The following is a 49,249-nucleotide window of genomic DNA, read 5'->3' as shown; positions in this document are numbered from 1 at the left end:
ACAGAGTCAAGCATTTTTTTGCTTTTTCTCTGCCGGAATTCTCAGGAGAATCCCGCTGACCCGGCGGCGTGTTTGCCGTTGTTCCGTGTCAGTGGTGGCGCATTATAGGGAGTTATTCTGAGCTGACAAGAGGAAATTTAAAATAATTTTCCGAATGCGCAACATTCAACCAAATCAGCCTGAAACTGCCAGTTTTTCGAGCATTTCGAAGCCGTAACGCTGTAAAACGGGCAATAATTGTTCAGCTTCTGGCGTCATTGCCATACAAAAGGCAATATTCGCATCGGCAGATTTTGCATCCGGAGCTTCATGTTCCAGCAGCCAGGCCGTTCGGCGGGCAATCGCAGCGCCTGAATCCACCAGTCGGGTTCCCTCTGGCAGCACCTTTAACAGTTCTTCTTGTAGTAGAGGAAAATGGGTGCAACCCAGAACAACGGTATCTGGCGGCTCTTTCATTCTTAACCACGGGCGCAGGATACGTTTTAGCGCATCCAGAGAGATTTCTTCGCCATGCAACTTCGCTTCAGCCAGCTCAACCATTTCTGCCGAGCCTAGCATCTCTATCTGACATTCATTAGCGAAACGCGCGATTAGCTCGTGGGTATAAGAACGTTTTACCGTACCACGAGTTGCCAGCAATCCGACAATGCCATTAGCTGTCAGGCGTGCCGCTGGCTTAATTGCCGGAACGACACCGACAACCGGGAACGCAAACTTCTCGCGTAATGCAGGAAGTGAGACGGTACTGGCGGTGTTGCAAGCGACCACAGCCAGCGCAAGGGGATAACGCTCTTGCACCGCGGTGACAATTTCCACCACACGCTCAACAATAAACTCTTCGCTTTTTTCGCCATACGGAAAAGCGACGTTATCGAAAGCATAAATGTAATGGAGATCCGGTAAGAGATGCCGGATCTCGTCATAGACCGACAACCCACCGACGCCGGAGTCAAACACCAGCACGGTGGGACGTGGTTCAGAAGGTGTAGCTGCCAGACAAGGTGTATTCCCGTCCTGCAGTTTGGTAGCCATAGACTGTCTCATAATCTTTGTCGAACAGGTTGGCTATTTTACCACGAACTGTCAGGTGAGAGGTGACCGGATACGCAACCGCAAGACCCCACAAGCTCACACCGCCCATTTTAACGGTTTGATAAGGATAAGATGAGTAATCCTTATCATAGCGAGAGCCTAAATACTGATAAGTAATACCCCAGTCGAAGTCATACAACTGCCAGTCGAGTTGGTATTTCACCTGCTGTTTAGCACGGCGTAACAACGGCGTGTCAGTAATTGCGTTACGGGCATCAACATAATCGTAACTCACAGTATGCATCAGTGGTCCGGTATCAAAATTGGCGGTCGCCTCGACACCTTTAATCCGCGCTTTCCCTTCGTTGTAATATTTCAGGATATGGTCGTCATAATCGATTAAGTCACTAACATCGTTACGATATCCGGAAATACGCCAGTTCACTCCTGCTGTTAAGCCTTCAAACGCGCCTTCCCACTGTTTGCTTTTCTCAGGGTCCAGATCCGGATTACCGTAGAAGCCGTACAGTTGTCCAAGATTTGGTGCCTTATAAGATGTCCCGTAGGAAGCAATGAAGCGATAACCTTCGATGAACTCCCATCCGACGCTGGTTTGCCAGGTTCCATGACGACCAAACTGTGAGTTATCGTCGCTGCGTGCTGCGCCTTCAAAGGTAAAATCGCCAACTTGTTGCAGCCCGGTCAGATAGATACCGGTGTTACGTTGATCATATCCATCCTCAACGTAACCTGTACCCGGCGTCGTAGTCTGTTTCTGCCAGTCGACACCCGCACCAATACTACCGTGACCAACGATGACATTGTTTGCCCACTGGACGGTGTATTGCTTCATCTCATCGAGAGTCGCCGACGAATCATAACGACCATAATGCGGATCGTAGTTGTAATCTTTGCTATGGCTATAGCTGGAAATGAGTTGTGATTTAATCAGTTCGCCGTTATAGCGCAGCCCGGCGTCCCAACTTTGACTATAGAGTTTACGGGTATCGACCAATGGTGAACCCGGAGAATAATACGCGTCATAATTGGTCCGATTATCATAGCCATAGCCACGTACAAAGCCGCTCCAGGCATCGGTAAAATTATGTTCCAGCGCACCATAAAGCGTTTTACTTAAGAAACCATCGTTATCAGGCTGCGCTTGCATTCCTGTATTGCCGTAAGCGACAACATCATAACCATGGGTATAAGCGTAATCGCCCAACAGAGTTACCCGTGTCTTATCCCCCAGTTGTTGCTGCGTCGAGACATCGTAGTTCTGATAACTATGGCTTCCCCACCCCGCTGAAATTTCCGTTCCAGGTTCATCGCGCGTCGTGATGATATTCACCACCCCGCCTATTGCATCAGAACCATAAACGGCGGAACGCGGCCCACGGATATATTCAACACGCTGGACAAGCGCAATAGGGAACTGACTAAGGTCAGCAGAACCACTCACCCCCGCCAAATTCAGGCGGACGCCATCAATTAACACCAACACATGACTGGCATTTGTGCCACGAATAAAAATAGAAGAAAGCTGACCTGAACCGCCATTTTGGGTGATATCCACGCCAGGGAGACGGCGCAGCACATCATTGACCGAGGTTGACTGCCAGCGGTCGATATCCTGACGCGTCACAACAGTAGTTGGCGCAAGCACAGTGCTGCGCGGCTGTTCAAAACGGTTAGCAGTAACAACGAGAGTATCCGGGCTGGTATCCTGTGCCCAAGCAGAAAAGGCTGTGACGGAACACGCCGTCAGCAGCGAAGCTTTTTTAATCATTGTAAAGCATCCACAATAGATGAAGGATGCCGCAGGTTTCATCAATATTACGCGATGATGAGAACCAGATGCGACGTTGGCCGGCAGGTCTTCGGGCTTGGAGGGGTATCTGAAGATACAAAGAGATGATGACTTCCCACCGGATGGCAGTGTCCGCATAACGCAATCATCGCACCTTTCCTTACCGCTGCGCGTCAGCTCCAGATTCGCACTGGATTCCCTATTAACTCACAGGACCGGCAAGTGGATGCTACAGGTTGTAACAAGTTACTGTCCAGACGTAGCTCACAAATAGGAATTCATCAAGATCTGGACATCTGATGAGCAATCCCTACAATCGCCGCGTACTTTAATTTTTCAGGATACATCATGACCCCCGAACACCTTCCAACAGAACAGTATGAAGCGCAGTTAGCCGAAAAAGTGGTACGTTTGCAAAGTATGATGGCACCGTTTTCTGACCTGGTTCCGGAAGTGTTTCGCTCGCCGGTCAGCCATTACCGGATGCGTGCAGAGTTCCGCATCTGGCACGATGGCGATGACCTGTACCACATCATTTTCGATCAACAAACCAAAAGCCGTATCCGCGTGGATAGCTTCCCTGCCGCGAGTGAACTCATCAACCAGTTGATGACGGCGATGATTGCGGGTGTGCGTAATAATCCCGTTCTGCGCCACAAGTTGTTCCAGATTGATTACCTCACCACGCTGAGTAATCAGGCGGTGGTTTCTCTGCTGTACCATAAAAAGCTGGATGACGAATGGCGTCAGCAGGCGGAAGCCCTGCGCGATGCGTTGCGCGCGCAGAATCTGAATGTGCATCTGATTGGTCGGGCAACGAAAACCAAAATCGCGCTGGATCAAGATTACATCGACGAGCGTCTGCCGGTCGCCGGAAAAGAGATGATCTACCGTCAGGTGGAGAACAGTTTCACCCAGCCAAACGCGGCGATGAATATTCAGATGCTGGAATGGGCGCTGGACGTCACCAAAGGCTCAAAAGGCGATTTACTGGAGCTGTACTGCGGCAACGGTAACTTTTCATTAGCACTGGCGCGCAATTTTGATCGGGTATTAGCCACCGAAATCGCCAAGCCGTCGGTTGCTGCTGCGCAATACAACATCGCAGCTAACCATATTGATAACGTACAAATTATTCGTATGGCGGCAGAAGAATTTACTCAGGCGATGAATGGTGTGCGCGAGTTTAACCGCCTGCAAGGGATCGACTTAAAGAGTTATCAGTGCGAAACCATTTTTGTCGACCCACCGCGCAGCGGTCTGGACAGTGAAACCGAGAAAATGGTGCAGGCGTATCCGCGTATTCTGTATATCTCCTGCAACCCGGAAACGCTGTGTAAGAATCTGGAAACATTAAGCCAGACGCACAAGGTTGAACGTCTGGCTCTGTTTGATCAGTTCCCCTACACGCACCATATGGAGTGCGGCGTATTACTGACCGCGAAGTAAACCCCATGCCGGATGCGCCAGCATCCGGCATGTTACCGATTACTCAGCAACTTCCTGCTTACGGTTACGCATCTTCGCGCCAATCCAGAACACCATAATGACGGACAGCACAGCCGGGAAGAAGTTAGAACCGATATCCGGATATTCCGCACGAACCACAGTGCTATAAAGCAGAACGCCGAGAATAAAACAGGCAGCTGCCAGACCCGGCAAGCCGACCGGCATAGTGCGATTAAGATAACGTTGATGCAGGCAGTAAACCGTCAGCACCAGGGAAATAATCGGGAATACAGAAAATGGCACAATGGAGCTAAACAGCGCTGCGAAAGTACCATTAATCGATAAGCCAGCAACTAACGCCAGCAGCAGCGTACCTCTATCTTGATTTGCTTGTTTCATTACTCGTCCTTCACATTTCCCGGAATAATTGCGGTTTTCTCTTGTTCACGGCGATACCAGTAATAAGCCCCTTTCGAAATCATTCGCAGTTGCAGTACCAGTCGCTCTTCTAATTGCCGACGTTGTTCGACGCCGACATCCAACGCCTCGGCACCCGCACTGAAGACAATCGTCACCATTGCTTCGGCTTGCGCTTCAGTAAACGCGCGCGGCATATGGTTTTCGAGTTCAAGATAGTCCGCAAGTTCCGCAATGAAGTGCTGAATTTCACGCGCAACGGCGGCACGAAACGCGGCGGAGGTGCCGGAGCGTTCCCGCAATAATAACCGGAAGGCGTTAGGATTATTACCGATGAACTCCATAAATGTGGATACCGAGGTACGGATCACACTCCCGCCTTTCGCGATACGCTGACGCGCCTGGCGCATAAGCTGACGCAGCATCAAACCACTCTCGTCAACCATGGTCAGGCCAAGTTCGTCTACGTCGCGGAAATGCCGATAAAAAGAGGTGGGAGCAATGCCCGCTTCACGCGCCACTTCACGTAAACTCAGGCTGGCGAAGCTGCGTTCAGCACTTAATTGGCTAAATGCGGCTTCTACCAGCGAACGTCGGGTTTTTTCTTTTTGCTGCGCTCTTACGCCCATCACGATGTCTGAATCCTTGCCAAAAGTACTGCTGGCACTATACCAGAGAATGAACATACTGGATTGCTCCAGTGTTGTGAATGAACGGTAGCGCAATAAAACACATTTACTGCAACTCTTTGGCCGGTTCTTTTACAAACAATAACGCCAGCATCGACAGCAACGTGCCTCCGCCCAGATACCACGCCGGAGCCGTCAGACTATCCAGTAACACGATGGATTGCGTGGCGAAATATTGCGCAAAACCGCCGAAGATTGCTACACCAATGCTATAAACCAGCGCGAAGCCTAATGCCCGAATCCGTTTCGGCAATAGTTCGGAAATCAGCAACATTACCGGTACCCCACCAAGCGTGGTAAAGCTGACCATCACGAAAACCACCGTCAGCAACATGCCGGGGCTTGGGTAATTCACCAACAACCAGAATGATGGCCAGCTACAGATCAGCACCATCACACGGGAGATTAAAATCAGCTTTTTACGCCCGACCGAATCACATAGCATCCCCACCAACAGCGCGCCCACAAACGTAATTACCCCCGCCAGTAACATCGCTGCATGAGAATAGTGTTGAGGCATTGCCAGATACTTCGCCGCCCAGGTGCCATAGTAAAAGAGGGAAATATAGGTTGCTACCGTGCTACCGATAGCGAGTAAAACACCGTTAATGATAGTCGCTTTATGTTGCAGGAGCAGAGAGAACGCGCTTTCGCTGGCAGCAGCTTTTTTATTGTGTACAGGTTCAGGTACGTCATTTTCCAGACTCAGACGCAGCCAGCAACCGATGGGCGCTAAAAGCACACCAATAAAAAATGGCACACGCCAGCCCCATTCAGCCATTACGGTTTCTGAACCTGTGGCGAACGGTAGCCAAGTGCTCAGACCTAAAGCGACAACACCACCAAAGGTCGTTGCCAGCCCCTGGGTCGCCAGCGACCAACTGCTGTAAAAACCGCGGCGATTTGCCGGAGCTGATTCAACCAGTAAAGACATTGAAGCGCCGACTTCACCTCCTGCCGCAACACCCTGAATTAGACGCGCCAGTACCAACGTCGCCGTTCCCCAATAGCCCGCCGTCGCATATGTCGGCGCGATGCCGATCATCAGCGTACCGAGGCTCATCAGGGCAATGGTGAACACCATCGCGGGTTTACGTCCGAAACGATCGGCCCAGGCCCCGACGATAATTCCACCAAGCGGGCGCATAAAAAAACTCACGCCAAACGTTGCAAATGCCAGTAACAGCGCGACATTGTGATCAGCGCTGGGCGGGAAGAAAAGCGTACTGATATAGACCACAAAAAAGTTGTAAACGCCAAAATCAAAAAATTCGAGCGCATTGCCAAACGCCGACGCAAAAATCACCCGCTTACCGCTGGGCTTTTTCTTCACAATCACGCTTCCATTTACGATCGCCGTCATTCCATGTTCCTTGCCAGAAAGTGTTGTTGTGTGTTGTTTTATTTATTGCAGCCAGGCTTCTACCAGTGCGCCCCAGTAGCTGCACGCCGGGACCAGACTTGCATCGTTGAAGTCGTAGCCCGGGTTATGCACCATGCAGGAACCTTCCCCGACATCGCCATTACCGAACAGCAAAAAAGCGCCTTTCGGCTGGGCTTCCAGCATGAAAGAGAAATCCTCACTGCCCATCAGGGGCTTGATGCCAAACTCGGCCCGATCTTCACCAAACGTTTTACACGCCACCTGCCAGGCGAAGCGCGCTATCTCCTCGTCATTCACTAATACCGGTGTACCGTTAACATGCGTAACCTCAGCCGTAGCGCCAAAGCTGGCAGCCTGGGCTTGCGCCAGAGCCGGAATACGGGTCAGAAGAAGTTGTCGGGTATCGCGGCTAAGAGAGCGGACGCTGATTTTCATCTCAGCACTGTCAGGAATGACGTTAGCCGCCTCTCCTGCAACAATGCTGCCAACGGTAATTACCGCCGCTTCCAGCGGATCGACATTGCGCGACACAATGCTTTGTAATGCGGTGGTGATATGTGCCGCGACCAGCACCGGATCGATGGCTTTGTGCGGGATCGCACCGTGTCCGCCACAACCACGAACCGTAATATGGAACTGATCCATTGACGCCATTAGCGCCCCTGGCTGGAAGAAAAACTTGCCAACCGGCAAGCCCGGCATGTTGTGCATCCCGAAAATGACATCGCAGGGGAAGTGGTCAAAAAGACCTTCTTTAACCATAATCTCGCCGCCGTTAATCATCTCTTCTGCGGGCTGGAAGATAAGACGTAACGTGCCGTTAAAACGACGAGTTTCGGCAAGATAACGCGCTGCACCTAGTAATATCGTGGTATGGCCGTCATGCCCGCATGCGTGCATTAAACCGGGATGTTTACTGGCCCAGGGCTTGCCGCTATTTTCATAAATTGGCAGCGCATCCATATCCGCCCGCAGGCCAATACTTTTCTCTCCGTCGCCCACTTTTAACGTGGCCACTATCCCCGTCGTCGCCAGTCCTTGCTCTACCTCATAACCCCACTGGCGCAGCTTTTCCGCAACCAGAGCACTGGTTTTAAATTCTTGTAGCCCCAACTCCGGATTTTCGTGGATTTGGTGGCGAATCTCGCGCAACTCTTCCTCAAACCCACGAATGTAGTGTTCGATCATCGACTATTCCTTTATTCACTTATAAACAGGTTAATTAACGGATTTTATTGATGGTATAAATATAAAAAAGGAATCAATATAAAATATTTATATATTTGTTTTATAAGAATATTTAACATAGACAATAACAAAAAAGCACACTTCGGCAAGATAAAACTATCAGCCATAAGAAAAAGCGATTAATAGTGAATTAATAAAATAAGAAGGGGGAAGACAAAGCAAAGGCCGGTCACGATATAGCCAGATAAATGACGGGGATCAATTGGCTTACCTGCGATAAAATGTTACCATTCTGTTGCTTTTATGTATAAGAACAGGTAAGCCCTACCATGCCACATTCCTACGATTACGATGCCATAGTAATAGGTTCCGGCCCCGGCGGCGAAGGCGCTGCAATGGGTCTTGTTAAGCAAGGTGCGCGCGTCGCAGTTATCGAGCGTTATCAAAATGTTGGCGGCGGTTGCACCCACTGGGGAACCATCCCGTCGAAAGCCCTCCGTCACGCCGTCAGCCGCATTATAGAATTCAATCAAAACCCACTTTACAGCGACCATTCCCGACTGCTCCGCTCTTCTTTTGCCGATATCCTTAACCATGCCGATAACGTGATTAATCAACAAACGCGCATGCGTCAGGGATTTTACGAACGTAATCACTGTGAAATATTGCAGGGGAACGCTCGCTTTGTTGACGAGCATACGTTGGCGCTGGACTGCCCGGACGGCACGGTCGAAACGTTAACCGCAGAAAAATTTGTCATAGCCTGCGGCTCACGCCCTTATCATCCAGCAGACGTCGATTTCACCCATCCACGCATTTACGACAGCGACTCAATTCTTAGCATGCACCACGAACCGCGCCATGTACTTATTTACGGTGCTGGAGTGATCGGCTGTGAATATGCGTCGATCTTCCGCGGTATGGATGTAAAAGTAGATCTGATCAATACCCGCGATCGCCTGTTGGCGTTTCTCGATCAAGAGATGTCAGATTCGCTCTCCTATCACTTCTGGAACAGTGGCGTAGTGATTCGTCACAACGAAGAGTACGAGAAGATCGAAGGCTGTGACGACGGTGTGATCATGCATCTGAAGTCGGGCAAAAAACTGAAAGCCGACTGTCTGCTCTATGCCAACGGTCGCACGGGTAATACCGATTCGCTGGCGTTACAGAACATTGGGCTGGAAACTGACAGTCGCGGACAGCTGAAGGTCAACAGCATGTATCAGACCGCGCAGCCGCACGTTTACGCGGTGGGCGACGTGATTGGTTATCCAAGCCTGGCTTCAGCGGCCTATGACCAAGGGCGCATTGCCGCGCAGGCGCTGGTAAAAGGTGAAGCCACCGCGCACTTGATTGAAGATATCCCTACCGGTATTTACACCATCCCAGAAATCAGCTCTGTGGGCAAAACCGAACAGCAGCTGACCGCGATGAAAGTACCGTATGAAGTAGGCCGCGCCCAGTTTAAACATCTGGCACGTGCACAAATCGTTGGCATGAACGTGGGTACGCTGAAAATTTTGTTCCATCGGGAAACGAAAGAGATTCTGGGGATCCATTGCTTTGGTGAGCGCGCTGCCGAAATTATTCATATCGGTCAGGCGATTATGGAACAGAAAGGTGGCGGCAACACTATTGAGTACTTCGTCAACACCACCTTTAACTACCCGACCATGGCGGAAGCCTATCGGGTAGCGGCATTAAACGGCTTAAACCGCCTGTTTTAACGCTTTATCGAAATGGCCATCCATTTTTGCGCGGATGGCCTCTGCCAGCTGCTCATAGCGGCTGCGCAGCGGTGAGCCTGGACGATAAACCAGACCAATGGTACGGCGTGGTTCCGGCTTAATGCACGGCAGATAAACGACGCCATCGCGTTTGCGTTCTGGCGGTACAGCCAGCGCAGGCAATAAAGTGATCCCGCTACCTGCGGCCACCATGTTGCGCAGCGTCTCCAGACTGGTCGCGCGGAAGTGTGTATCTTCATCCGCTCCAGCTTCAAAGCAGAAGCCCATTGCCTGATCGCGCAGACAGTGACCATCTTCCAGCATCAGCAGTTTTTCCCCTGCCAGATCGGCCATCGGCACGCATTCGCGATTAGACCACGGGTGATCTTCATAGACTGCCAACAACATGGGTTCATCAAACAACGGTACTTCAATGAATGCTTCGCTCTCTTTCACCAGCGCGAGGATCACGCAGTCGAGTTTGCCACTGTCCAGTTGCGCCAGTAACTGATGGGTCTGCGCTTCATGCAGATACATTTCCAGCTTCGGAAAGGTCTGGTGCAGCATCGGGATAATATGCGGCAACAGGTAAGGCCCAACCGTGGGAATCAAACCAATATGCAGCGGCCCGGACATCGTCTCCCCCTGCTGGCTTGCCATCTCTTTAAGGACTTTCACCTCGCGCAGCACGGTACGCGCCTGATCCACCAGTAGCATTCCCGCTTGGGTGAATAACACTTTACGGCTGGTCCGCTCCAGCAACATCACGCCCAGCTCATCTTCCAGCTTACGAATTTGCCCGCTAAGCGTCGGCTGGCTAACGTGGCAGGAATCTGCCGCACGCCGAAAATGGCGGTGCTCGGCCAGTGCCACCAGGTACTCAAGATCACGAATATTCATTATCCATCCTCCATTGCCACGATAGTTCATGGCGATAGGTAGCATAGCAACGAACGATTATCCCTATCAAGCATTGTGACTGATAATTGCTCACAGAAACGGAGCGGCACCTCTTTTAACCCTTGAAGTCACTGCCCGTTTCGAGAGTTTCTCAACTCGAATAACTAAAGCCAACGTGAACTTTTGCGGATCTCCAGGATCCGCTTTTTTTTGCCATAAAAAAGCCCGGCGATAAGCCAGGCTCAAATTTGTACATATAAATGTTCTTACCCCAACCGCGCTCTTGCAAAAGCAATCGCCTGCGCCACCTGCTGTGGTGAGACGCCGCCTTTTGCCGCACGCTTGTCGAGACACGATTGCAGCGACAGAATCGGATAGACATCTTCGCCAATCACCTGGCTGAATTTCTGCAACTCACTGAGCGGCAGCTCTTCCAGCGGTTTGCCCTGACGAATGGCTTCCACCACTGCTTCACCCACGATATGGTGCGCCTCGCGGAACGGTACGCCTTTCGCCACCAGGTAATCCGCCAGTTCAGTGGCGTTCGCGTAACCTTGCTGCGCCGCTTCCTGGCAACGCGGACGTTTCACCTGAATGCCGTCCAGCACCAGCGCCGCCATATGCAGGCAGTCCAGCCAGGTATCGAGCGCGTCGAACAGACCTTCTTTGTCTTCCTGCATATCTTTGTTGTAAGCCAGCGGCAGACCTTTCAGCGTCATCATCATGCCAGTTAACGCGCCCTGCACCCGCCCACATTTACCGCGAATCAGCTCCAGCGCATCCGGATTTTTCTTCTGCGGCATTAATGATGAACCAGAAGTCACGCGGTCAGAAAGCTCGACAAACCCCGCTTCGCCGGTGTTAAAGAAAATCAGATCTTCAGCAAAACGCGACAGATGCACCATGCCGATAGCGGCAGCAGAAAGTAGTTCCAGCACATGATCACGGCCAGAAACGCTGTCGAGACTGTTACGTGTCGCCGAAGCAAAACCCAGCCAGCCGGCTAACTGTTCACGATCGATTTCATAGGCCGTTCCCGCCAGTGCGCCACAGCCTAACGGGCTGACATCCAGACGCTTAAGCGCGTCCTGCAAACGGCTTTCATCACGCGCCAGCATCTCAACATACGCCAGGCACCAGTGAGCGAACGTCACCGGCTGGGCGCGTTGCAGGTGAGTGTAACCTGGCATCACCGCGTCCTGATTGTTTTGTGCGGTTTCCACCAACGCCGATTGCAGCTGACGGTTAGCCGTCAGCAACTCGCTAACGGTATCTTTGCACCACAGTTTCAGGTCAGTCGCTACCTGATCATTACGGCTACGCCCGGTATGTAGTTTTTTGCCTAACTGACCCACTTTGTCGATCAGTTTGCCTTCCACCCAGCTATGGATATCTTCGGCGTCGCTTTCGAGGATTTGTTGTGGCCTGGCGCGAACATCTTCCAGCAGCACGTTCAGCGCCTCTTCCAGTTGCACCTGTTCTTCTGCGGTTAACACGCCTACCGTTACCAGGGCTTTGGACCAGGCCACAGAGCCAACAATATCCTGCTCCGCCAGACGGTAATCAAAACGCAGTGAGTCGTTGAATTGTTTGAACCGCTGATCTGCTGCCTGGGTAAAACGCCCGCCCCAAAGTGCCATAACTCTGTTTCCTTATGTTGAAATTCAATGCCGGAAAGCGACGTCTCCGGCCAACAAAACTTAAGCTAAAATCCGCGTACCCATCGGCATACCGTTAAACAGTGCCGGAAGCTGTTCCGCATGACGCCAGGAAGCGATATCTACCGGACGGCCCAGCGTGCGCGCAGCATCCAGCGCCGCGTTCACTTTTACAATCATGCCGTCGGTAATAATGCCCTGCTCAATCAGTTGTTCCGCTTTCGCGGCGGTCATTTCGGCAATACGTTGCCCTTTACCGTCGAGAATGCCGCTGACGTCGGAGAGCAAAATCAGATCTGCGCCCAGCGTTGCCGCCAGCGCCGTCGCCGCCTGGTCGGCATTGACGTTCATCAGTTGTCCTTCGTCCGTTACGCCAATGGAGCTGACCACCGGCAGATAACCGTTTTCCAGCAACGTATTGATAAGCTTAGGCGAACCTGGCTGCGCCAGTCCAACATGGCCTAACTCTTCATCAAGCTGGGTCACTTTTAAGCTGTCGCCATCACCAAGAAACAAGCCTACGGCTGCAATCTGATGTTTCTTCGCCCACGCCAGCAGGGTTTTATTTGCCGTTCCCGCCAGCGCTCCGGTGATAATGTCTATCTGATCCGCAGGCGTCACCCGCAGGCCGTTTTTCTTTTTCACCGGCAGATTCAGCCCTTTCATCAGCTCATCCACCACGCAGCCGCCGCCGTGGACAATCACCAGCGGACGCTGATGTGACTCACGATATTTCACCAGTGCGCTGAACAGCCGTTCCAGCGCCTCTTCGCTATCCAGCAGTACGCCGCCCAGCTTGATAATTAATGGATTCATCATTGCACCCTTAAATAAGAGACTGCGTTTGGGCATAGCCGAAACGAATATTGGCACACTGGATTGCCTGTGCCGCCGCGCCTTTCAGTAAGTTATCTTCGGTCGCCACAATAATCAGATGCTCGCCCTGAACGGCAAACCCGATATCGCAAAACGGCAGCCCGACGACATTTTTTAGTGCCGGAACGCCTTTGTCATACAGACGCACCAACGGTTTATGCGCATACGCCTGCTGTAATGTCTGCGCCACTTGCGCCTGACTCACGCCCGGTTTCAGGCGGCAGGTAATGGTTTCGAGAATACCGCGCGGGAAATTGCCCAGATGCGGGGTGAAGATGACGTCAGCACCGAGATGCGTAGCGATCTCCGGCTGGTGGCGATGGGTAAAGATGCCATACGGTTGCAGGCTCACTTCACAAAAGCTATTTGAAATCGCTGCCTTACGCCCTGCTCCGCTCACGCCGCTGGTGGCGTTAATCACCGGCCACTGACTGAGGTCGAGAAGATCGGCATCAATCAACGGTTTCAGCGCCAGCTGTGCCGCCGTCGGATAACAGCCCGGCACCGCAATCAAGTTCGCTTCTTTTAATTTATTGCCACACCACTCCGCCAGGCCATAGACCGCCTGCTCAAGCAATGCCGGGTATTGATGGGTAAAGCCGTAATATTTTTCATAGAAGGCGGCGTCGTTAACGCGAAATGCGCCGGAAAGGTCGAACACCACACAGCCCGCTTCAAGAAATTGCGGCGCTAAATCGTGGCTAACTTCATGGGCGGTGGCGAGAAACACCACATCCACCCCTGGGCTAAACTCGCTGATATCCGACATCGGCTGCAACGGCAGATCAACGATGCCTTTGAGCTGCGGATGCAAATCGGAGATTAACTTTCCCGCATCATTGCTTTGCGCTGAGACAGTCAAAGCGGTTATGTTCATATGCGGATGGCGATTTACATAGGTCACTAGCTCTGCGCCAGCGTAGCCGCTGGCACCCACAATCAGCGTATTCAACATCGGGGCTATTCACCTTCTTATGTCTGGTTGCCAGGTTAAACGTAAAACATTCACCTTACGGCTGGTTGGTTTTATTACGCTCAACGTTAGTGTATTTTTATTCATAAATACTGCATGAATATTGATACTATCATGACCAGAGGTGTGTCAACAATGAAAAACAAATTACCGCCATTTATCGAGATTTACCGCGCTCTGATTGCCACACCTTCAATAAGCGCCACGGAAGAGGCACTCGATCAAAGTAATGCAGATTTAATCACTCTGCTGGCGGACTGGTTTAAAGATTTAGGCTTCAATGTGGAAGTGCAGCCTGTGCCAGGAACTCGCAACAAATTTAATATGCTGGCAAGTACCGGACAGGGGGCTGGCGGCTTGTTGCTGGCGGGGCATACCGATACGGTGCCATTTGATGACGGTCGCTGGACGCGCGATCCGTTTACACTGACGGAGCATGACGGCAAGCTTTACGGCTTAGGCACCGCCGACATGAAAGGCTTCTTTGCGTTTATCCTCGATGCGCTACGCGATGTCGACGTCACTAAACTGAAAAAACCGCTCTACATTCTGGCGACTGCCGATGAAGAAACCAGTATGGCGGGAGCGCGTTATTTTGCCGAAACCACCTCCCTGCGACCGGATTGCGCCATCATTGGCGAACCAACGTCGCTGCAACCGGTACGCGCACATAAAGGCCACATCTCAAATGCCATTCGCATTCTGGGTCAGTCGGGCCACTCCAGCGATCCGTCGCGCGGGGTTAACGCTATTGAACTGATGCACGACGCCATCGGCCATATTTTGCAATTGCGCGATAATCTTAAAGAACGTTATCACTATGAAGCGTTTACCGTGCCGTATCCCACGCTCAACCTCGGGCATATTCATGGCGGCGACGCCTCTAACCGAATTTGCGCCTGCTGTGAGTTGCATATGGATATTCGCCCGCTGCCGGGCATGACGCTCAACGAACTTAATGGCCTACTCAACGACGCGCTGGCTCCAGTGAGCGAACGCTGGCCGGGTCGTCTGACGGTCGAAGAGTTGCACCCACCGATCCCAGGCTATGAATGCCCGCCAAATCATCAACTGGTTGAAGTGGTTGAGAAATTGCTTGGCGAAAAGACCGAAGTGGTGAACTACTGTACTGAAGCACCGTTTATTCAGACGCTATGCCCGACGCTGGTGCTAGGCCCGGGCTCAATCAATCAAGCCCATCAGCCTGATGAATATCTGGAGACGCGTTTTATCAAGCCCACCCGCGAATTGATTACCCAGGTGATTCACCATTTTTGCTGGCATTAAAACGTAGACCGGATAAGGCGCTCGCGCGCATCCGGCACCGTTGCCACACTCCGGTGCCACAATAATGTCGGATGCGATGCTTGCGCATCTTATCCGACCTACACCTTTGGTGTTATGTATGGCGATTTTTTAACATTCCCATAAGTTACGCTTATTTAAAACGTTGTGAATTTAATGGCGTAAATTCCTGCTATTTATTCGTTTGCTGAAGCGATTTCGCAGCATTTGACGTCACCGCTTTTACGTGGCTTTATAAAAGACGACGAAAAGCAAAGCCCGAGCATATTCGCGCCAATGCGACGTGAAGGATACAGGGCTATCAAACGATAAGATGGGTGTCTGGGGTCATATGAACGAACAATATTCCGCATTGCGTAGTAATGTCAGTATGCTCGGCAAAGTGCTGGGAGAAACCATCAAGGATGCGTTGGGAGAACACATTCTTGAACGCGTAGAAACTATCCGTAAGTTGTCCAAATCTTCACGCGCTGGCAATGATGCTAACCGCCAGGAGTTACTCACCACTTTACAAAATTTGTCGAACGACGAGCTGCTGCCCGTTGCGCGTGCGTTTAGTCAGTTCCTGAATCTGGCCAACACTGCCGAGCAATACCACAGCATTTCGCCGAAAGGCGAGGCTGCCAGCAATCCGGAAGTGATCGCCCGCACCCTGCGTAAACTGAAAAACCAGCCGGAACTGAGCGAAGAAACCATCAAAAAAGCGGTGGAATCGCTGTCGCTGGAACTGGTCCTCACGGCTCATCCAACCGAAATTACCCGTCGGACACTGATCCACAAAATGGTGGAAGTGAACGCCTGCTTAAAACAGCTCGATAACAAAGATATCGCCGACTACGAACACCACCAACTGATGCGCCGCCTGCGCCAGCTGATCGCCCAATCATGGCATACCGATGAAATCCGTAAGCTGCGCCCAACTCCGGTTGATGAAGCGAAATGGGGCTTTGCCGTAGTAGAAAACAGCCTGTGGCAAGGCGTACCAAATTACCTGCGCGAACTGAACGAACAACTGGAAGAGAACCTCGGCTATAAGCTGCCGGTCGAATTTGTTCCGGTACGCTTTACCTCGTGGATGGGCGGCGACCGCGACGGCAACCCTAATGTAACCGCCGATATCACCCGCCGTGTCCTGCTGCTCAGTCGCTGGAAAGCCACCGACCTGTTCCTGAAAGATATTCAGGTTCTGGTTTCTGAACTGTCGATGGTTGAGGCTACCCCAGAACTGCTGGCGCTGGTTGGCGAAGAAGGTGCCGCAGAACCGTATCGCTATCTGATGAAAAACCTGCGTTCTCGCCTGATGACGACACAGGCCTGGCTGGAGGCGCGTCTGAAAGGCGAAGAGCTGCCGAAGCCGGAAGGTCTGCTGACGCAGAATGAAGAACTGTGGGAACCGCTCTACGCTTGCTACCAGTCACTTCAGGCGTGTGGCATGGGTATTATCGCCAACGGCGATCTGCTCGACACCCTGCGCCGCGTGAAATGTTTCGGCGTACCGCTGGTGCGTATTGATATTCGCCAGGAGAGCACTCGTCATACCGAAGCATTGGGCGAGCTGACCCGCTATCTCGGCATTGGCGATTACGAAAGCTGGTCAGAGGCCGACAAGCAGGCATTCCTGATCCGCGAACTGAACTCCAAACGTCCGCTTCTGCCGCGCAACTGGCAACCAAGCGCCGAAACACGCGAAGTGCTTGATACCTGTCAAGTGATTGCCGAAGCGCCGCAAGGCTCTATTGCCGCCTACGTGATCTCGATGGCGAAAACGCCGTCCGACGTACTGGCCGTCCACCTGCTGCTGAAAGAAGCGGGTATTGGATTTGCGATGCCGGTCGCACCGCTGTTTGAAACTCTCGATGACCTGAACAACGCCAACGATGTCATGACCCAACTGCTGAATATCGACTGGTATCGCGGTCTGATTCAGGGCAAACAGATGGTGATGATTGGCTATTCCGACTCAGCAAAAGATGCGGGCGTGATGGCGGCCTCCTGGGCGCAATATCAGGCACAGGACGCATTAATCAAAACCTGCGAAAAAGCGGGTATTGAACTGACGCTATTCCATGGTCGCGGCGGTTCCATTGGTCGCGGCGGCGCACCAGCCCATGCGGCGCTGCTGTCGCAACCGCCGGGAAGCCTGAAAGGCGGCCTGCGTGTAACCGAGCAGGGCGAGATGATCCGCTTTAAATACGGTCTGCCAGAAATCACCGTTAGCAGCTTGTCGCTGTACACCGGGGCGATTCTGGAAGCCAACCTGCTGCCACCGCCTGAGCCGAAAGAGAGCTGGCGTCGCATTATGGATGAACTGTCAGTCATCTCCTGCGATCTCTACCGTGGCTACGTGCGTGAAAACAAAGACTTTGTCCCTTACTTCCGCTCCGCTACGCCAGAACAGGAACTGGGCAAACTGCCGTTAGGTTCACGCCCGGCGAAACGTCGTCCAACCGGCGGCGTCGAGTCTCTGCGCGCCATTCCGTGGATTTTTGCCTGGACACAAAACCGCCTGATGCTCCCAGCCTGGCTGGGCGCGGGTACGGCGCTGCAAAAAGTGGTGGAAGATGGTAAACAAAGCGAACTGGAAGCCATGTGCCGCGACTGGCCGTTCTTCTCAACGCGTCTCGGCATGCTGGAGATGGTCTTCGCCAAAGCAGACCTGTGGCTGGCGGAATACTATGACCAACGCCTGGTCGACAAAGCACTGTGGCCGTTAGGTAAAGAGTTACGCAATCTGCAAGAAGAAGACATCAAAGTGGTGCTGGCGATTGCCAACGACTCCCATCTGATGGCCGATCTACCGTGGATTGCCGAGTCTATTCAGCTACGAAATATATACACTGACCCGCTGAACGTACTGCAGGCAGAGTTGCTGCATCGTTCGCGCCTGGCAGAAAAAGAAGGACAGGAGCCGGATCCCCGCGTCGAACAAGCGTTGATGGTCACTATTGCCGGAATTGCGGCAGGTATGCGTAATACTGGCTAACCCCCCTCCTCTATCAACCCTCGTGCAATAGCGCGAGGGTTTTCTGAAATACTTCTGTTCTAACACCTTCGTTTTCAATATATTTCTGTCTGCATTTCACCCAGATTCTGGATATCCCTTCAGATATCCTTAAGGTTTTGTCCTTACATTCGGCGCTATTATCCAAAACGGGTTCTTACTATGCATTCCACTGAAGTCCAGACTAAACCCATTTTTAGCTGGAAAGCCCTGGGTTGGGCACTGCTCTACTTTTGGTTTTTCTCTACCCTGTTACAGGCCATTATTTACATCAGCGGCTACAGCGGCACCAACGGCATTCGCGACTCGCTGCTGTTCAGTTCGCTGTGGTTGATCCCGGTATTCCTCTTTCCGAAGCGGATTAAGATTATCGCAGCAGTAATCGGCGTAATGCTGTGGGCGGCGTCTCTGGCAGCGTTGTGCTACTACGTCATCTACGGTCAGGAGTTCTCGCAGAGCGTTCTGTTTGTGATGTTTGAAACCAACACCAACGAAGCCAGCGAGTATTTAAGCCAGTATTTCAGCCTGAAGATTGTGCTTATCGCGCTGGCCTATACGGCGGTGGCAGTTTTGCTGTGGACGCGCCTGCGCCCGGTCTATATTCCAAAGCCGTGGCGTTATATCGTCTCTTTTGCCCTGCTTTATGGCTTGATTCTGCACCCTATCGCCATGAACACGTTTATCAAACACAAGCCGTTTGAGAAAACGTTGGATAATCTGGCATCTCGCATGGAACCTGCCGCGCCGTGGCAATTTCTGACCGGTTATTATCAGTATCGTCAACAACTTAACTCACTGACGAAGCTGCTGAATGAAAATAACGCATTACCGCCACTGGCTAATTTCAAAGACGAATCGGGTAACGAACCGCGCACCTTAGTGCTGGTGATTGGCGAATCGACCCAGCGTGGACGCATGAGCCTGTACGGCTATCCGCGTGAAACCACGCCGGAACTGGATGCGCTGCATAAAACCGATCCGAACCTGACCGTGTTCAATAACGTAGTTACGTCTCGTCCGTACACCATTGAAATCCTGCAACAGGCGCTGACCTTTGCCAACGAAAAGAACCCGGACCTGTATCTGACACAGCCGTCACTGATGAACATGATGAAACAGGCAGGTTATAAAACCTTCTGGATAACCAACCAGCAGACGATGACTGCCCGCAACACCATGCTGACGGTATTTTCGCGCCAGACCGACAAGCAGTACTACATGAACCAGCAACGTACGCAGAGTGCGCGTGAATACGACACCAACGTGCTGAAGCCGTTCCAGGAAGTGCTGAAGGACCCTGCGCCGAAGAAACTGATCATCGTTCATCTGCTGGGTACGCATATCAAATACAAATACCGTTACCCGGAAAATCAGGGCAAGTTTGATGGCAATACCGATCATGTTCCGCCGGGATTAAGCGCAGAAGAGCTGGAGTCATATAACGACTATGACAACGCTAACCTGTATAACGATCATGTGGTTGCCAGCCTGATTAAAGACTTTAAAGCAGCAGACCCGAACGGTTTCCTGGTTTACTTCTCTGACCACGGTGAAGAGGTTTACGACACGCCGCCACACAAAACTCAGGGGCGTAACGAAGATAACCCGACGCGCCATATGTACACCATTCCGTTCCTGCTGTGGACGTCGGAAAAATGGCAGGCGACTCATCCGCGTGATTTCTCGCAGGATGTTGATCGTAAATACAGCCTGGCGGAACTGATCCACACCTGGTCGGATTTGGCAGGTTTATCTTACGACGGTTACGATCCAACCCGTTCGGTGGTGAATCCGCAGTTCAAAGAAACTACCCGCTGGATTGGTAACCCGTATAAGAAAAATGCGCTGATCGATTACGACACTCTGCCGTATGGCGATCAGGTGGGTAATCAGTAATTATCAGCCAGATGCTATTTGCCGGATGCGACGCTTGACGCGTCTTATCCGGCCTACAGATCGCGGCGGTAGCCCAGATAAGGCGTTCACGCCGCATCCGGCAATACAAGGCGACTGAAACTGCCACAATGTTTACATCGAACTCCCATCAGGCCACACTTTTCAGGTGGCCTTTTTTTATAATGCCAGTTACTGTTTTCCCGTCTACATACCTAAGGGAATAACATGTATCACGACGTCAGCTATCTGCTCTCCCGCCTGATAAACGGCCCGCTGTCGCTGCGCCAGATTTACTTTGCCAGCAGCAACGGTCCGGCGCCCGATCTTGCGTATCAGGTCGATTTTCCACGGCTGGAAATTGTGCTGGAAGGTGAGTTTGTTGATACCGGCGCTGGAGCAACGTTAGTTCCCGGCGATGTGCTGTACGTTCCCGCTGGCGGCTGGAATTTCCCACAATGGAAAACACCCGCGACCACCTTTAGTGTGCTGTTTGGCAAACAGCAACTCGGCTTCAGCGTCGTGCAATGGGATGGCAAACAGTATCAAAATCTGGCGAAGCAGCACGTCGCCCGACGCGGCCCGCGCATTGGTTCTTTTCTGCTACAAACGCTCAATGAAATGCAAATGCAGCCACAGGAGCAGCAAACGGCAAGGCTTATCGTCGCCAGCCTGCTTAGCCACTGCCGCGATTTGCTTGGCAGCCAAATCCAGACCGCCTCACGCAGCCAGGCTCTATTCGAAGCTATTCGTGATTATATCGACGAACGCTATGCCTCCGCGCTTACCCGCGAATCTGTCGCACAGGCATTCTATATTTCGCCAAATTACCTCTCGCATCTGTTTCAAAAAACGGGGGCCATTGGTTTTAACGAATACCTGAATCACACGCGACTGGAGCACGCTAAAACGTTATTGAAAGGGTATGACCTGAAGGTAAAAGAAGTGGCGCACGCCTGCGGCTTTGTCGACAGCAACTACTTCTGCCGTCTGTTTCGTAAAAATACCGAACGCTCGCCGTCGGAATATCGTCGGCAGTACCACAGCCAACTGACAGAAAAACCAACTACTCCAGAATAAGATGGGTTTGCTGCGGCGCAGAAAGCACTTTGCGCACCGCGCTCATCACCCGCTGCGGCTCACGCAGGAACGCGTAGATACTGCATTGCACGTAGCGACAATGTTCAAATCGCTCGGCACCGGAAAGCTCAATATCCGTAATCAACAGCGCGACATCCGCCCGGCGGATATCCTCGTCCGCTAAACGATTCTCCGTTCCCAGCGCGCCCTGGGTTTCAATGCTGACGCCCCACTTCTCTATCTGACACAACTTTTCCAGCCGTTCCGCCGCCATATAAGTATGCGCCACGCCGCTCACGCAGGCGGTTACTGCCACCAGGTATGCCATTTTAACCTCCCACGGTAACCTGAAATCCGGCCCGTTCTGCCATTTCGCGCATTGTTGCCACATCGACTGACGACGGCGCAGAAACCTCTTTCATCGACCATGTTTTCCCCAGCAGGCGGTATTTCGGCTCGCCGTACTGATGAAACGGCAACAGGTGGATCTGCCTGATATTCAGCGGGATCAGCACGTCCAGCGCCTGCTGCATATTCTCCCGGCTGAGTGTGAAGCCGGGGATCAGCGGCAAACGCGGGATCACGTTGACACCCTCACTCACCAGCAAACGCAGGTTCTCCAGTACGCGTGGCAGGTTCATCTTCACCACATCCCGCGCCTGAGTCGCGTCCATAATTTTTAAATCGAACAACACTTCATCGCACAATTTCGCCAGCGGTAACAACTTGCTGGCTGGCGCGTCTCCGGCAGTTTCGATGGCGCATGACACGCCCCACAGCCGCAGTCGTTGCAAAAAACGGGTAGCAAATTCCGCCTGCATCAACACTTCGCCACCAGAAAGCGTGACGCCGCCACCGGACGTGCGAAAGAAAATGTCATCTTTCATCACTTCCCGTTCCAGAGCGTCAAGGCTGATATCGCGACCAATCCGTTCAAACGCCCCGGAGGGGCATTCATCCGCATCGCGCAAACATTTCGCACAGTGCAGACATTTCGCCTCTCTGCGCACCGTCTGGATTTTGCCGGAGATCGACTCCGGATTAGCACACCACGGGCAAAGATGCGGACAGCCTTTAAAAAAGACCACCGTGCGAATGCCCTCGCCGTCATTCAGCGAATAACGCTGAATGTTGAAAATGCGCGCCACATCATCGAGGCGCGTTTCCACAACGTTACAGCTGATGCGCTGTCCGGCGGATGATGTCATCCTGGATCTCCTTCGACAGTTCGACAAAGAAGGCGCTGTATCCGGCAACGCGTACCACCAGCCCCGCATAGTCCTGCGGGCGTAATTGGGCTTCACGTAACGTGTCGGCATTCACCACGTTAAACTGAACATGCTGCAACTTAAGCTGGGTAAATGCCCGTAAGAAGTCGGCCAGTTTGCGTAATCCCGCGTCACCTTCCAGGGTAGCTGGAGTGAATTTCACGTTCAGCAACGTCCCGTTAGAAAGCAGCGTGTTATCGAGTTTACTGACGGACTTCAGTACCGCCGTTGGTCCTTGCCCATCCTGGCCCAGCATGGGTGACAAGCCGCCGTCTGCCAGTTGTTCTCCGGCAAAACGACCGTCTGGCGTCGCACCAACCACCGATCCCAACGGGACATGAGCAGAAACGGTATACGATCCCGGCGTGAAGTAACCACCACGCGGGTTCTGGTATTTTTCCACTTCTTTGCAGTAATGGCGCAACAGCTCGGCGCTGATGTTATCCACCTCGTCGATATCGTTACCGTATTTCTCGAAGCGATTAATTAAGCGAGCGCGGACTTTTTCGCCTTCTGGCGTTGCGAAGTTCGCTTTTAATACCGACAACAATTCGTCAAAACTTAAACGCTGTTGATCAAAAACCATCCCTTTCAACGCATGGAGAGAATCACTCAGGTTGGCGATACCGATCCCCTGTACGCCGGAGAAGTTATAACGCGCGCCGCCGTCGGTAATATCGCGGCCTTTCTCCAGACAATCACTGATAAACGACGAGAGCAGCGGTACAGGTGCCCAGTCACGGTGACCGATATCGCAAATATTGCTGCCCTCAACCATCAGGGTGATGTAGTGGCTGATCTTGGCGCGGATCTGTTCCAGCAAACCGTCATAGCTCAGCGCGGCATTGCCTTCATTCTCATGCAGGCAAATTTCCATCACTTTCAGCAGGTTAAACATCGCGATGTCGTGCAGACCGTAGGTTCTGCCAGGAATAGATAATTCCACGCAGCCCACCACTGAATAATCGCGCGCATCTTCCAGCGAAACGCCACGGTTGAGGAACGCAGGCACCACCACTTCATCGTTGAAGATTTGTGGAATACCCGTGCCGAGGCGAATGGTTTCTGCGGTTTTCATCAGGAACGGCGTGTCGATCAAGGCGTTAGTGCGCACGCCCAGGTTCGGTTGCGGCAACTGCACGCTCTGATAGGCATCAAGACAAAGGAACGAAAGTACGTTCACCGCACTGCGGCCATTCTCGGTTAAACCGCCGAGTAGTGCGGTATAACCTGTCGGGAAACCTGCGAAATAACGCGCGCTGCTGGTAGAACGTAACAGTACGATGTCGTTACATTTCACCCATAAAGATTCGAGCAGTTCTTTCAGGAACGCCGGATCTTCCCCCTGAGTTAATGATGCCTGATAGAACGGCAACATATACTGGTCGAAGCGCCCCAGCGACAGCGAACTAGCGTTGGATTCATATTGCAGGATGATGTTCATGTACCAGAATAACTGGCACGCCTGCCAGAACGTCTGCGGCTTATGTTCGGCGTTATGGCGGGAGATCTCCGCAATAGTCAGCAATTCTTCGCGACGCTGGGCATCTGTGCAGTTTGCCGCCATCGTTTCCGCCAGTTCGGCGTAACGCAAAATGTGTTTCTGCGAGGCTTCGAGCAGTAACAGCGCAGCCTGATAAAAGTGATTCTCCGGCTGTTGCTGGCAATGTTGCTGCATCTGCGCCACCAGCTCACCCAGCCCGTGATTCAGCAGGCGCGGGTAATCAATAATAATGTGTCCCTGGCCTTTATCCGTCTGGTTGATGCTAAAAATCTGCGTGCTGGTCGCGGCTTTTACTTCATCCGTCATCTGCCCGTTGATGAAATCTTTCATCGAACGTTTTTCCCAGTACGGGAACAACTCTTCGCGGTAGATACGTTTATCTTCTTCGCTAATGGCGAAGCGGTCTTGCGGGCGCGTCGGGAACTGATCCAACTCTTTCAGCAACCAGTAAGGGTCCATTTCCGGCGACATAATCCCGGCGCGCGGTTTTACGGTGCGGTTACCGGCAATCAGTTCTTCATCACGAATCGAAATTTCAACATGTTCAAGGATATACGCTGTTGCTCTCGCCCGACGCAATATCACCGGCTCGCCTTCAGTTTGCCGATGACTGGCAGTGTAAAGCAGCGCACGCTCCAGCGAGATTTCACGGGTATTGGAAAACAATGCAGTTTTAAGGCGAGAGATACGATTCGTCATGAGGAACTCCTGTAGGGAAAAACAAGCCCGCCGTTTCAGGCGGGCTAAAAACTCAAGCAGTCTGTGCCAGATGGGCTTCGATTTTGTTCATGATGGCGTCAGCACGTTTTACCGCATCGCTGATGTTGACGCGCACGATGGTCTTGCCAGCAAAACGCTCTTCAAACTTGATGCCGATATCTTTGGTCAGAATCACCATATCGGCGCTCGCCACGTCTTCCGCAGTCAGTTCGTTTTCCAGACCAATCGACCCCTGGGTTTCTACTTTCACTTCCCAGCCTTTCGCTTTCGCGGCACTTTCCAGCGCCTCTGCCGCCATATAGGTATGGGCAACACCTGAAGGACATGCGGTTACTGCAATAATTTTCGTCATGGCTCGTTCCTCAATTAATTAATTTCAAAATCCAGATCCAGGTCGTCTTCCTTCTCATCAGTCGAAGACCCATTTTTACGCGCCAGACTTTTCAGCACGTTAACGCAGATAGCCGTTGCTACAGCCCCAACAGCCACTGCCGCGATGTAACCCAACTTGCCTTCAACCACCGGCAGCACAATCAGACCACCCCAGCCTGCATAGCACTGCGCACCTACCATTGCTGCGGTCACCGTGCCACAGACAGTCCCTACCATAATGGAAGGAATGACACGCAACGGATCGGCGGCAGCGAAAGGAATCGCCCCTTCGGTGACGCCAACACAGCCCATTACCAGCGCCGCTTTACCGGTTTCGCGCTCTTCCGCGGAGAAATTTTTACGACCAATCAGCGTTGCCAGCCCCATGCCCAGCGGCGGAACACAGATCCCCACGGCAGCAATTGCCACCACGGTATAAACACCCTGAGCAACGCAAATCAGCATGAACGCATAGGCCACTTTGTTAACCGGGCCGCCCATATCGAACGCCAGCATCAGCCCCATAATCACCGCCAGCATCACCACGCTGCCTTGCTGCATACCCTGAAGCCACTGAGTCAGGCTGTTAGTCAACGCGCCTACCGGCTCGCCCAGCCCCCACATCATGACGCCAGCGGTAATTAAGGTACCGACGATCGGAATAATGAAGATAGGCATCACCGAGCGCAGAACTTTATGCACCGGGATTTTCTTCAGGTAATGCACCACAATGCCGCCGATGATCCCGGCGATCAGCGCACCAAAGAAGCCCGCACCAAAGCTGTTACCAACCCAGGCACCGATAGCACACGGGGCCAGCGCAGAACGTTCTGCAATGGAATAACCGATGTAAGCGGCGAGGAAAGGCACCATCAGCGTCAAACCTGCAACGCCGATATCAAACAGTTTTTTCAGATTCGGATCGGCTACGGCATCCGGCACTGCGCCTTTGCCATACAACATGACGGAAACCGCCAGCAAAATACCGCCCGATACCACAAAGGGAATCATGTGTGAAACGCCCGTCATTAAGTGCTGACGAGTGTTTTTCAGGATCTGTACCAACTCATTCATAAGTCGCTCCCAGGCTTACCCAAGCCTATGTCCATATTTTTTGATGGGAGAAACAATAGGCAATCGCAAGCAGGTCAAACAGTGGATAAAAAGGCCATTTACTGGACTTTTGTAATGTCAGTACAAAAATGCGATCCGCCTCATAACTTGCGTTAACTCGGAATCATGCCGGAATGGCGCGTCTTGTGAGACGCGTCGCAAATTGGCGGTTACATTACATTTGTCCAGCTTTTGGCAGATTTGTCACATGGCAGGTCGTTGCCATGCGCTCTTATCCTGTAAACAGAAAACCGTACCGGGAGAGAGGCAATGGCCCTGATTGTGGAATTTATTTGTGAGCTGCCTAACGGCGTACATGCGCGTCCGGCAAGCCACGTTGAAACGCTGTGTAATACTTTTTCATCTCAAATTGAGTGGCATAACCTGCGTACTGACCGTAAAGGCAACGCCAAAAGCGCCCTGGCGCTGATTGGCACCGATACACTGGTGGGCGATAACTGCCAGTTACTGATTTCCGGGGCTGACGAACAAGCAGCACACCAGCGCTTGAGCCAGTGGTTACGTGATGAATTCCCCCACTGCGATGCGCCGCTGGCAGAAGTTAAATCTGACGAGCTGGAGCCGCTGCCGGTTTCACTCACTAATTTGAATCCGCGCATTATTCGCGCCCGCACCGTATGTAGCGGTAGCGCAGGCGGCACGCTGACGCCAATTTCATCGTTAGATCTCAACGCACTGGGTAATCTTCCCGCCGCCAAAGGTGTGGACGCTGAGCAATCCGCGCTGGAAAACGGCCTGACGCTGGTGATGAAAAACATTGAGTTTCGTCTGCTGGATAGCGACGGTGCTACCAGCGCGATTCTGGAAGCGCACCGCTCGCTGGCTGGCGACACGTCCCTGCGCGAACATTTACTGGCAGGCGTTAGCGCCGGATTAAGTTGCGCCGAAGCGATTGTTGCCAGCGCGAATCACTTTTGCGAAGAGTTCGCCCGTTCCAGCAGTAGCTACCTGCAAGAGCGTGCGCTGGATGTGCGCGACGTGTGCTTCCAGTTACTCCAGCAAATCTACGGTGAACAACGCTTTCCGGCGCCAGGTAAACTGACACATCCCGCTATTTGTATGGCGGATGAACTGACCCCCAGCCAGTTCCTCGAACTGGATAAAAATCACCTCAAAGGATTGTTGCTCAAAAGCGGCGGCACCACCTCACACACGGTAATTCTTGCTCGTTCGTTCAACATTCCGACGCTGGTTGGTGTGGATATCGATGCCCTTACCCCGTGGCAGCAACAAACGATTTATATCGACGGCAACGCCGGGGCAATTGTGGTTGAGCCAGGGGAATCCGTGGCCCGTTATTATCAGCAAGAAGCCCGCGTACAGGACGCTCTGCGTGAGCAACAGCGTGTCTGGCTGACCCAGCAAGCGCGTACCGCTGACGGTATCCGTATCGAAGTCGCGGCGAACATCGCCCACTCCGTGGAAGCGCAGGCCGCATTTGGCAATGGCGCGGAAGGCGTTGGTTTGTTCCGCACTGAAATGCTCTATATGGATCGCACCAGTGCACCGGGCGAAAGCGAGCTGTACAACATTTTTTGTCAGGCGCTGGAGTCCGCCAACGGGCGCAGCATTATTGTGCGCACTATGGATATTGGCGGTGACAAACCCGTTGATTATCTGAACATTCCGGCAGAAGCTAACCCGTTCCTCGGTTATCGCGCGGTGCGTATTTATGAAGAATACGCCTCGCTGTTCACCACACAACTACGCTCGATCCTGCGCGCCTCTGCTCACGGCAGCCTGAAAATCATGATCCCGATGATCTCCTCAATGGAAGAGATCTTATGGGTGAAAGAAAAACTGGCAGAAGCCAAACAGCAGCTACGTAACGAACACATTCCGTTTGATGAGAAGATCCAGCTCGGCATTATGCTGGAAGTGCCGTCAGTGATGTTCATCATCGATCAATGCTGCGAAGAGATTGATTTCTTTAGTATCGGCAGTAACGACCTGACGCAGTATCTGCTGGCGGTGGATCGCGATAACGCTAAGGTTACTCGTCACTACAACAGCCTGAATCCGGCATTCTTGCGGGCGCTCGATTACGCCGTGCAGGCGGTGCATCGCCAGGGGAAATGGATTGGTCTGTGCGGAGAACTGGGGGCGAAAGGTTCCGTGCTGCCGTTGCTGATTGGTTTAGGTCTGGATGAACTGAGCATGAGCGCGCCGTCGATTCCGGCAGCGAAAGCGCGAATGGCACAGCTTGATAGCCGCGAATGCCGCCAGTTGCTCAACCAGGCAATGGCCTGCCGGACTTCGCTGGAAGTGGAACACCTGCTGGCGCAATTCCGTATGACGCAACAGGACGCACCGCTGGTCACCGCCGAATGCATCACGCTGGAAAGCGACTGGCGCAGCAAAGAAGAAGTGCTCAAAGGCATGACCGATAACCTGCTGCTGGCGGGCCGCTGCCGCTATCCGCGTAAACTGGAAGCCGACTTGTGGGCGCGCGAGGCGGTCTTCTCTACCGGTCTGGGCTTTAGTTTCGCCATTCCACACAGCAAATCAGAACACATTGAGCAATCCACCATCAGTGTAGCGCGTCTGCAAGCGCCGGTGCGCTGGGGCGATGATGAAGCGCAATTCATCATTATGTTAACCCTGAACAAACACGCCGCGGGCGATCAGCATATGCGCATTTTCTCGCGTCTCGCTCGTCGCATCATGCACGAAGAATTCCGTAACGCGCTGGTTAACGCCGCCTCTGCCGACGCTATCGCCAGCCTGCTGCAACATGAACTGGAACTGTAAAAGGAAACATCATGGAACTGTATCTGGACACCGCTAACGTCGCAGAAGTCGAACGTCTGGCACGCATATTCCCCATTGCCGGGGTAACAACTAACCCGAGCATTATCGCTGCCAGCAAGGAGTCCATCTGGGAAGTGCTGCCGCGTCTGCAAAAAGCGATTGGTGATGAAGGCATTCTGTTTGCTCAGACCATGAGCCGCGACGCGCAGGGGATGGTGGAGGAAGCGAAGCGCCTGCGCGACGTTATTCCGGGCATTGTGGTGAAAATTCCGGTAACCTCAGAAGGTCTGGCAGCAATTAAATTGTTGAAAAAAGAAGGTATTACTACACTTGGCACCGCAGTGTACAGCGCCGCGCAAGGAGTGCTGGCCGCGCTGGCAGGGGCAAAATACGTTGCTCCCTATGTAAATCGCGTGGACGCTCAGGGCGGAGACGGCATTCGTACCGTCCAGGAGCTGCAAGCGTTACTGGAAATGCACGCGCCAGAAAGCATGGTGCTGGCTGCCAGCTTTAAAACACCACGTCAGGCGCTGGATTGTTTGTTGGCAGGATGTGAATCCATCACACTGCCCTTAGATGTAGCGCAACAAATGCTCAACACCCCTGCGGTAGAGTCGGCTATAGAGAAGTTCGAGCACGACTGGAATGCCGCATTTGGCACTACTCATCTCTAAAGGAGCAATTATGGACCGCATTATTCAATCACCGGGTAAATACATTCAGGGCGCTGATGTCATTAATCGCCTGGGCGAATACCTGAAGCCGCTGGCAGAACGTTGGTTGGTTGTTGGCGATAAATTTGTATTAGGTTTTGCTCAGGCAACCGTCGAGCAAAGCTTTAAAGATGCCGGGCTGGTTGTTGAAATCGCCCCCTTTGGCGGTGAATGTTCGCAAAATGAGATCGATCGTCTGCGCGGCATCGCGGAGACTGCGCAGTGTGGCGCGATTCTCGGTATTGGCGGCGGTAAAACCCTTGATACCGCCAAAGCACTGGCGCATTTCATGGGTGTTCCGGTAGCAATCGCACCGACCATCGCTTCTACCGACGCGCCGTGCAGTGCGTTGTCTGTTATTTACACCGATGATGGTGAATTTGACCGCTATCTGCTGCTGCCAAATAACCCGAATATGGTCATTGTCGATACTAAAATCGTCGCGGGCGCACCTGCGCGTCTGTTAGCAGCGGGTATTGGTGATGCGCTGGCAACCTGGTTTGAAGCGCGTGCATGCTCTCGTAGCGGCGCGACCACCATGGCGGGCGGTAAGTGTACTCAGGCGGCGCTGGCGCTGGCTGAACTGTGCTACAACACCCTGCTGGAAGAAGGCGAAAAAGCGATGCTTGCCGCCGAACAGCATGTAGTGACTCCGGCGCTGGAGCGCGTGATTGAAGCGAACACCTATTTGAGCGGCGTTGGTTTTGAAAGCGGTGGTCTGGCGGCGGCACACGCGGTGCATAACGGCCTGACAGCTATCCCAGATGCGCATCACTATTATCACGGTGAAAAAGTGGCATTCGGTACGCTGACGCAGCTGGTTCTGGAAAACGCGCCGGTTGAGGAAATCGAAACCGTAGCCGCACTTAGCCATGCGGTAGGTTTGCCAATAACTCTCGCTCAACTGGATATTAAAGAAGATGTCCCGGCGAAAATGCGAATTGTGGCAGAAGCGGCATGTGCAGAAGGTGAAACCATTCACAACATGCCTGGCGGCGCGACGCCAGATCAGGTTTACGCCGCACTGCTGGTAGCCGACCAGTACGGTCAGCGTTTCCTGCAAGAGTGGGAATAACCTATGTCAAACTCCCGGCTTATCCGGGAGTTTGAACACAAAATAGCCTGATGCGCTACGCTTATGTGGCCTACCTAATCTCTGCAATATATTGAATTTGCGTGTTTTTGTAGGCCAAATAAGGCGTTCACGCTGCATCCGGCACTCTGTGCCAGTAATCTGAAACTCCCACGTTGATTGGGAGTTTTTTATCCGCTTCTGGACATTTTCTCCACAGAACAATCGTTAGCCCGGAAGGTCGAATCTGTGACTCTTATTTTCACGGATGAAACAGATGAAAGCTTCACTGGCGCTGGTCAGCCTGCTAACGGCATTTACCAGCCCCCCCTTAAAATCTCCCGCCGTTCCACCAGCCGTGGTACAAATCCAGGCCAACACCAATCTTGCCATCGCGGACGGTGCCAGACAGCAAATTGGCAGCACGCTATTTTACGATCCGGCGTATGTGCAGCTTACCTATCCTGGCGGTGATGTCCCGCAAGAACGCGGCGTATGTTCCGATGTGGTGATCCGCGCCTTGCGCAGCCAGAAGGTCGATTTGCAGAAACTGGTTCACGAAGATATGGCGAAGAATTTTGCCGATTATCCGCAAAAGTGGAAGTTAAAGCGCCCGGACAGCAACATCGATCACCGTCGGGTGCCTAATCTGGAAACCTGGTTTACCCGCCACGATAAAACACGCCCCACCAGCAAAAACGCCGGTGACTATCAAGCGGGCGATATTGTCTCCTGGCGACTGGACAACGGGCTGGCACATATTGGGGTGGTTTCAGATGGCTTCGCCCGCGACGGTACGCCGCTGGTGATACATAACATTGGCGCAGGCGCGCAGGAAGAAGATGTGCTGTTTAGCTGGCGGATTGTGGGGCACTATCGCTATTTTGTTAAATAAGAGCTCGCCCCACGTGTAGAAAAATTCAGATCCTTTTTACACTGACGGCTTCTTTTTTCTTACGGCTCACCAGCGCCAATGCCAGCACAATCAGCACAATACCGCTACCTTCAACCGCACCAGGATTCTCACCGAGCAGCCACCAGGAAAAGAGTACGCCGCAAACGGGAACGGCCAGTGTGCTTAAGCTGGCAATACTGGCAGGCAAGTTTTTCAATACAAACAACCATAAGCTCCACGCCAGCGCCGTCGCCAGAATGGCACTGTAGGCCAGCGCCCAGAACACGGTGGGCTGCCAGTCAATTTCACGTTGCGGCACCAGCCAGGCGACTACGCTCATCACCAGCGCCGCATACAGCATCTGCCAGGATGTTAACGACAATAAATCCACGCGCGGATGACGGGCGTAAAGGCGTTTAGCGACAATGGCACTCGCCCCCCAACTGACGCCGGAGAGGATCGCCAGCATGGCGCTTTTCATCGAAGAGAAATCGAGTTGCCACGGCTGCAACACCAAAAATAAACCGAAAGCGGCAATCAGAATCGCGAAATATTGCCCGCGTCGCAGGCGTTCACCGAGAAACAACGCGGCGAAAATCACCACCCAGAACGGCATGGTATAGCTCAGGATCGCCACCTTCCCCGCTCCGCCGCTGACCAGCGCCCACTGCGCCAGACCAACCATCCCGCAGGTTTGTAGCAGGGCAATGGCTAAGGTGTATTTAAACGGCGTCGGGCGCATTCCGCGACCACGTAACAAAAGAACGATGAATAAAACGAGAGCGCCGAAAATGCAGCGTAAGGCGGTGAAGTCGAAGGCACCGATGTAGCTGGTGACTTGCTTCATGAAAATCCAGCTATAACTCCAGATAAGTGTGAGCGCAACCAGGCCACTGATTGCCAGTGGGTTGCTCTTTCCTGCGGCAGACATGAGAGATCCAGTGTGTAGTTTTCCTGTGGACACTATACGCCGGTAAAGAAACTTCAGCGACTGCCTGAAAGGCAGTCGCTGAAGAAGGTCAGATTACAGCAGGTCGAAACGGTCGAGGTTCATCACTTTCACCCATGCTGCCACGAAGTCTTTAACAAATTTCTCGTGGGCATCGCTGCTGGCGTAAACTTCTGCCAGTGCACGCAGAACGGAGTTAGAACCAAATACCAGGTCCGCACGGCTGGCGGTGTATTTCACTTCACCCGTTTCACGATCACGGCCTTCGAACAGCTCTTTCGATTCGTCGGTCGCTTTCCACTCGTAGCGCATATCCAGCAAGTTCACAAAGAAGTCATTGCTCAATACGCCCACACGGTCAGTGAAGACACCGTTTTTGCTGCCATCGAAGTTGGCGCCCAGCACACGCATCCCGCCCACCAGCACAGTCATTTCTGGTGCAGTCAGCGTCAGTTGCTGCGCTTTATCGATCAGCAGTGATTCAGTGGTAGCCTCGCCCAACGCAGCGCGATAGTTACGGAAACCATCAGCAACAGGTTTGAGCAGCTCGAACATCTCGATATCCGTCTGATCCTGACGTGCATCTACGCGACCTGGCGTGAACGGAACACTGATGCTGATACCCGCAGCACTCGCCGCTTTTTCGACACCAACAACACCGGCGAGAACAATAATGTCAGCGAGTGAAGCCGTGTGTGAGGATTTATAGATCCCCTCCAGCACCGGCAATGCGCGTGCTGCTGCGGCATTAACCTCCCAGTCGCGCTGCGGAGCTAATGCCAGACGCGCACCGTTGGCACCGCCACGTTTATCCCCACCGCGGAAGGTGGAGGCAGAAGCCCAGGCAACAGAAACCAGCTCGCTCACAGAGAGACCAGACTCAGCAATCGCCGTCTTCAGGTTAAGGATATCTTCCTCGCTCGGGTTGAAGAACGCATGTGGCAGCGGATCTTGCCAGATCAGATCTTCTTTCGGCACTTCCGGTCCGATGTAACGAGATTTCGGCCCCATATCCCTGTGCGTCAGTTTGAACCACGCACGGGCAAAGGCTTCGTTGAACGCTTGCGGATCGTCAAGGAAGCGACGTGAAATCTTCTCAAACTCTGGATCAAAACGCAGCGTCAGGTCAGTGACCAGCATCGTCGGCTTACGTTTCTTCGACGGATCGAACGGATCCGGGATAATTTCCGGTGCATCTACGGCTTCAAACTGGATGGCGCCTGCCGGGCTACGAGTCTGTACCCACTCATATTTGAACAGGTTTTCGAAGAAATAGTTGCTCCACTGGGTCGGCGTCTGGGTCCAGACCACTTCCAGACCTGACGTAATGGCATCGGCACCGACACCGGAACCAAAATCACTTTTCCAGCCTAAGCCCTGGTTTTCGATCGGGGCCGCTTCTGGATCAGGACCTACGTGCGTTGCCGGGCCTGCGCCGTGAGTTTTACCTAACGTATGACCACCCGCGATCAGCGCAACGGTTTCTTCGTCGTTCATCCCCATATTGCCAAATGTCGCGCGAATAGCTGCAGCCGCAGAAAGCGGTTCGCCGCTGGCATTTGGTCCTTCCGGGTTAACGTAAATCAGCCCCATTTCGGTTGCTGCTAATGGGCGTTTTGCCAGTTCTTCCGGGTTACGGTGGGCAAGCCAGGTTTTTTCATCACCCCAGTTTACGTCGAGATCCGGTTCCCAGACGTCTTCACGACCGGCACCAAAACCGAAGGTACGGAAACCGGAGTTTTCCAGCGCCACGTTACCCGCGAGGATAAACAGGTCGGCCCAGGAGATTTTCTGACCATATTTTTGTTTGATTGGCCACAACAGACGACGCGCTTTATCCAGGCTGACGTTATCCGGCCAGGAGTTGAGCGGTGCAAAACGTTGCTGACCACGACCCGCGCCGCCGCGACCATCGATTGAACGGTAAGTCCCCGCGCCGTGCCAGGCCATACGAATAAACAGACCAGCGTAGCTGCCCCAGTCTGCTGGCCACCACGGTTGAGACTCTGTCAGCAGATCTTTCAGATCTTTTTTCAGGCCGTAGTAATCTAGCTTGCTAAATTCTTTGCGGTAGTCGAAGTCCTCACCCAGTGGGTTAGAACGGTTAGAATGTTGGTTTAACAGGTCAACACGGAGTTGTTTTGGCCACCAGTCATGAGTGGTTGTTCCCGCACCGGCGCTCTGGTCATGACCGCCATGATGGAACGGGCATTTTCCGGCTGCTGTTGTGTTATGGATATCGTCTGACGTGCTCATCAATATACTCCCTCTACAGTGTTACCCTTACGATACACAGCGTTAGAGAGAAGTTATAATTGAATTAATCCACGGATGCGATAGTTGGGATCTTACATATCATTAGTTAAAGAGATGTAGATCAAATTGATCTTAAATAAGCTTTTTGATTATGTCCGATTACGGACAAATACCTTATAAAAAAGGGTTTTATCCCTGTTTTCTCTCTGTTCTTTTAAGGAATGAAGGAGAAAAAGCGAGTCAATAGTTTTACTTGTCTGCCCCCTCGCTTCGAGGAGGCATTTTGTGCTTTGTTTTAATTTTGTGATCACCGTGTGATTTTTACAGAAACCAAAGCACTTATAAACCAGGTCGGACACCCAATGTGTGGCAAATCGCGTAACTCATTTCAGCGCGGTTAAGCGTATAGAAGTGGAAATCTTTCACTCCTTCACGGCTTAAAATCTTCACCATATCCATCGCAATATTCGCGCCCACCAGCTTGCGGGTTTCGGCGTCGTCATCCAGACCATCAAACATTTGCGCCATCCACGCCGGAATGCGTACGTTGGTCATGTCAGCAAATTTCTTCGCCTGTTTAAAGTTAGAGACGGGCAAAATGCCAGGAATAATTTCCACATCGATACCCGCCGAAACGCAGCGATCACGAAAACGCAGGTAGCTTTCGACATCAAAGAAGAATTGGGTAATCGCGCGATTGGCGCCGGCGTCCACTTTGCGTTTCAGGTTAAGCAAATCCGCCTGGGCGCTTTTCGCTTCCGGATGCACCTCCGGATACGCCGCCACGGAGATATCGAAATCCGCGACGTCTTTTAACAACGTCACCAGGTCAGAGGCATACATTTCCGGCTTACCGCTTCCCGGCGGCAGGTCGCCACGCAGCGCCACGATATGGCGAATACCGTTATTCCAATAGTCGCGGGCGATGGTCCGCAGCTCGGCAGGCGTCGCATCAATGCAGGTAAGATGCGGCGCCGCTTCCAGACCGGTGCGATCTTTAATGCCTTTAATAATGCTGTGCGTGCGGTCGCGCTCACCGGAGTTTGCGCCATAGGTCACCGATACAAACTTCGGTTTCAGACTGCTGAGGCGATCGATGGAGTTCCACAGGGTCTGCTCCATTTCACTGGTACGCGGCGGGAAAAATTCGAACGAAACATTAATCTGCCCCTGGACTTCGGCCAGGCTCTGATTCAGGGCATCCCGCTGGCTGGCGTGAAAAAAGCTCATACCTTACCTCATCAATCGCTTGTAGTTATATGTTGTGTTGTGAACATCTATCCATTTAGACGTCCAGATGTAAAGATGAAGGAAAAGCCGAGGGGCGTCAACCGAAAAATGCCCCATGATGGTGAGGAATAATCAGGGAAGATGAATTTTCTTCATTTGAATGTGAGGGTAAATGGGTTCTCTCACATTATCGCGCGCGAAGTAATGAATAAACGGATAAGCCATCGGCTTCAAATTTATTTAAATAAGAGTTAATTAATATGCTCGTCTGTGTTAGCTGGACACTTATTTAAATAAAACAAATAGATACCATAATTTGCATTCAATACTGCATGTTTATTATTTGAACTACTTCAAACTATTAACAATTTCTCCAAAATTATGTTGCAGAGCAATTATGCATCCCCCACGATAAGTAGAACGTTCTACTAGAACGTTCTACTTATACAAAAAAAGACTAATTCGCGCAGATTTATGCGCTATTCGGGGGAAATCAGCATGAATCTGATGTCGAGTTTCGTGAAGTCACTTTCTAAATTGTCGATGATTGGTCGCGCCCTAATGCTGCCAATTTCGCTTCTGCCTGCCGCTGGGTTGTTACTGGCGTTTGGAGATAAATTCCATTTGCCGTTGATGATGAATGCAGGCGGCATTATTTTTGATAACTTGCCGATGCTTTTTGCTATCGGTTCCGCCGTAGGGCTGGCTTCTGAATCAGGAATTGCGGCGTTATCCGCAGCCGTTTCCGTTTTTGTCACCAATATCACCATCAGCACCGTACTTAGCATCACGCCAGAAATGGCCGGGCAAGGCGGCAAATACGCGATGGTGGTGGGGATCCCCACATTGCAAATGGGCGTTTTTGGCGGCCTGATATGCGGGATCCTGGCGGCGTGGTGTTACAACCGTTTTCATACCATGCAATTGCCAGAATTCCTTGGTTTTTTCTCCGGGAAACGCTTTGTCGCTATCGCGACGGCTTTTCTCTCCTTCATTCTTGGCCTGTTACTACCCTATGTCTGGCAACACATTCAGTCAGGAATCGATGCATTATCGGTTATCGTTAAGGGTAACAACCAGGCAGCATCGACCTTTATTTTTGGTGTAACTGAACGAGCGCTCATTCCGCTTGGCTTGCACCACATCTGGTATCCGTCGTTTTGGTATTCTTTTGGGGATTACACTACCCATGCCGGGCAAATGATTCACGGCGATCAGACGATTTGGTTCAAGATGTTGGAAGAAGGGGTGAAATCATTTAGCAGCGACAGTTATCATGACGCCGGTAAATTTATGCAAGGCGAATTCCCCCTGATGCTGTTTGCCCTGCCTGCGGCGTGCCTGGCGATGTACCATGAAGCGCACACAAAGAATAAGAAAATTGCCGCCGGTATTCTGTTCTCTGCCGCATTAACCTGTTTTCTGACCGGTATTACAGAACCCGTTGAATTTACATTTATCTTTGTCGCCCCTGTGCTGTATGTCTTCAATGCCATCATGGCGGGCCTTTCCTATATGGCGATGTATCTGCTGCATGCACATATTGCCAAATCCTTCTCTGCGGGGCTGATTGACTATATTTCGTTTGGCATCCTGCCATCCTTTAACGGCTATGAAACCAACTTCCTGAGCGCCATTATCGTCGGCGTGCCAATGGCGGTGATCTACTACTTCACCTTCCGCTTTGTTATTCGTCGTTTTGATGTGAAAACGCCTGGTCGTACTGAAACTACGGTTAGCGCTAATGATAAAACCGATGACGAGCTGGCAACAGAAATCATCACGCTGCTTGGCGGTCAGCAAAACATTAAATCGGTAGGCTCCTGCATCACGCGTTTACGTCTGGAAGTCTCTGATAAAGAAGCGGTGGATCAGGATGGTCTAAATAATATTGGCGCCCGTGGCGTGGTTTTTGTTGGCGATAACGGCATTCAGGTCATTTTTGGCGCGCGAGCGCAATTTATCGCGCAAACCATGTCGACGATGATCGGTAAATAGCCTTAAGATTACTCGATGTCAGAGGTTCTGGTCCCTGACCAGAACCTTCTTGCTATTTAAAGAATCAACGTTGTTCAGGGAGTGAGTTTGAAGAAAGTCAGCATAATTGATGTTGCCAAAAGAGCCGGAGTTTCCGTCTCTACCGTGTCGCTAGTGCTGCGCCAGAAAGGGAAAATCTCAGAGGCGACCATCGGGAAAGTTCATGCTGCTATTGACGAACTGGGCTACGTGCATAATGTTGCCGCCGCCAATTTACGTTCCCACACGTCAAATCTTATCGGACTGATTTTACGTGATTTTAGCGATAGCTTTTCCATCAAAGTGATGGCCAGTATTGTTCAGGAACTGGAAGCCAGGGGCTATATGGTATTCCTTGGGCAACCACAGAACGCACATGAACATCTTGAACGTTGTTTACTTTCCTTCAAGCAACAAGGTGTTGCCGGAGTGATTTATCTGGCTTCCGATGCGCATCGTGAAACCCTCCCCACGCTAATCCGCCAGTGTTCGCTTCCCCTTGTTGTCGCATCACAAACGCCTATCAAAGATGAGTGCAACCTGGTGTTGCGTGACAACCAGCAGGCAGCAAGTCTTGCCACACGTTATTTAATTGAGCGCGGCCATCGTTACATTGCCTATCTCGGTGGCAGAGAAAGTGATCTTATCCGTCAGCAGCGACTGGTTGGTTTTCGCCAGACCCTGGCAAAATTTGGCATTGCTTGTCGTGACGAGTTCACGCCAGCCTGTGACGGTGACACCTGGGCTGCCAGCATGGCAACGCGCCAGTTGCTGGAAAATAACAACGCCATTACCGCCCTGCTCTGCCATTCGCCCGAGGCCATGATTGGCAGCATCAACGGCATACATCAGGTGGGGCGTACCGTCGGGAAAGACGTCTTTCTGACCCAGCAGGTAGCGCTAATTGGTTTTGAAGATATGCTGCATATCAACCTGACCTCTCCTGTTTTCACCTATGTATCTTCCGCCAGTGAAGAAACCGGACGCCAGGCAGCGACCCTGATGATTCGCAAATTAAAAGACCCGGATTTGCAAACCCAAAGAATTGCGCTTTCCGGGCAACTGGTGGTGCGGGAATCGGCGTAATACACATGCCGAATGAGATGTACGTCGATATCGTCATCCGGCAATAAGGTGTAAACCAACTCAATGCGTATGATTACTTGATATCTTTCACACGCATACCGTTGAGCTGTTCATCCGTGATGGTGTTACCCGCTTTGAAGTAATCAACCACGGCGTGATAAACGTAATAACCGCCCGTTGTGTTGCGCGCTTTCCCCTCGGTAAAGGCGCTAAAACCATCTCCACCATCAGCAAGGAAACTCTGGGTGGCAATAGAATAAACCGTTGCATCTTCAATCGGTTTACCATTCAGAGTCAGTGAGATAACCCGCTGACCAACCGGCTTGCTGCTGTCGTACTTCATTTCCAGGCCTTTCGATACCTGTAAAACGCCATTACTTAAACTTGCGCCGTGTTCCATCAAACTGCGTAATTGTTTACCCGTGAGTTCCATCGTCACCAGTTCGTTGGGGAACGGGAAGGTACTGATGACGCCGCCCATCGTAATCGCCCCTGCGGGGATCTCATTGCGGATACCGCCAGAGTTGGTTAAGGCTATTTGGGTGTTTTTACCTGCCGCTGCCAGTAAAGCGTCAGCCGCCAGGTTCCCGAGGGAAGCCGATTCACCATAGGCACGTTTTAATTCAATCGGCGATTGCGCCACCGTTTGTTGCACCACTTCATCCAGCTTTTTATTCCAGCCGTCGATCACCTGTTTTGTTTGCGGATCGGGCTTCCACTCGTCGGCGTAAATGGTTTTAAGCTCGAAGTTTTTCACCGTAAAATCATGCGGCTTCTCTTTGTAGTCGAGAACCAGTTTGCCCACATCAATCCCGCCGCTGTCAGTAGAGAGGATGAGCGTATTGCCGACTTTAATCGGTTCCGGCGTACCCACATGTGCATGTCCGGTGATCAAAATATCCAGTCCTTTGACCTGACTTGCCGTCTGAATATCTTTATCCAGCGCGCGACGCACATCTGTGCCTCCCATACTGGACTGGCGGGCCGGAACACCTTCGTGGATCAGGGCGACGGTCAAATCAACCTTGCCTTTGAGTTCATCGATATAACGTTGTAGCCATTTAATTTCATCGCGCGCCTCAATACCCACTCGCGTGGCAGCGGATACCGTGTCATTAAAGGCAAATACTCCGTGCAAACCTATAACGCCTATTTTCACACCGTCTTTTTCGATGATGGTATAGGGCTTATCCCAGAATGATTTACTGCTGTTCTGATAAAAAACATTGCCCTGCACAATCGGGAATTTTGCCTGACTCAACTGTAATAATGTGTTGTCCCAGCCGTGGTCAAATTCATGGTTGCCTATTGTGGCGACATCAAATGGCATAGTATTCATAATATCGATAATAGCTTTGCCTTTGGTCAGGCTGCTGATATAGGGCCCGGTAAAATAGTCACCTGCATCAAAAAACCATGTCGCTTTATTTTTTGCTTTTTCTTGTTTAACCAGCGTAGTGATATTTGCCCAGCCGCCAATATCTCGTTTACCGTCAGCGATCCATGGCACTTTATAAGGCTCTACATGTGCATGGAGATCGTTGGTATAAATGATAGTGACATCTTTGGCGCAAGCCCAGAACGGCAGTGTTAATGCAATACCCGCAGCAAGCATTTTAATTTTCATAAATAGTCCCTTTCAGTGATTTAAAGGCTTGTTACATTACGTTCTGAAAGAGTTATTTATGTGAGAGTAATCACATCCACAAGGGAGCGTTGCCGGACAAAATCAACGACCTTGTGAAATCGTTGGTGATATATGTCGACTCTGTTTACGATTAATGCCTGCAAGTCGTTTGGTTGCCGTAATTTAGGACGGTCAACATCGACAGATTACAGCTGGCCTGACTATCGACTGGGTTATGCAGCATTGCACTGCCGGGCATGTGGAAGCTATCCACCGTTGTTTGACGAACAACAATTTCGTGACTGGTTGACAGTTCACTTATCTACGTGGGCCTCGGAGAAGGGGCATTTCTGCCCGGTATGTTATGGCACAGAGACAATTTGTTATGGTCACAATCCACAGGGTTCGCAACGCATTCAATGCCGTAACTGCAAAAAAGTCTGGACACCTAAACAATATCAGAAAGAAATAACGCCTCCCGAAATAATCGAAACGGTTGCTCTTCTGGTGCCATTTCAGGGGGGTAGCAGTGGGCAGAGACTGTATGTTTTAATGAGTTTTGATGCTCTTCGCGGTAATATTCTTCATCTTTCTACTAATTATACGCAGCATCAAGCTGGAGAAAGTCTGCATTATCGATACAGAGGAAATGCAGAACCAGAGTTACACGACAATAATATTGTACAACGCGTTGATATACGCGAAGCACAATTTCTACGCCGCAGTCAGTTTGATGAAATTCAGTATGGCAGTGCAGCGCTCAAGCGCAATGCTAAAGGCGCTATTCTGCGTCCTGTTATCACAGCGCACGGGCATTTCAGGGTACTGAATATTCTATTCCCGACAGTTAAAACACAGGTTATTTCACACGAGTGTTTTTTAAGAGGCGCCATTATTACGGTTTGGGCTGATCTGTTTCGCCAACAGCAAGGTGAAATTTGGTTTATTGAAGAGGAAATAACTGACTGTACCGAAAATACGTCCTGGAGTTTTCAGGGAACAACTTATCACGGCTGGTGGAAAAATCAGTGGCAACTCTGGGTTCAGGGAAAAAATCGTAAAATGGTATGTGCATTAACGGGCGGAAATAACAGCAAAGCTGAAATGCTCTCATTAGCAACCAGCAGACATTTTATCCACTGGCTACATAAACAGGCAGAATTTACTCACAGCGCCCCGCTTTCCGCAGGGCGCGTAACGAAAATACTGCTTTCTCTGGCTCAGGATTACAACAACTGCGCCAGTCGGTTGATATCCGACTGAATCGCCCCGGCGGTGACGTCGCGCCCTGCGCCAGGCCCACGGATCACCAGCGGATTATCGCGATACCAGCGGCTTTCGATGGCAAAGACGTTATCGCACGGCAGCAATGATGCCAGCGGATGGTCTTCACGTACCGCTTCCACGCCTACACGCGCTTTGCCGTTGGCATCGAAACGCGCTACGTAGCGCAGCACCAGCCCCATTTCACGGGCAGCTTCCAGCCGTTGCACCATCTGCTCGTTAAGTTCATCGCCATTTTCAAAGAAGTGGTCGATGCTGCCGCCTTCGCAATGGGCAGGCACCAGCGACTCCACGCGTACCTGATCCGGTTCGATGTTGTAACCTGCCTCACGCGCCAGAATCACCAGCTTGCGCATCACGTCTTTGCCAGAGAGATCGTCACGCGGGTCAGGCTCGGTTAAGCCCTGCTGCCAGGCCTGATCCACCAGCTCGGTAAACGGCACGCTACCGTCGAATTGCAGGAACAGCCAGGAGAGCGTGCCGGAGAAGATCCCGCTGATCGACAAAATAGTATCGCCGCTGTCGATCAGATCGCGCACGGTATGGTTGATCGGCAAGCCCGCACCGACGGTGGCATTGTACAGCCAGTGACGCCCGGTTTTTTCGAAGGCGTCGTGGATCTGGCGATATTTATTGCTGTCGCTGGCTCCCGCCAGTTTGTTGGCACTGATGACGTGGAAACCGTGGCTGGCGAAATCGAGATATTGATCAGCAAGCTGCTGGCTGGCAGTAACATCCAGCACCACTAAATCATCATACGGATGGGCACGCATCCACAGGAACAACGACTCTTCATCCTGCTCGACTGCTTCATCGTTGAAGAAGGCTAACGCGCGGCTGGCGTCCAGCCCGTCGTAGCTCAACAGGCTGCGACGGCTGTCCACCACGCCTGCCAGCACAAATTCAAAGCCGGTACGCGCCGAAAGCGTGCTCTGCTCGCGGGCGAACAGTTCCAGCCAGCGGGAGCCGATATTGCCCTTGCCGAACAGCACCAGGCCGATGCGTTTTTCTGCACGGAAGACGGACTGATGCAGCCCCTGAATCAGGCTTTCGGTTGGTCCGGTGCGCAGTACTGCCACCAGGCTGATGCCGTCATCCGACTGCCAGGTAAACTCGACCGGCTGGCCTTTCAGTTGCTGCCAGAAGCGGTGGCAATGCAGCGGGTTGCGGGTGACACCCGCCCCAACCATCGCCACCAGTGCCAGCCCCTGACGCAGGCGCAGTTCGCCGGGTAATCCCGCTTCGTCGAGGATTTTCAGCGCACTGTCAGCGACTTCTGCGGTGTAGCAAAATTGCAGCAACTGGCGATCGTTATGCACGCCAACCGCCAGTGGGCGCACCTGAGCACGTTTCAGGATCTGGTCGATCTCTTTATGCGCCAGTTTGAAATCCTGGCTGGTAGGCACCTGAAACTCAATCAAACAGACATCATCGTGGCTGGTGACAATACGCGCGCCAGTACCGGAAGCCAGCACGCGTTCAATGCGTGTGGAGCCTTGATCCGGCGTGTAGCTACAGCGCAGCTGCAGGTCGATTTCGCTACCGGATACTGGCTGTAAAGTACGGGCGTGAAGAACGGGAGCCGCCAGACGCGCCAGTTCGCTGGCTTCATCCAGACGCAGCAACGGCAGCAGACAGGCATCTTTCACTTTACGCGGGTCGGCGCTATATACCCCGGCGACGTCGCTCCAGATGGTTACACGAGAAACGCCCGCCAGCGCACCGATTTGTGTCGCGGAATAGTCGGAACCGTTACGCCCCAGCAGCACCGTTTCACCAGCGTTGTTACGGCTGATAAACCCAGTCACCACCAGACGTTTGCCCGGATGTTGTACCAGTAGCTGTTGCAGCAACGGATAAGAAAGCCCTTCATCAACCTGCGGTTGTGCGGCGCGTTCGGCGCGTAAAAACTCGCGGGCATCAAGCCATGCCGCTGGCAGCCCTTGTTGATTAAGCACCGCAGACATTAAGCGTGCTGACCACACTTCCCCGTGGCCCACCACTTCTGCATACACCGCGTCGTTAATACCGCTGTCGAGCAGCGCGGCCAGACGCTCCAGATCGCTGACAAAGGCGCTAATGAGGCTATCGGCTTCTTCGGCGGGTAACAAGCCGCTAATCAGATCGCACTGATAACGACGCAACGTTTGTTGAACCTGATGCGCAGAGAGACGATCGGTCTGGCTTAGTTTCAACCAGTTAATCAACTGGTTAGTGGTGCTACCGGCGGCGGAAACCACCATCATATCGTCGGGCTGGGAGTACTCAGCCATAATGCCCGCGACACGCAAATAACACTTCACATCAGCCAGACTACTGCCACCAAATTTATGCAGTTGACGACCTTTCGCCCCTGCCTGCGCAATCACACTCATTTTTACCCCTTGTTTGCAGCCCGGAAGCCATTTTCCAGGTCGGCAATTAAATCTTCGCCATCTTCAATACCGGTGGAGATACGCAGCAGCGTCTCGGAGATCCCGGCGGCAGCACGCGCTTCTGGCGCCATGCCTGCATGTGTCATGGTTGCGGCGTGAGAGATTAAACTTTCCACTCCCCCTAACGATTCCGCCAGCGTAAATAACGACAGCCCGCCCAGGAAACGACGCAGCGTCTGCTCATCGCCATCCAGTTCAAAACTCAACATTGCGCCAAAGCCTTTTTGCTGGCGCGCGGCAATTTCATGCCCCTGATTTTCCGGCAGCGACGGGTGATACAGTTTTTTCACCAACGGCTGGGTTTGCAGATATTTCACAATCGCCTGCGCGTTGCGCTGGGCCAGCTCCATACGCGGCACCAGCGTTCGCAACCCGCGCAGCAGCAGATAGCTATCAAACGCGCCGCCCGTCACGCCAATATTGTTTGCCCACCAGGCCAGTTCGGTGACAACGTCCGGGTCTTTAGCAATCACCACGCCGGCCACCACGTCAGAGTGACCGTTCAGATATTTCGTACATGAATGCAACACCAGATCGGCACCCAATGCCAGCGGATTTTGCAATGCCGGGCTTAAGAAGGTGTTATCCACCACGCTCACCGCCCCGACTTCCCTTGCCAGATGGCAGATTTTCGCAATATCCACGACGCGTAACAATGGATTACTTGGGCTTTCTACCAGCACCAGTTTAGGTTTTTCCGCCAGTGCCGCCTGCAATGACTGCTCATCACCTTGATCAACAAATAGCACGCGATAACAGCCGCGTTTTGCCAGGCTGTCAAACAGGCGATAGCTGCCGCCGTAGCAGTCGTGCGGTGCAACCAGCAAATCGCCAGGTTTCAAAAAGACGGTAGTGACCAGGTGGATCGCTGACATCCCGGTATTTGTAAGTACCGCGCCAGCACCGCCTTCCAGTTCCGCCAGCGCCCGCTGAACCACATCGCGCGTTGGGTTGCCGCGACGCGAGTAATCATGCGCGCGCGGCTCGTTAAATCCGGTAAAGTTATAGGTGCTGGAAAGATGGATTGGAGGGACAACGCAACCATACTGTTCGTCGTCATTTAACCCACTACGCACTGCGATGGTGGCCTGTTTACGCGTCATGTGATGAAGTTCCCTGGGCTTTGTCGGTGAAATGTCAGGCACCAGAGTAAACATTGTGTTAATGGACGTCAATACATCTGGACATCTAAACTTCTTTGCGTATAGATTGAGCAATTCCCCAATAACCGTTAAAATTACATGCATTATCACGCCGACAGGTGCATTACACGATGTCACGGTAGCGCCTGTACGGTAAACTATGCGGGTTTATGGCCATTACCCACATTAATTGTGTGGTCTGGTTTCAATTTATTGACGAAGAGGATTAAGTATCTCATGGCTGAATGGAGCGGCGAATATATCAGCCCATACGCTGAGCACGGCAAGAAGAGTGAACAAGTCAAAAAGATTACGGTTTCCATTCCTCTTAAGGTGTTAAAAATCCTCACCGATGAACGCACGCGTCGTCAGGTGAACAACCTGCGTCACGCTACCAACAGCGAACTGCTGTGCGAAGCGTTTCTGCATGCCTTTACCGGGCAACCTCTGCCGGATGATGCCGACCTGCGTAAAGAGCGCAGCGACGAAATTCCGGAAGCGGCAAAAGAGATCATGCGTGAGATGGGGATTAACCCGGAGACGTGGGAATACTAATGCTGAAAAAAGCGGCCTGGCATTAACCAGCCGCTTTTTTTATACATGGACGTTTAACTATGAAAAACAGGCTGCTGATCCTCAGCCTGCTGGTTTCTGTACCTGCCTTTGCCTGGCAACCACAAACCGGCGACATCATCTTTCAGATCTCTCGCTCATCGCAAAGTAAAGCGATCCAACTGGCAACTCATTCCGATTACAGCCACACCGGTATGCTGGTGATACGCAACAAAAAGCCCTACGTTTTTGAAGCGGTCGGCCCGGTGAAATACACCCCCCTCAAGCAGTGGATCGCCCACGGTGAAGATGGCAAATACATTGTTCGCCGCGTTGAAGGCGGACTGAATACCGAACAACAGCAAAAACTGGCGCAAACGGCAAAACGTTATCTCGGCAAACCGTATGACTTTAGCTTCTCGTGGAGCGATGATCGTCAGTACTGCTCGGAAGTCGTTTGGAAGGTTTATCAGAACGCGCTGGGAATGCGCATAGGTGAACAGCAAAAGCTGAAAGAATTCGATCTTAGCAACCCGCTGGTCCAGGGAAAGCTTAAAGAACGATACGGTAAAAATATCCCGCTTGAGGAAACGGTGGTTTCGCCACAAGCCCTGTTCGATGCGCCACAACTCACTACCGTCGCCAAAGAGTGGCCGCTGTTTTCGTGGTAATGGATTACTGTGAACACGGCTGGCGTTCCCGCCGCAAACGTTAATCGCGTTTTGCCATAACTCGAAATGCGCTTTACGCAACCAAACGGGTACGAAATCGATGATGAAAGGCAATTGTGCGGAGTAGCGAGTGGGCCAATCACATCGTGACTGGCCCTAAAACTTAGCTTTTTTGGGTCTGAAGCTCTGGTTGATACGTCTCAGCATCATTTTGACGTTGTTTTTCCATAGCGATCGCACCAAAGTGCGTTAACGTACAGAAAATGATGCAACAGATAACACCAGCAAGCAGAAGATAAAAACCACCATCCCAACCAACCTCATCGACCATAATACCAAACAGGCTTGTACCAAGCGTCGCTCCAAGAATATAGCTCATGAAACCACGCAAACCGACAGCGGAGCCCACGGCAAAACTGGGAACAATTTCCATTGTCTGAACAGAAGCCAGGAACTGCGGAACATAGATAAGGCAGCCTACACAAGCCGCGAAAATAGTAATAGAGAGTAGAGAATCGCTTTTCCAGTAGCCCAACAGGCAGAAGAAAATCAATACCATACTGATAATAGCTGGTGGCATACGGCGACCATGAAATAATTTATCACTCAACCAGCCAGCAAATAATGTCGTTGGAATCGCTGCCCATTCGAAGATTAAAAATGCCGTACTCATTTCGGTCTTCGTAAAATGCTTCACACTTAACAGGTAAATAGGTAACCAGCTGATAATTCCGAAACGCACCATATAGACAAAAACATCAACGAAAGAGACAAACCATGCATTCTTATTTTTAAGCACGTAGGTACAAAAAATTTGCCAGGCCGTCATATCTTCCGGCGCACGATCATCTTTTGCTTTAATGCTGATGTCGTCCGGAACGATTTCGTTTAATGGCGGCAAACCTTCACTTACCGGTGAACCTTTACCTGACATCAGTACCACGATAGCAATGACAACAGAGACAATCGCTGGAATAACATATGTTGCTATTTTCCAGTGTTCAGTGCCCAGTACGGCAAATGCGCCGCCGACAATCGGAGCAACAATACCACCACCCACGTTGTGCGAAATATTCCAGACCGCGCCGACAATGCCCCGTTCTTTACGAGGAAACCAGTTGGCGATCGTAATAAACGACGGGCCAACACCCATTCCCTGAAAGAAGCCATTTAAAATGACCAGCCCCGCAAACATCCAGAACGCGAAACTAAAACCAAGTGCCACGTTAACGAGAGCACAAAGTATTAAACCCACTGCCATATATACTTTAGGATTAGCTTTATCCGCCAGACTGCTCATTATCCCTTTACTAATACCGTAGGCTATCAGCATACAACTGCTTAACAGCCCTATTTGCGTCGCAGAAAGATTAAGCTCTTGTTTTAAATACGGTGTAGAGAGAACAAAGTTATTCCTGACAATGTAATACGAAAGATAACCGATAAATACGCTGAATAACGCCTGCATACGGTAACGATTATAGGTACTTTTCACTTCACTTTCAGGAACCTTATGTGTTGCCACTTTAGGTTTCAATAAAGAAAGCATATATCACCTTCCAGTTCATAGTGTTGTTTAATCAAATAATAATATTCATAGCAATGCTCATTACTACTCTCTGAAGAGTATTTAAAAAGCCTTTGCTTAGTGAGTTTTGAAGATAGTGAAGCAAGAGAGTTTAAGTTACAATACAGGGCAAATGAGTCAAAACTGACTCAAAAAAACAAATTCAATGTTCCATTTCTTTCCCATATTTGATTTTGGAAAATGCAACATGGTTATTATTTAAACCTTAACGGGTTACAACAGGCCCAATTTAAAAAAAATTAGTTTTATTAAAATTTTCATTTTTTGAGTTCAATCACATATTTTGCTTCTATAATCGGGATCATTGAAGGTACTTGTTCTTGTTATGCCAGAGAACCATGCTGCACAACATGAAAACCTTCATCACCGCACAACAAAAAGCAGAGTCTGAACACCTTCAGGATATCCGTCGTAACACGCTGATTTGCACTCAAATTAAGGCCTTTTTTATGGTTTCTGAAGACTGGAACTCCGTCATGATTACTGAGACGCTAAGTCTGCATCAGGCCACCGCAGATGACCCTATTTACGATAGTGCTTGTTATTACCATCCTCAACGAGTAAAAAAATGGGATGAAGCCGCCAATAACAAATTTCAT

The 49,249-nt window shown here is 51.7% G+C and carries 38 protein-coding genes and 1 riboswitch (1 of these 39 running past the window's edge); of the genes, 16 read left to right on the top strand and 22 right to left on the bottom strand.

Features of this window, described 5'->3' with window-relative positions:
* Positions 1–174: 174 nt before the first annotated feature.
* Positions 175–1,032, bottom strand: a complete 858-nt coding sequence (gene murI, locus FEK42_RS14775) for a glutamate racemase (protein ID WP_135493227.1) — start codon at positions 1,030–1,032, stop codon at positions 175–177.
* Positions 977–2,821 (bottom strand): TonB-dependent vitamin B12 receptor BtuB, encoded by a 1,845-nt coding sequence (gene btuB, locus FEK42_RS14770; protein WP_135493226.1) that lies wholly within the window; start codon positions 2,819–2,821, stop codon positions 977–979. Before btuB ends, murI begins: the two co-directional genes overlap by 56 nt.
* A 64-nt stretch (positions 2,822–2,885) precedes the next feature.
* Positions 2,886–3,077: riboswitch (cobalamin riboswitch) on the bottom strand.
* A 113-nt stretch (positions 3,078–3,190) separates the two neighbouring features.
* Between btuB and trmA the strand changes: the two genes are divergently transcribed.
* A complete protein-coding gene (gene trmA, locus FEK42_RS14765) occupies positions 3,191–4,291 on the top strand; it encodes a tRNA (uridine(54)-C5)-methyltransferase TrmA (RefSeq protein WP_000187026.1) in 1,101 nt (366 codons plus the stop codon).
* Between the two features lie 39 nt (positions 4,292–4,330).
* Here the strand turns inward: trmA and FEK42_RS14760 are convergent, their stop codons facing one another.
* The 4 genes from FEK42_RS14760 to FEK42_RS14745 all read right to left on the bottom strand — a co-directional run bounded on the left by FEK42_RS14760 (position 4,331) and on the right by FEK42_RS14745 (position 7,969).
* A complete protein-coding gene (locus tag FEK42_RS14760; RefSeq protein WP_000806411.1) occupies positions 4,331–4,690 on the bottom strand; it encodes a YijD family membrane protein in 360 nt (119 codons plus the stop codon).
* On the bottom strand, positions 4,690–5,340 hold the full coding sequence (gene fabR, locus FEK42_RS14755) for an HTH-type transcriptional repressor FabR (RefSeq protein WP_001309117.1): 651 nt from the start codon (positions 5,338–5,340) through the stop codon (positions 4,690–4,692). The genes FEK42_RS14760 and fabR overlap by 1 nt, the downstream gene beginning before the upstream one ends.
* Before the next feature lie 103 nt (positions 5,341–5,443).
* Positions 5,444–6,760 carry a citrate-proton symporter gene (locus tag FEK42_RS14750; RefSeq protein ID WP_130206540.1) on the bottom strand — a complete coding sequence of 439 codons (1,317 nt, stop codon included), beginning with the start codon at positions 6,758–6,760 and terminating at the stop codon, positions 5,444–5,446.
* A gap of 42 nt (positions 6,761–6,802) precedes the next feature.
* On the bottom strand, positions 6,803–7,969 hold the full coding sequence (locus FEK42_RS14745) for a M20 aminoacylase family protein (protein ID WP_135493225.1): 1,167 nt from the start codon (positions 7,967–7,969) through the stop codon (positions 6,803–6,805).
* Between the two features lie 329 nt (positions 7,970–8,298).
* On the opposite strand from FEK42_RS14745, the gene sthA reads away from it, so the two are divergent.
* Complete coding sequence (sthA, locus tag FEK42_RS14740) at positions 8,299–9,699, top strand: Si-specific NAD(P)(+) transhydrogenase (protein ID WP_001120822.1); 1,401 nt, start codon at positions 8,299–8,301, stop codon at positions 9,697–9,699.
* On the opposite strand, the gene oxyR is transcribed toward sthA, so the two are convergent.
* The 4 genes from oxyR to argC all read right to left on the bottom strand — a co-directional run bounded on the left by oxyR (position 9,682) and on the right by argC (position 14,088).
* Positions 9,682–10,599, bottom strand: a complete 918-nt coding sequence (gene oxyR, locus FEK42_RS14735; protein WP_130206544.1) for a DNA-binding transcriptional regulator OxyR — start codon at positions 10,597–10,599, stop codon at positions 9,682–9,684. The genes sthA and oxyR overlap by 18 nt on opposite strands.
* A 266-nt stretch (positions 10,600–10,865) precedes the next feature.
* Positions 10,866–12,239, bottom strand: a complete 1,374-nt coding sequence (gene argH, locus FEK42_RS14730) for an argininosuccinate lyase (RefSeq protein ID WP_135493224.1) — start codon at positions 12,237–12,239, stop codon at positions 10,866–10,868.
* 60 nt (positions 12,240–12,299) lie between these two features.
* A complete protein-coding gene (argB, locus tag FEK42_RS14725; RefSeq protein ID WP_135493223.1) occupies positions 12,300–13,076 on the bottom strand; it encodes an acetylglutamate kinase in 777 nt (258 codons plus the stop codon).
* 7 nt (positions 13,077–13,083) lie between these two features.
* A complete protein-coding gene (argC, locus tag FEK42_RS14720) occupies positions 13,084–14,088 on the bottom strand; it encodes an N-acetyl-gamma-glutamyl-phosphate reductase (RefSeq protein WP_130206550.1) in 1,005 nt (334 codons plus the stop codon).
* Positions 14,089–14,241: 153 nt separating this feature from the next.
* Here argC and argE point away from each other — a divergent pair, with 153 nt between their 5' ends.
* The 4 genes from argE (at position 14,242) to FEK42_RS14700 (ending at position 21,385) form a co-directional block, all read left to right on the top strand.
* Positions 14,242–15,393, top strand: a complete 1,152-nt coding sequence (gene argE, locus FEK42_RS14715) for an acetylornithine deacetylase (RefSeq protein WP_138211876.1) — start codon at positions 14,242–14,244, stop codon at positions 15,391–15,393.
* Between the two features lie 349 nt (positions 15,394–15,742).
* Positions 15,743–18,394, top strand: a complete 2,652-nt coding sequence (gene ppc, locus FEK42_RS14710; RefSeq protein ID WP_138211875.1) for a phosphoenolpyruvate carboxylase — start codon at positions 15,743–15,745, stop codon at positions 18,392–18,394.
* A 180-nt stretch (positions 18,395–18,574) separates the two neighbouring features.
* Positions 18,575–20,308 (top strand): phosphoethanolamine transferase CptA, encoded by a 1,734-nt coding sequence (locus FEK42_RS14705; RefSeq protein WP_130222330.1) that lies wholly within the window; start codon positions 18,575–18,577, stop codon positions 20,306–20,308.
* A gap of 225 nt (positions 20,309–20,533) precedes the next feature.
* Positions 20,534–21,385, top strand: coding sequence for an AraC family transcriptional regulator (locus FEK42_RS14700; protein WP_130206558.1), 852 nt, complete (start codon positions 20,534–20,536; stop codon positions 21,383–21,385).
* On the opposite strand, the gene FEK42_RS14695 is transcribed toward FEK42_RS14700, so the two are convergent.
* From FEK42_RS14695 to FEK42_RS14675, 5 genes are read right to left on the bottom strand one after another with little or no spacing between them, the layout of a single operon-like run.
* Positions 21,372–21,713, bottom strand: a complete 342-nt coding sequence (locus tag FEK42_RS14695) for a PTS fructose-like transporter subunit IIB (RefSeq protein ID WP_130206560.1) — start codon at positions 21,711–21,713, stop codon at positions 21,372–21,374. The two genes, FEK42_RS14700 and FEK42_RS14695, sit on opposite strands and share 14 nt — an antisense overlap.
* Position 21,714: 1 nt before the next feature.
* Positions 21,715–22,593 (bottom strand): [formate-C-acetyltransferase]-activating enzyme, encoded by an 879-nt coding sequence (locus FEK42_RS14690; protein WP_135493222.1) that lies wholly within the window; start codon positions 22,591–22,593, stop codon positions 21,715–21,717.
* Positions 22,559–24,856 (bottom strand): formate C-acetyltransferase, encoded by a 2,298-nt coding sequence (locus FEK42_RS14685; protein WP_135490488.1) that lies wholly within the window; start codon positions 24,854–24,856, stop codon positions 22,559–22,561. The genes FEK42_RS14690 and FEK42_RS14685 overlap by 35 nt, the downstream gene beginning before the upstream one ends.
* Positions 24,857–24,908: 52 nt before the next feature.
* Positions 24,909–25,229: a PTS fructose-like transporter subunit IIB gene (locus tag FEK42_RS14680; RefSeq protein WP_130206566.1), complete on the bottom strand. Its 321-nt coding sequence runs from the start codon at positions 25,227–25,229 to the stop codon at positions 24,909–24,911.
* 14 nt (positions 25,230–25,243) lie between these two features.
* Positions 25,244–26,323, bottom strand: a complete 1,080-nt coding sequence (locus tag FEK42_RS14675; protein WP_130215303.1) for a PTS fructose transporter subunit EIIC — start codon at positions 26,321–26,323, stop codon at positions 25,244–25,246.
* A 309-nt stretch (positions 26,324–26,632) separates the two neighbouring features.
* Between FEK42_RS14675 and ptsP the strand changes: the two genes are divergently transcribed.
* From ptsP to FEK42_RS14655, 4 genes are all read left to right on the top strand, one after another.
* Positions 26,633–29,134, top strand: coding sequence for a phosphoenolpyruvate--protein phosphotransferase (gene ptsP, locus FEK42_RS14670; protein WP_135493221.1), 2,502 nt, complete (start codon positions 26,633–26,635; stop codon positions 29,132–29,134).
* Between the two features lie 11 nt (positions 29,135–29,145).
* Complete coding sequence (gene fsa / locus FEK42_RS14665; protein WP_135493220.1) at positions 29,146–29,808, top strand: fructose-6-phosphate aldolase; 663 nt, start codon at positions 29,146–29,148, stop codon at positions 29,806–29,808.
* Between the two features lie 10 nt (positions 29,809–29,818).
* On the top strand, positions 29,819–30,922 hold the full coding sequence (gene gldA / locus FEK42_RS14660; protein ID WP_130206574.1) for a bifunctional L-1,2-propanediol dehydrogenase/glycerol dehydrogenase: 1,104 nt from the start codon (positions 29,819–29,821) through the stop codon (positions 30,920–30,922).
* Positions 30,923–31,196: 274 nt separating this feature from the next.
* Positions 31,197–31,814 carry a DUF1287 domain-containing protein gene (locus tag FEK42_RS14655; protein WP_135493219.1) on the top strand — a complete coding sequence of 206 codons (618 nt, stop codon included), beginning with the start codon at positions 31,197–31,199 and terminating at the stop codon, positions 31,812–31,814.
* A gap of 25 nt (positions 31,815–31,839) precedes the next feature.
* Here the strand turns inward: FEK42_RS14655 and yijE are convergent, their stop codons facing one another.
* From yijE to metF, 3 genes are all read right to left on the bottom strand, one after another.
* Positions 31,840–32,745, bottom strand: a complete 906-nt coding sequence (yijE, locus tag FEK42_RS14650) for a cystine transporter YijE (protein WP_130206576.1) — start codon at positions 32,743–32,745, stop codon at positions 31,840–31,842.
* Between the two features lie 93 nt (positions 32,746–32,838).
* Complete coding sequence (gene katG, locus FEK42_RS14645) at positions 32,839–35,019, bottom strand: catalase/peroxidase HPI (protein ID WP_138211874.1); 2,181 nt, start codon at positions 35,017–35,019, stop codon at positions 32,839–32,841.
* Between the two features lie 339 nt (positions 35,020–35,358).
* Positions 35,359–36,249: a methylenetetrahydrofolate reductase gene (gene metF / locus FEK42_RS14640; RefSeq protein WP_130258331.1), complete on the bottom strand. Its 891-nt coding sequence runs from the start codon at positions 36,247–36,249 to the stop codon at positions 35,359–35,361.
* Between the two features lie 498 nt (positions 36,250–36,747).
* Between metF and FEK42_RS14635 the strand changes: the two genes are divergently transcribed.
* Both FEK42_RS14635 and malI read left to right on the top strand, forming a co-directional pair.
* Positions 36,748–38,247, top strand: a complete 1,500-nt coding sequence (locus tag FEK42_RS14635; RefSeq protein WP_135493218.1) for a PTS transporter subunit EIIC — start codon at positions 36,748–36,750, stop codon at positions 38,245–38,247.
* Positions 38,248–38,334: 87 nt separating this feature from the next.
* Positions 38,335–39,351: a Mal regulon transcriptional regulator MalI gene (gene malI / locus FEK42_RS14630; RefSeq protein WP_135493217.1), complete on the top strand. Its 1,017-nt coding sequence runs from the start codon at positions 38,335–38,337 to the stop codon at positions 39,349–39,351.
* Between the two features lie 73 nt (positions 39,352–39,424).
* On the opposite strand, the gene FEK42_RS14625 is transcribed toward malI, so the two are convergent.
* Complete coding sequence (locus FEK42_RS14625) at positions 39,425–40,978, bottom strand: bifunctional UDP-sugar hydrolase/5'-nucleotidase (RefSeq protein ID WP_135493216.1); 1,554 nt, start codon at positions 40,976–40,978, stop codon at positions 39,425–39,427.
* Between the two features lie 132 nt (positions 40,979–41,110).
* On the opposite strand from FEK42_RS14625, the gene FEK42_RS14620 reads away from it, so the two are divergent.
* A complete protein-coding gene (locus FEK42_RS14620) occupies positions 41,111–42,241 on the top strand; it encodes a cytoplasmic protein (protein ID WP_138211873.1) in 1,131 nt (376 codons plus the stop codon).
* Here FEK42_RS14620 and metL read toward each other — a convergent pair.
* Together metL and metB are read right to left on the bottom strand one after the other, a co-directional pair.
* The gene (gene metL, locus FEK42_RS14615) at positions 42,205–44,637 is read right to left on the bottom strand and encodes a bifunctional aspartate kinase/homoserine dehydrogenase II (protein WP_135493215.1); all 2,433 of its coding nucleotides are present in this window, start codon (positions 44,635–44,637) and stop codon (positions 42,205–42,207) included. The genes FEK42_RS14620 and metL overlap by 37 nt on opposite strands.
* Before the next feature lie 2 nt (positions 44,638–44,639).
* Positions 44,640–45,800, bottom strand: a complete 1,161-nt coding sequence (gene metB / locus FEK42_RS14610) for a cystathionine gamma-synthase (protein ID WP_131161573.1) — start codon at positions 45,798–45,800, stop codon at positions 44,640–44,642.
* A 276-nt stretch (positions 45,801–46,076) separates the two neighbouring features.
* On the opposite strand from metB, the gene metJ reads away from it, so the two are divergent.
* Both metJ and FEK42_RS14600 read left to right on the top strand, forming a co-directional pair.
* Positions 46,077–46,394: a met regulon transcriptional regulator MetJ gene (gene metJ, locus FEK42_RS14605; RefSeq protein ID WP_000852812.1), complete on the top strand. Its 318-nt coding sequence runs from the start codon at positions 46,077–46,079 to the stop codon at positions 46,392–46,394.
* Positions 46,395–46,453: 59 nt separating this feature from the next.
* Positions 46,454–47,062, top strand: a complete 609-nt coding sequence (locus tag FEK42_RS14600) for a YiiX family permuted papain-like enzyme (RefSeq protein WP_135493214.1) — start codon at positions 46,454–46,456, stop codon at positions 47,060–47,062.
* 163 nt (positions 47,063–47,225) lie between these two features.
* Here the strand turns inward: FEK42_RS14600 and FEK42_RS14595 are convergent, their stop codons facing one another.
* Positions 47,226–48,611, bottom strand: coding sequence for an MFS transporter (locus FEK42_RS14595; protein WP_135493213.1), 1,386 nt, complete (start codon positions 48,609–48,611; stop codon positions 47,226–47,228).
* A gap of 389 nt (positions 48,612–49,000) precedes the next feature.
* Here FEK42_RS14595 and FEK42_RS14590 point away from each other — a divergent pair, with 389 nt between their 5' ends.
* Positions 49,001–49,249: the 5' portion of a hypothetical protein gene (locus tag FEK42_RS14590; RefSeq protein WP_138211872.1), read on the top strand. Its footprint extends 93 nt past the window's final position; only the first 249 of its 342 coding nucleotides appear in the window; it begins with the start codon at positions 49,001–49,003; its stop codon lies off the right edge, out of view.

This window comes from Escherichia sp. E2748, from assembly GCF_005781125.1.
In the GTDB taxonomy this organism is placed as follows: domain Bacteria; phylum Pseudomonadota; class Gammaproteobacteria; order Enterobacterales; family Enterobacteriaceae; genus Escherichia.
This window is presented reverse-complemented; position numbering and strand designations above follow the sequence as displayed.

Bases quoted from the DNA above. Each gene is read 5' to 3' on its own strand.
- murI (WP_135493227.1), bottom strand. From the start codon at position 1,032: ATGGCTACCAAACTGCAGGACGGGAATACACCTTGTCTGGCAGCTACA.
- btuB (WP_135493226.1), bottom strand. From the start codon at position 2,821: ATGATTAAAAAAGCTTCGCTGCTGACGGCGTGTTCCGTCACAGCCTTT.
- trmA (WP_000187026.1), top strand. From the start codon at position 3,191: ATGACCCCCGAACACCTTCCAACAGAACAGTATGAAGCGCAGTTAGCC.
- FEK42_RS14760 (WP_000806411.1), bottom strand. From the start codon at position 4,690: ATGAAACAAGCAAATCAAGATAGAGGTACGCTGCTGCTGGCGTTAGTT.
- FEK42_RS14750 (WP_130206540.1), bottom strand. From the start codon at position 6,760: ATGACGGCGATCGTAAATGGAAGCGTGATTGTGAAGAAAAAGCCCAGC.
- FEK42_RS14745 (WP_135493225.1), bottom strand. From the start codon at position 7,969: ATGATCGAACACTACATTCGTGGGTTTGAGGAAGAGTTGCGCGAGATT.
- sthA (WP_001120822.1), top strand. From the start codon at position 8,299: ATGCCACATTCCTACGATTACGATGCCATAGTAATAGGTTCCGGCCCC.
- oxyR (WP_130206544.1), bottom strand. From the start codon at position 10,599: ATGAATATTCGTGATCTTGAGTACCTGGTGGCACTGGCCGAGCACCGC.
- argH (WP_135493224.1), bottom strand. From the start codon at position 12,239: ATGGCACTTTGGGGCGGGCGTTTTACCCAGGCAGCAGATCAGCGGTTC.
- argB (WP_135493223.1), bottom strand. From the start codon at position 13,076: ATGATGAATCCATTAATTATCAAGCTGGGCGGCGTACTGCTGGATAGC.
- argC (WP_130206550.1), bottom strand. From the start codon at position 14,088: ATGTTGAATACGCTGATTGTGGGTGCCAGCGGCTACGCTGGCGCAGAG.
- argE (WP_138211876.1), top strand. From the start codon at position 14,242: ATGAAAAACAAATTACCGCCATTTATCGAGATTTACCGCGCTCTGATT.
- ppc (WP_138211875.1), top strand. From the start codon at position 15,743: ATGAACGAACAATATTCCGCATTGCGTAGTAATGTCAGTATGCTCGGC.
- FEK42_RS14705 (WP_130222330.1), top strand. From the start codon at position 18,575: ATGCATTCCACTGAAGTCCAGACTAAACCCATTTTTAGCTGGAAAGCC.
- FEK42_RS14700 (WP_130206558.1), top strand. From the start codon at position 20,534: ATGTATCACGACGTCAGCTATCTGCTCTCCCGCCTGATAAACGGCCCG.
- FEK42_RS14695 (WP_130206560.1), bottom strand. From the start codon at position 21,713: ATGGCATACCTGGTGGCAGTAACCGCCTGCGTGAGCGGCGTGGCGCAT.
- FEK42_RS14690 (WP_135493222.1), bottom strand. From the start codon at position 22,593: ATGACATCATCCGCCGGACAGCGCATCAGCTGTAACGTTGTGGAAACG.
- FEK42_RS14685 (WP_135490488.1), bottom strand. From the start codon at position 24,856: ATGACGAATCGTATCTCTCGCCTTAAAACTGCATTGTTTTCCAATACC.
- FEK42_RS14680 (WP_130206566.1), bottom strand. From the start codon at position 25,229: ATGACGAAAATTATTGCAGTAACCGCATGTCCTTCAGGTGTTGCCCAT.
- FEK42_RS14675 (WP_130215303.1), bottom strand. From the start codon at position 26,323: ATGAATGAGTTGGTACAGATCCTGAAAAACACTCGTCAGCACTTAATG.
- ptsP (WP_135493221.1), top strand. From the start codon at position 26,633: ATGGCCCTGATTGTGGAATTTATTTGTGAGCTGCCTAACGGCGTACAT.
- fsa (WP_135493220.1), top strand. From the start codon at position 29,146: ATGGAACTGTATCTGGACACCGCTAACGTCGCAGAAGTCGAACGTCTG.
- gldA (WP_130206574.1), top strand. From the start codon at position 29,819: ATGGACCGCATTATTCAATCACCGGGTAAATACATTCAGGGCGCTGAT.
- FEK42_RS14655 (WP_135493219.1), top strand. From the start codon at position 31,197: ATGAAAGCTTCACTGGCGCTGGTCAGCCTGCTAACGGCATTTACCAGC.
- yijE (WP_130206576.1), bottom strand. From the start codon at position 32,745: ATGTCTGCCGCAGGAAAGAGCAACCCACTGGCAATCAGTGGCCTGGTT.
- katG (WP_138211874.1), bottom strand. From the start codon at position 35,019: ATGAGCACGTCAGACGATATCCATAACACAACAGCAGCCGGAAAATGC.
- metF (WP_130258331.1), bottom strand. From the start codon at position 36,249: ATGAGCTTTTTTCACGCCAGCCAGCGGGATGCCCTGAATCAGAGCCTG.
- FEK42_RS14635 (WP_135493218.1), top strand. From the start codon at position 36,748: ATGAATCTGATGTCGAGTTTCGTGAAGTCACTTTCTAAATTGTCGATG.
- FEK42_RS14625 (WP_135493216.1), bottom strand. From the start codon at position 40,978: ATGAAAATTAAAATGCTTGCTGCGGGTATTGCATTAACACTGCCGTTC.
- FEK42_RS14620 (WP_138211873.1), top strand. From the start codon at position 41,111: ATGTCGACTCTGTTTACGATTAATGCCTGCAAGTCGTTTGGTTGCCGT.
- metL (WP_135493215.1), bottom strand. From the start codon at position 44,637: ATGAGTGTGATTGCGCAGGCAGGGGCGAAAGGTCGTCAACTGCATAAA.
- metB (WP_131161573.1), bottom strand. From the start codon at position 45,800: ATGACGCGTAAACAGGCCACCATCGCAGTGCGTAGTGGGTTAAATGAC.
- metJ (WP_000852812.1), top strand. From the start codon at position 46,077: ATGGCTGAATGGAGCGGCGAATATATCAGCCCATACGCTGAGCACGGC.
- FEK42_RS14600 (WP_135493214.1), top strand. From the start codon at position 46,454: ATGAAAAACAGGCTGCTGATCCTCAGCCTGCTGGTTTCTGTACCTGCC.
- FEK42_RS14595 (WP_135493213.1), bottom strand. From the start codon at position 48,611: ATGCTTTCTTTATTGAAACCTAAAGTGGCAACACATAAGGTTCCTGAA.